The sequence below is a fragment of the Alloiococcus otitis ATCC 51267 genome, from assembly GCF_000315445.1.
Lineage (GTDB): Bacteria > Bacillota > Bacilli > Lactobacillales > Carnobacteriaceae_A > Alloiococcus > Alloiococcus otitis.
On record NZ_JH992958.1, the window covers coordinates 251,851 to 300,833 of the forward strand.

Here is a 48,983-nt window from a genome sequence, read left to right on the forward strand (position 1 = left end):
TAAGTTAGGAATTTGATCAAAGGCTAGCTAACATTTTTTGACCTCGCCGAAGCTAGGCATTTGGCCGGAAAGCTAGCCAAATTGTTTGGTTTGAAAGCTAGATCTTTAAAAAATAACATTTGTCATATTATAATCTTTTTTAAGTTAAAATAAATACAAAATTGTGCTTCAAAGCCTGGTTTTAGGGATGATTTAGCACAGTTTGACCCCAATATTGTGATTTTCATTGCAATTACTCCTAAAAGTGACTATCCTAAACCATAGATTTCATTAACCGAATTCTAGGAGGAAAAGTAATGAAAAGGTTAAAATTTGTTACTCTAGCAGCTGCATCCTTGACTTTGGTCGCCTGTGGTAATGGGGACCAGGAAGCAGACCAAGCTGAGCCTGCTGAAACAGAAGAAGCTGAAACTGGATCAGAAGCAGAAGACACCAGCCAAGATACTGGTGAAGAAGCAGAAGATTCAGCTGAAGTCGATTCTGAAGCAGACCAAGAAGAGGGTGACCAGGACTCAGCTGAGGCCCAAAATGTCACAGTTGGTGTCGTCACCGACCGGGCTGCTGAAATTTGGGGCGATGTGTCCGACCGCTTGGAAGAGAAAGAAAATATCACCATCGAACCCGTTGTCTTGTCTGACTTTAGACAGCCAAACGAAGCGGTTTCCAATGGTGAATTAGATGCCAATGCCTACCAATATATCCCCTTCTTGTATGAATACAATACAGCTGAGGGTGAGAACTTAAGACCGATTGGCTACTTGAGTGTCGAGCCTATTGGTATCTGGGCGGTTGATGGCATTGAAACCGTTGATGATGTGCCAGAAGGAGCCCAAGTTTCCATCTATAACGACCCAACCAACCTGGGCAACTCCTTAACCCACTTGGAAAAAGCTGGCCTCATCACTTTAGATGAAGATGCTGGCCCAACTCCTACCCAGGATGACATTGTTGACAACCCATTGAACCTAGAATTTGTTGAGTTGGAAGCTGGACAAATTCCGCGTTCCTTGGGGGATTCTGAATTAGTGGTTGTCGGAGCTACCATGGCTGCCGAAAGTGGTATGGACCTAGACAACAACTTCTACTTTGAAGATACCTCCAACACTTCCAAATGGTTCAGATTAAACTTTGTTGTTCCTGAAGATAAGGTTGACGATGAAGTCTTGAACAAGGTTTTGGATGAATACCAAAGCCAAGAAACCCTAGATTACGCCAATGAAACAGGCGAAGGTTTCTATGCTGGTTGGGAAAATGATGACAATCCAAACGAGGACTACGAAGAATACGCTGACCAACAATAAACCCTAAATTTAAATGTGTGTGATTTAAAACTCTTCATGACAATCTGTGTGTGATTGATTTTATATTTTTCTTATATGTGTGTGATGAAAACGCAGGTGGCCTACCCTCCACCTGCGTTTTTGTGCTTTATTTAAATTCTTTAAAGTAGGAAGTTGAATCCTGGTCGGCCAAGTCCCGGAGTTGGTCCCGGCCTTCTTGGGGGATGGATTCTCCGATATCCATCAGTTCCATAATGTCTTGGAAGGCCCCTTTTGGAATAGCCAGGTCAGCCAGGTCCTGGGCTTTAACTCCTAAATCAATATCTTGGGCCCGTCCCTCCTGGAGTTTTAGGACAAAGTCCGGTTCGGTGACAAAGGCGGAAGACATGCCCACCAAATCAGCATGTTTTAGGGCTTGTCGGGCCTTGTCTGGGCTGTTAATGCTACCAGTCGCAATAATGGGTAGCCGGCCCTTAAAGTGGTCGTAAACTACTTTATTGACCAACTGGCCCTGGTGGTCTTTAGCCCGGACCTTGTTGAGGTAGATATGTTTGCCCCAGGAAGCGATGGCATAGTAGTGGAGGTCGGCTACTTCCAGTAGGCGGTCCACATATCCATTGAATTCATCGACCGTATAGCCAACTTGAGACCCCCGTGTTTCTTCTGGGGTTCCCCGGAAACCTAGGATAAAGTCCTGGGGTGCCAAGTCATCAATAACCTTTTGGATGGCTTGGCTGACCTCCACCCCGAACCGGGACCGGTTGTCTAGGTTTTGAGGGCCGTATTCATCCGATCTTTGGTTGGAGAAGGGGGAGAAAAATTGTTGGGGCAAAAGACGCTGGGCGTTAGAGATTTCTACCCCGTCAAAGCCAGCTTCAATGGCCCGTCTGGTAGCTTGGGCGTATTGGTCGATGACATGGTTGATTTTGCGCTTGGACATGGGGATGACATCATGTTCGATTGGTGTATGGAGGTGGAGAGAGCTGGGCCCGTAAACGGCCCCGTAGTCTTGGAGGGCGATCTTGGCAAAGCGGCCATTGTGGACCAGTTGCAAAATAGCCTTGGCCCCGTCTTTTTTCATGGCCTGGGCTAGCTGGCTCAAGCCTGGAATAAAGGCATCATCACGGACACTGGGCCCGTATTTGAACAATTGGCCGTAGTCTTCAATATAAGCAGCCGTGGTCACCTGGAGGGGGGCTGACTTGCTCCTTCGGGCGGCATAGGCAGTCTCCTCTTCGGTGACAAAACCTTCCCGGGTGGAAGCATTGGTGGTAATGGGGTTGAGGGTAAAGCGGTTGGCCAACTGGACTCCATTGGCTAAGCGAAAAGGTTCTAACAAGTCTTGGTATTGATCGTTTGAATCCGACATGGTTGATTCCTCCTATTTTTAATCAAGTTCACTATAACACAATTTTTTAACTGACAAGAGAGTTTGGACTGACTAGTCTATAAAAGCAGTGATGCTTTGTAATAAACCAGTAATTTGTTATAATGAGTTCGATTATTAAAGGAAAAGGAGTTAGAGAATGACTAAGCGAAAAAATGAATTGTTTGTAGACAAACAAGGTGACGAATACGTTATTAGTATGACACCTGAGATGCAAGATGACGTTGGGACTGTTGGTTTTGTCGAATTTGTCGACAAGGATGACATCAAAGAAGGCGACACCCTAGCTAACATTGAAGCTTCTAAAACAGTCTTAGACGTTTTAAGTCCACTTGCTGGTAGAATTGTTGCCCGCCATGAAGAAGCCGAAAAAAATCCAGAACTATTGAACTCTTCTAAACAAGAAGAAAGCTGGATTGTCCGCTTGGGTGAGGTTTCGGAAGAAGAATATAACAAACTAGAAGACGCATAAAGTCTTGTCTTGACCTCGTAACCCGGCCTTGGCCGGGTTATTTTACATAAAAGGCCCCCAAACTAGTAGCGGACTCGGATGACCTTGGGGCTTGCCTCGGAAAGAAGATAGCTTAGGAGGACTTGCCATGTATTTAATTGAACCTATACGAGACGGCCAGTGGGTTTATGACTTAGGTACCATCCTCTCCCTCCATGCCTACGTGCGGGATGAAATTTTTTTAGATGATGATATCATCATCCCCTACCTGGTCAACCCTGCAGTCCAAATTGGTCTTAACCAAAATGCTTACGAAGAAGTTAACCTCCCCTACTTAGAAGAACAGGGCCTTGACCTGGTCCGCCGGGAAACGGGCGGGGGGACGGTCTACTTGGATGACCGGAATATGAGTTACTGCTTTTTTATCCGGACCGACAAGCCCAATGATGTTTTTGGGAATTTTAAACTCATCTATGACCCCATTGTCAAGGTCTTGAAAAAGATGGGGGTCCAGGCTTTGGACCAGGAAGGGCGGAACGATTTAACTCTGGATGGTAAGAAGGTGTCTGGGGCGGCCATGACCGTGGTGAATGGCCGGATCTATGCAGGCTATTCCCTCTTGTTAGACCCCGACTATGAAGTGATGGACACCGTTCTCAGACCCAACAGTAAGAAAATCAAGTCCCACGGGGTCAAGTCAGTCCGGTCTCGGATTGGGAGTCTGCGTCAGGCTCTGGCGCCAGAATACCAGGACATCTCGGTTTGGGACTTCTCAGACAAGGTCTTACAGGAACTCTTAGGAATCAGTGACTTAAACCAGGCTAAGCGGTACACCTTAACAGAGGATGACTGGGCTGGGATCGACCAGATTGCCCGGGATCGCTACAATAACTGGGACTGGACTTATGGCCACTTTGGCGACTTTGACTACCAGGTGGATGAACGCTTCGAAGGGGTGGGCACCCTCCATGTTGGCCTGAAAATCAAGGATGCCACCATTGACCATATCCAAATTACCGGAGACTTCTTTAGTGTCAAAAACCGGACAGAGCTAGAAGATCGGCTCCAAGGTGTCCGCTTAGATAGAAAGGCCCTGGAAGAAGCCTTGTCGGATATGGACCTAGCTAGTTATATTAACAAGATGGACCAAGACCAATTTATCAATTTCATTTTGGAAATCCCGACTTCTTAAGATTGTAAAGGCCAGCAAGCAGGAGGTCTCCTCCTGCTTGCTGGCTCTTGTGAAGGAGAAGCCCCTGTATCGCTTGGTATAAGCGGATATTTATTAATTTATTCACAAATAAAGAATATAGAAGTATTTAAATTAAAAAGTCTTTGTAAAGGTGGTAATATAACCACATTTCAAGTTTTGTTCTCACCCGAATTCATCAAAAATTGATGGTCAAATAAGGTATATTGTGATATAATTCATAATGTAAGGGGTAAGCCTTTTCCAAGCTAGAAGTCAGAGTGGGACTTACCCCTTAAGAAAAAAATCGACCATTATACAGGAGGAGAGTGTCTTATGATTAAAAATGTTGTTGTTGCTGGAGGAGGCGTCCTCGGATCACAAATTGCCCTACAAACAGCAGTTAGTGGTTTTAAAGTAACAGTTTATGACATATCTGAAGATAGCTTGCAAGCTTCCAAAGAAAAAATGGAAGGCTTTATCCCTCGTTACCAAGAAGAATCCAAGAAAGACTTTGGCCGCCAAGCATTAGACCAAGCACTAGCGGACATTATCTTTACCACCGACTTGAAAGAAGCGGCCCAGGATGCTGACTTGGTTGTAGAATCAATCCCTGAAAACTTTGACATCAAGCATGAATTCTATGAAGAATTATCTAATCTTGCTCAAGAGGACACCATTTTTGCAACGAATACTTCTTCCTTCCTCCCATCTGATTTAAAAGAGTTTACTGGACGACCAGATCGTTTTGTGGCTCTTCACTTTGCCAACGAAATCTGGAAACGTAACCTAGCCGAAGTCATGCGTACGGATGACACTGACAATGATGTCTATGAAACAATCAAACAATTTGCCCGAGATATCGGCATGGTTCCAATCGAGTTGAACTTCGAAAAAGCTGGTTATATTTTAAACTCTTTGCTCATTCCATTATTGAATGCTGCCAAAGAGCTATTAGGTAAAGGTATTGCTAAGCCGGAAGTTATCGATAAAACTTGGATGAAGGCTGGACGTTTGGCAAGTGGTCCTTTCGGCATCATTGATATGATCGGTTTAGGAACTGAGCTAGAAATTACGAAATCGCAATACGAAGAAAGCCATGAAGAATGGCAAAAAAATTACCTGGATGTAATTGAAGAAAAAGTTCAAAGAGGTGAAACCGGTAAAGATAGCGGTAAAGGATTTTACGAGTATCCAAATCCTGCCTTTGAAGCAGAAAACTTCTTTGACAATCCAGCAGAAATTAAAGACTTAAAACATGACTTTAAAAAAATCATGATTGCTGGTGCTGGTGTTTTAGGTTCTCAAATTGCTTACTTGACTGCTGCAGCTGGTTTTGATGCCATCTTATACGATATTAGTGATGAAGCCCTTGAAAGTGGGAAAGAAAAATTACAGTCAATCGTTCACCAATACTCAGAGGACATGGATGTTCCTGAAGATCAAGCGGTTAAGTACTTGGACCGAATCAGTTTAACTAGTGATATCAAAGAAGCTGCTGACGATGTCGACTTAGTTATTGAAGCTGTATCAGAAAATCCTGAAATCAAACGGTCCTTCTATGGTGACTTGGCAGATGTTCTCCCAGAAAAAGCTTATATCGCTACCAACACCTCTACCCTCTTGCCAAGTGATTTAGAAGATATGACAGACCGACCAGAAAAATTTGCTGCCCTTCACTTTGCTAACCGGATTTGGAAACAAAATACTGGTGAGGTCATGCCAGGATCTAAGACAAGTGATGACTTCTTTGATAAATTACAAGCATTTTCTAGAGATATCCAATTAATGGTCCTACCCCTTCGAAAAGAAAAAGATGGCTATATCCTAAACTCCATCTTAATCCCCCACTTAGTGAGTGCCTTAGACCTCTTAGCTTCAGGGGCTGCTGATGTGGAGACCATTGATAAAACTTGGATGATATTCAAATATGGTGATGAATCAAAAGCTGGTCCATTCTCTCAAATAGACCGAATTGGTTTAGAAACAATGAAAAATATCGTCGAAATCCGAAAAGATAAAGCAGGAAATGAAGAAGAACGCCGATCACTTATCAATATCTTGGACTTACTAGATGAAAAAATTGCTAAGAATGAAACAGGTATGGCTGTTGGCAAAGGTTTCTATGAATATCCAAACCCAGCCTATGAAGCTGACGATTTTCTTGAAGAGTAGAAGGACCTTTTTGGTAGGTGAAAATTAAGGATGCTAAAAAGCACCGGTCAACCGGTGCTTTTTTGTTTATATATTAAGTTTACTGTGTCTTAAACTTGCTTGAGCTGGAGAACTTTTTCCCTGAGGCTTTGGTTAAAGGCTGCTTGGGCTTCGGTCAGTTTTAAGTTTTTATTAATGACCAAGGCTGTGGTAAATTCCGGACCCTCTTTGAGGGGGATGGTCACCAAATCAGGTCGGTCGTGGACCAAGACATCATGGATAAGGCCGACTGACAAGCTGGAAGCAATAAGGGAGTGGACGGATTGGATTTCCTTGGCAAAGGTAACCTGGGAGGTCTGGATGCCAACCTTGTCCATCCAGTTGGAGACGATTTGGTGGTGGACGTATTTTTCGTCCAGGGTGACCAAGGAGTAGTTTCGAATTTGGTTGAGAGTCACTTCCCTATTATTGGCTAAAGGGTGGGACTTGGGAACGCAAATGGAGAGAGGTCTTGTATCGATGGGGTAAATCTCTGCCCAGTCTCCCTCTAGGTCATGGTCTGGTAGGCCGGTGATGGCAGCGGAGACAATCCCGTCTTTCAAGAGCTGGAGCATGTGTTTGGAACTTTCGTCTTCGACCAATTGGATAGACTGGACAAATTCCGCCATATTGGGCATTAAGCGTGGCAAGAAGTAGCCGGCAATGGTCGGTAAAAAGCCAAAGTGGATGACATTTTCCTCATTGCTTTTAATTTCGTGTTTGGCCTGGTCCAAGATAGTTAAAATTTGGTCGGCCCGCTCGTATAAAATTTTACCAGTAGGGGTCAAGGCAAAGCTTTTGGTTGACCGGTCTCTGGTGATCAGCTGGGTTTCAAATTCCTCCTCCAAACGTTTTAAGGCGATAGAAATGGAAGGCTGTGAAACGAAAAAGGCCTCAGCTGTCTTGGTAAAGCTTGAGCAATCTGCTAAGTAGCGGTAGTATACTAAATCTTGAATTTTCATAGCAAGAATCTTCTCCAATATCCATGTGTCTTCTATTAGGGCCAAAGCCTTTGTGCTAAGCCCTTCAATCTCCTTATTACATATTATAATAATAGCATATTTGCCCCTTCAATCTCATTTGATTTGTTTACTTTTGTAAAATTTTTAGAGTTTTTCTGGTGTAAAAAGTTAGTTCAGCCTTATATAAAAAATTTATTTACAGTAAATGATATGAGGCTCCTACTTATTATCCTATTTTTGGCTTTTACTATTTTCTAGAAAAATTCTTTGAATGAAAGTTTATAAGGGAATGTGGAAGAAAATTTCCTATAAAAAACGCCAGAACCATCTTTTGAAATTTGGATGGTTCAAGGCGTTATTATTGTATTAATAGAACTTATTTGGTATAGTCAGCTGCCTGTTTGCCAGCTTGACGGCCAAAGACGATGATGTCAGCTACAGCATTCCCTCCAATACGGTTGGCCCCGTGGACTCCACCAGTTGTTTCTCCAGCGGCGTAGAGGCCAGGTATGACTTGTCCTTCTGTACTAATAACTTGAGCTAGAGTGTTGATTTCAGCGCCACCCATTGTATGGTGAATACCGGGAGCAATCTGGATCGCAAGAAAGGGTCCTTCATTCAGTTGATCATCCATAGCAGTTGTTCGATTGAATTCAGGGTCTTCTCCCTGATCTACGGCTTGGTTCCAATCATCTAAGGTGGTTGAAAGTACTTCAGGATCTATATCAATAGCTTGGGCTAAGTTTTCAATACTATCCCTTTCTACTATTAGATCCATTTCATCATATTGGTCAACTTGACTTGCTCTGTCTCTTAAACCAGCATCTCCAATAATATAAGCATAGCCATCTTCTTCATTGCTGATTGATTCCGAAACATAATCACGAGTTTCCATCTCATCAACAAAACGTTGGCCTTCTTGGTTTACTAAGATAGCCCCACTTCCTCTGACAGATTCACTGATTAAATACCCATCTTCTTGGTGGACAGTTGGGTGGACTTGGATTTGATCCATATCTATTAAATTACCACCAACATCTTCAATCATTTTTAGGCCATCGCCGGTTGCTCCTTCATGATTAGTTGTGACCAAGTCTTCTAGTTCCGGATCATATTCAGCTAGCATTTCAAAGTTAGCCCCAAAACCACCAGTAGCTACGATAACAGCTCCTGCTTCAACTTGAACTTGTTCTGTTTGATTAAGATCCACTTCTAGACCAGTTATTTCTCCATCATCTTCAATCAGGCCATGAACTTGAGAATTCAAAAAGACTGGTATATCTCTTTCGTCAATATTGTGAGAAAGACCTTCAACTAAATACTCTCCTACTGCTGAGCCGTCTGTTGGTCGGTGAGCTCTTGGCTGGCTCATACCGCCAGTATAAGATAAGGTATCTAAGGTAATCCCTAAGGAGTCTAGCCAATCAATAGCATCAGCTGCATTTTCAGTTAAATAGCGAAGTAACTCTTCATCATTTTCTCCATGTCCACCTTCTAAGGATTCTTGGAAAAATAATTCAGGATCATCCTCAATATCCTGGGCTTCTTGAACTGAAGATCCAGCTGCATTCATCCCCCCTGATGACGCTTTGGTATTACCCCCCACTATTGGCATTTTTTCAAAAATAGCAACACTACTACCAGCATCATGGGCTTCAATAGCAGCAGCCATGCCTCCTCCGCCAGCACCAACTACAACAACATCAAAGCTATTTTCTAATTGATCACTGCTTGCACCTTGAATTATTTCATTTTCTTGACTTGCACTAGAGTCACTATCGCTGACTTGGTTTTCACTCGATTGGTCAGTATTTTCAGTCTCTTCGTGCTGATTAGGATTGTCTTGTCCACAAGCTGATAACATAACCACACTAAGCAGTGAAGTAAGGAAAGACTTTTTTGACATTTGGAACACCCCATGTTCATTATTTAACAATAAAAGCATACCATAATGCCAACCCCATATCAATTTTAATTATAAGATTGTTTGACTAATAACAAGTGGTTTTCATAGTGAAAGGAGATTTTTATGATATCCAGATAGAATTATTTGTAAAAACTAACAACTCCTGACACTAGTATGATATAAATTAGATTAATGTATCTATAAAAAAATTGATGTTTATAAGCTCTTAGCCAAATGGTAGGATAAACTTGAATGGATGGAAAGGGTTACACTTTACCAGCAGCTTTCCCAACCCTCCGCCATTAATGATAAACAAAGGAGAGGCTGTTCATGTCTGAGGAATATCAAGCACCAAGACAAGTCAGAGATTTGGAAATTATCAACACTTATGACCTGGAAAAATTTGCCGAAGAGGTCGTATCCAAGGGAGGTTATGGCTACCTGTCAGGTGGGTCAGGAGACGAATTTACCCTAAGACGAAATATCGAAGTATGGAATAAGAAGGGAATCTTGCCTCGTCTTTTAGCTGACGTTGAAAAGCCTGAGACAAACACTTCCATCCTAGGTCAGGACCTCAAAGTTCCCTTTATTATGGCTCCTATTGCCGCCCATGGTCTGGCCCATGAGTCCAAAGAAGCAGGAACCGCTAAGGGGATAGCTGAATTCGGTGGATCGATCATGTCCATTTCTGCTTATTCAGGAGCGAATTTTGACGAAATAGCAGCAGGCTTAAATGGCAATGCCCGATGGTTCCAGATTTACATGTCCAAAGATGATGAATTAAACAAAAATATTATCGATGAAGCTAAGGCTGATGGAGCTTCAGCTATTATCTTAACTGCTGATGCCACTGTGTCGGGTAACAGGGATACAGATGACCGCAACCACTTTGTTTATCCTTTTGGCATGCCCATTGTGTCTCGCTACTTGAAGGGTGGGGCTAAGAATATGTCACTCAACAATATTTACGGCCAGTCTAAGCAAAAGATATCCGTTCGTGACGTGACCTTCCTAGCTGATTACTCCAACTTGCCAGTCTTTGTCAAAGGTGTCCAAGCTCCAGAAGATGCCTTAACCGCTATTGATGCGGGAGCTTCTGGTATTTGGGTGTCCAACCACGGTGGACGGCAATTGGACGGGGCCCCAGGATCTTTTGAGTCCTTGGAAGGGATTGCCAAGGCTGTATCAGGACGGGTTCCTATTGTTTTTGACTCCGGTATCCGGCGGGGTGAGCACATCTTCAAGGCCCTAGCTTCCGGAGCTGATATCGTGGCTTTAGGCCGACCAGTCTTGTACGGTTTAGCCCTGGGAGGCTGGAAAGGGGTCCGGTCTGTTTTCGAATACTTTGAGAGAGACTTGAAACGGGTCATGCAGTTAGCTGGAACCCAGACCATTCAAGATATTAAAGAAAGCCAATTAATTGACCTGGACTAGGATTAGACAAGTTGGACACAAGAAAAAGGCAAGAGAAAGGTATTTCTCTTGCCCTTTTCATATGGTTAGTCAAGTTGTCATCTAATTTTTGACAGTCTTGGACAATTCTTAGACCTGATTTATGGCATTAATCTAGTCGAAAGTTTTCAATTTCATTGCTGTCTCCAATCACGATCAAGATGGTGTTTGGGTTGATGACTTCGTTGGGGTCTACTTGGTAGGTCCGTTTTTGCTTGGCGGAATCCTTCAAACCGATCACATTTAAAGAGAAGTGTTGGCGAATTTTTAAGTCAGACAGGGACCGGCCAACCCACTCCTGGGGCGGTTTAAATTCAATAATAGAGGTCTTATCATCTAAGTCAATAATGTCCATGAGTCGGGGTTTCATAATCTTGCGGGCAACCCGCAAGCCCATTTCGTATTCAGGCCGGATAACCCGGTTGGCACCGAGCTCTTTCATAATCCGCATATAGTCGTGGTTTTTTGATTTGGCAGTGATATTTTCCACACCCAGCTCTTTTAAGTGCATGATGGCCAAGACACTGGCCTCAAGGGATGAGCCAGCTGCTACAACGACCTGGTCACACTGCTCGATGGCCACTTCTTTGAGCAGGTCATATTGGGTAAAGTCACCCACAATTCCCTGGCTGATATAAGGGTCAATCCGGTTGACATTTTCCTCATTGCAGTCAATGGCAATGACATTGTGGTGGTGGCTACCGAGTTCCTTGGCTATAGTGGAACCAAATATGCCTAAACCAAGTACTCCAATTGTTTGGGCCATTCTAATCTCCTATCCTATTAAGACATGTCCTTTAGCGTATTTAACATTTATTTTTTGACGTTTATTAACCTGGAGGGCAGCAAAGAAGGTGATTGGTCCGATCCGGCCAATAATCATCAAGAGCATCAAAATGGTCTGGCTGATCCGGCTGAGGCTAGCGGTTAAATTGGCCGAAACCCCAACGGTAGCCAGAGCAGAAATGACTTCAAATACAATGTACTCAAATTTGACTCCCATGTCAAAGATGCTGATTAAAAAGGAAGAAAGTAAGGTCAAGATGACAAACATGATCCCAATGACCAAGGCTTTTCTAGCAATATTTTTGCTGATGGAGTGGTGGTGGTAGTTAAGGCTATCTTCCTGGAATATTTCATTTTTAATTAGTAAAATAATAAGCATGACACTAGAGGTTTTCACCCCACCAGCTGTTGACCCGGGTGACCCGCCAACAAACATTAAGACGAAGGCGATAATGAAAGAAGGTAGAATCATCTGGGTATAGTCAATGGTGGAAAAGCCGGCTGTTCGCATAGTAGCCGATTGGAAGAAGCCTACTTGGACTTTATCAACCAAGCTGTAGCTTCCAATGGTTTGGGGGTTGGACCATTCTGTCAACAAGAAGGCCAGGGTTCCTGACACCAATAAGAAAATAGTTACAGTCAATACCATCCGAGTGTGGACGGAAACTTCTTTAAAGGGAATCCGATTTTTCCGGAAACGTGATTGGATGGCGGACTTAGCCATGGCCAAAACTTCAAACCAGCCAGAAAAGCCCAAGCCTCCAGCAATAATGAGAAAGGGAACGACGATGTTGATGATGGGATTATGGGCATAGTTAATTAAACTGGTTGCACCCATGTTATCAAAACCAGCATTGTTAAAGGCTGAGATGGAAGTGAAAAGGGAATTGAAAATTCCTTTCAGCCAACCAAACTGTGGGACAAAGACAAAAGACAGGATAAAAGCACCGATGGCTTCTAGGGTACTAGTCATTTTAAGAATCATAATGATAAAGCTAGGAAATTGAGACTGGTCAAAGCGGTTGAGGGATTCAGACAAGAGGACAGTTTGGCTGTGGTTGATCCGGTGGTTAATCCCGATAAAAATGGCTGCCACCAAAGTTAATAGGCCTAAGCCCCCGGTTTTAATCAGGACCATGCAGACAAATTGACCAAAGGTGTTGTAGGTAAGGTAGACCGGTTGGGTATAGAGGCCGGTTACGCATATCATGGATACTGCTGCAAACAAGTGGTCAAAATAGCTGGCTTGGGACTGGTCGGTTTGAGAAATCGGTAGATTTAAAAGTAAAGATCCCACTAGGATGATAAATAAAAAACTTAAGACGATTTTAAATGGGGTAGAAAGACGGTGTTTATGTAAGCTTTTCATCGTAGCATCTCCTTATAGCATAAGGCGATAATACCTTGATTTTTCGGGAATTACAATAGGTTATTTAAAATTACTTTAATATTTGCTATGATTGGGTCTATATGAGTAGTCCAGCCAGGTTACTAGAGATAGGAAGGTTACAGATGAACATTATTGTTGCTGGTGGTGGCAAAGTTGGGGAACTACTTAGTGTTGAGTTGACCAATGAAGGCAATAATATTACCTTGATTGAAAAAAACGAGAAAAAATTAGAGCGTTTAGTTTATAAAAATGATATTACAGGCGTCATCGGAAACTGTGTCGACTATAATACCTTGGTGGAAGCCCAGGTGGAAGATGGGGATATTTTTATCGCCGTGACTTCTGAAGATGAACTCAATATTATCGCTTGTATTATCGCCCAAAAACTGGGGGCCAAGCACACCATTGCCCGGGTCCGTAATCCTGAATACTCGGCCCACATCGATTTTATGGAAAATGACCTCAATATCTCCCTTATGATTAACCCTGAAAAAGAAGCAGCGGAAGACATTATGCGGGTCATCCAATACCCGGAAGCTTTGAGTATCGAAGAATTTGCCAATGGCCGGGTCAACCTATCTGAATTATTGATCAAGGAAAATTCCCCCTTGATTGATGTTAAAATTAGTGATTTCCGCCAGAGATTTGGCAATATTTTGGTGACGGTTGTTTTACGGGATGGCCAAACCTTGATCCCAAGTGGGCAAACTGTCCTCAAAGAGGGGGATGAAATCTACGTTGTCTCAACCAAGGAGAAATTAAATGAATTCTATGCCAAGGTCAACGGTAAGGTGGGCCAGATCAAAACTGCCTTGATTATAGGCGGTGGCCGGATTACCCATTACCTTATCGGTCTACTCTTGGACAAGGGTGTCAAAGTCAAGGTGATCGAGCAAAACACCGGTGCGGCCAAGTCATTGAGCTCCCTGTATCCCAAATGTGTGGTGGTCGAAGGGGATGGGACCGACCAGTCCTTCCTGGAAGAAGAGCGGATTGGGTCCTATGATGCCGTCATTTCCCTGACCGGGGTGGATGAAAGCAATATCTTAACTTCCATGTTTGCCATGACCTTTGACCCTAAAAAGGTTATTACCAAGGTTAGTCGGACGGACCTCTTGCGGATTATGTCCTTGATAGGTTCCATTAGCTTGCAAACCATCGTCACCCCTAAACGTCTCATTGCCTACAAGATTATCCGCTATGTTCGGGCCCTCAAGTACCATTATTCTTCCCACTTTGAGAACTTTTTCCGGGTGGCCAACAACCAGGCAGAAGCCATGCAGTTTGAAGTGGGGTCTGAATCAAAAATCATTAATATTCCCTTGATTGACCTCAAGTTAAAAGATGACCTCTTGATTGCCTTTATTGTCCGTGGTGACGACCTTCTTTTCCCAACTGGGGCTGACCGCATCTTGCCTGGCGACAAGGTGATTGTGGTGACGACCCGCAAAGTTCTGGATGAGATTGACGAGATATTGAAATAAGCGAGGATGGTGTTGGATGAACAGACAGATGATCAAATACCTGGTGGGTCGCCTGCTCTTTTTTAATGGCTTATTCTTGCTCCTCCCCCTAGGAGTCAGCTTCTATTACCGAGAAGACTTGAGATACATACTCAGTTACTTGTCCGTCTCCCTTTTTTCCTTGCTTCTGGGTTATTTAATGTCTCACAATACCCCCAAGCAATTTAACATCTATGCCAAGGAAGGCTTTATCATTGTCAGTTTAACCTGGCTTTTGATGTCCTTGATGGGGTCCTTGCCCTTTATCTTAAGCGGGGACTTTAGCTCCGTTTTTGATGCTATTTTCGAGTCCACTTCTGGCTTTACCACCACAGGGATGACCATTTTAAATGATGTGGAAATTTTGTCTCGGTCCAACCACTTCTGGCGGGCCTTCACCCAGTTTTTAGGGGGAATGGGAATCCTGGTCTTTGCCTTGGCCATCCTGCCTTCAACCGATAGTGAATACATGAATGTTTTAAAGGCAGAGGTGACAGGGCCTCGCTACGGCAAGGTCATGCCCCGGATTACAGAGTCAACCCGCTACTTGTTTTTTATCTACATCAGCTTGGCTATTCTTGTTGCCTTGGCCTTGGGTTTTTTTGGCATGAAACCCTTTGACGCCATTATCCATACTTTTGGGGTGGCGGCCACTGGGGGCTTTAGCATGTACAATAGCAATGTGTCTTTTTATAACAGCATAGCCATTGAAAGTGTCCTAGCAGTGGGGATGCTTCTTTTTGGGATTAACTTCAACCTTTTTTTCCTGGCTATTTCAGGCCACATCAAAAAAGCCTTCCAGTATGATGAACTCAAGTGGTATTTGGGGATTATTGGCTTAGCAGTCCTCTTGGTCAGTGTCAATATTTATTTCGTCTACCAGTCCTTCCCCGAAGCCTTCCACCAAGCTGGTTTTACCGTGGTTTCCATGATTACCTCTACCGGGATTGAGCTGTCACCTGTTGGGGAATGGCCCATTTTCTCTAAGTTTATCCTCCTCCTCTTAATGATTATCGGTGGGATGGCTGGGTCGACTTCAGGTGGTTTCAAGGTTTCCCGGGTCTTGGTTTTAGTCAAAACCATGTTTGCAGAGGTTAAGCAAAATGCCTATCCTAACCGGGTTGTGACCATTCATTTTGAAGACGAACCCCTGGATGAGCGAGTTATCCAGTCTACTAGTCGCTACCTCATCGTCTATATTTCCACCTTTATCCTCCTCTTGCTCTTTATGACCCTGGAGTTTTCTTCCTTGTCAGCTGCCTTTAGTATTGTGACGGCAACCTTAAACAATACTGGCGTCACCCTTGGGACCTTGGGAGAGGTCGAAAGCCTGGCAGCGGTCAGCCCTCTGAGCAAGCTGGTCCTATCCTTTGCTATGATTGCCGGTCGTTTAGAAATTTATCCTCTCTTGATTTTCTTAACACCTTCTACCTGGCGCCACCATATTTAAAAATGGTTAGGTTTGTCGGATTGTCAGTTAAATGATAGCCGAGAACCATGCTTTATTTTTGGAAAGGACAATAAAAACATAAGTTATTCTCGAACTTAAGTTCAGGTTTGAGAATTTTGCTGGTTTTCTCAAACTACAAGTGTTATTTGAGAATTTCGCCGTGATTTTCTCAAACAACATACGTTATATGAGAATCGGAAATTTCCAACTTTAGCAGGCTAAATTTCTACAATCCCTGACAGAAAAATAACTTATACATCCCCAAAGCAAGACGGGGGATAAACTTATAACAAATTAAAGTCAAAAAAGCCCAGGGTCCTTGCTCTCAGGATCCTGGGCTTTTTCTTGGTCTTATTCAGGATTGGCTTGGAAAGAAGGGTCATCTTCTAAGTCTTGGTCATCCAAGGCTTCATCTAATTCACCGCGGGGGACAACCTGGTCTTGGTGAGGCTCTTGGCTGGTGTTTTTGGTGTCGCCTAGGTCAAGGTCTTCCAAGACATTGTCTGGGACTCTATTTAAGTCACCTTGGTCGTCTTGGCGGGTCACCTGGTCTCTTTCTTCAAGTTCTTGCTCAATTTCAGCTATGGTCCGGGCTAATTCTTCTTCTTGCTTGGCAGCCTCTTCTTTTTCTTCCTGGGCTTGGACCTTGGCTTCTTGGTAGGCTTCATCGAAGTCATCTTTTAGGTTGTTGGCATAAACTTTGGCTTCTCCACCCAAGCGTTTGGCTTCTTTTTTAAGGTCTTTCCGCAATTCTTTGCCCGATTTAGGGGCAAATAAGAGGGCTCCGAGTGCGGCCCCAGCTGTTAAGAATATCGTTTTTGATAGGCTAACTTTTGGCATGCAAACCACTCCTTGTTCAGATGATTAAACTTGTAATGCTCTAGCTATAGCGTTCTTTTTGTTTTTTGAAGGTGCCTTTCAAGGCTTTTTGGTAAAGCTTGAGGTAGGCTGGCCCTTCTTCTTTGATCTTGTCAGTCAAGTTTTGACGAGAAGATTGTGAAAAGTCCTGGCTCTGGTCTTTAAGGTAGGCTAGTGAAGCTGATAAGCTTTGGAATTGGTCTTGTAGTTCATCAAGCGATCCTATTTTTTGCTGGGCATCGACTTGGGTGATTGCCACTCGTTCTTGGATTTTTTCGATCCGGTCTTGGATGGCCTGACCTTCTTTCCCATACCGGTCGACGGCATCTTCGATATTTTCAGACAAGGAATCCATTTTATTAAGAGTTGGTTTCACTTTTTTTGAAGCTACGACAGCAGCAATGACTATGGCAACAATAGCAATAATGACAAGAGACAAAGCGATAATGTAGGGAGTAGACATAATAACCTCCTAATCTACCTGCTCAGAAAGAGACAGAATAAAATGAATAAATAGATGAATTAAGAATACCACGAAAGAGCCCTAACGACAAGCATGATCCAAATTATTTGTCCTGAAGGAATAGTTAAAATTCTTTCAAAAATCTGCTTAATGGGAAAAAGAGTGGCTGTTTGGCCTTAGCGAAATCTTTTGAATGGAAAAGCAAAGCTAAAAAAGTTCCTGTCTTGGCGGTCTATTAAAATAAGCAAACCCTAATTTTGGTTTTTGGCTAGTTTTCTCTGCCGGTCTGACAAAAAATCAATTCCCAGTTTTTGGTAAGGGCCATTTTTGGTCGGTCTGTAAAAACAAGATTTCCCTAGTCTTCCCCTAACTTTTGGTTTTGGGCCAAAGCAGAGTTGACCGCATCGATGACGGCGTGGCGGAACTTGTTTTTCTCTAGAGATACCGACCCAGCTATGGTCGACCCGCCTGGGGAAGTGACCTGGTGGCGGAGCTGGGCTGGGTGGTCGTCTAAGCATTTGACCATGAGGCCGGCCCCAAGCAGGGTTTGGCTGGCTAGCAGCTTGCTGTCGCCATAAGTCAAGCCGTTTTGGATGCCGGCATCGATTAAGGCTTCGATAAATTGGTAGGCAAAGGCTGGACCGCATCCTGCGATGGCTGTGGCAGCATTCATGGCTTTTTCGTCCAGGAATTTGACCTCCCCAGACTGGGCCATGAGGTCTTCAAAGAGGGAGATTAGGTCAGGGTTATAGCAGGTATAAGTGGTCATGCCAGCTCCAAGCCTTAAGGGAGTGTTGGGCATCATCCGGATTAGCCGGTCTTGGGGGACAAATTCAGCCAGGCGGTCTAGTTGAATGCCTGCCGCCATGGAAACCCACACTGTTTCATCCTTGACCGGGTTTTTTTCGGTCAAGTTTTTTAAAAGGGGGACTAGTATATTGGGTTTGACCCCAAGGAAGATGAGGTCTCCTGACTGGGCAATGGCCTGGTTGGAGACAACCTCCCCTCCAATGTCTGCTTGGAGGGCTTTTGCCTTGTCCTGGTTATGGTTACTTAAGAGGAAGTCCCCTTCTTGGCTTTTAGCAACAGCCCTAGCCACGGCGGACCCCATCTGACCTAGACCGATAAAACCGATTTTCATCCTAAAACTCCTTTCCTTATTGCCGGATTTGGCCATTGCCTGCAATGACGTATTTGTAGGTAGTCATTTCATTGAGCCCCATGGGACCCCGGGCATGCATCTTTTGGGTGGAAATGCCTAGTTCGCAACCCAAGCCAAATTGACTGCCGTCGGTAAACCGGGTGGAAGCATTCACATAAAGGGCGGCAGAGTCCACCTGTCGGGTAAATGCTGCCTTGGCCTGGTCGTCTTCAGTGATAATGGCTTCACTGTGGCCGGTGGAGTGGGAGTTGATGTGGTCAATGGCCTCTTCTAAAGAGGGAACGACTTTGACCGATAGCTTGTAGTCCAAGTGTTCGGTATGGAAGTCCTCTTCTGTCCCTGGGGTAAATTGTTGGAGGTAGCTAGCTGCTTGGTCATCCGCCAGGAGCTCAACCCGGCCGCCTAGTCTGTCTTCTAGGCGAGGCAAAAAGCTTGGGGCTTGGTCTTGGTGGACTAGTAGGGCTTCGGCTGCATTGCAAACAGAGGGCCGGTCACACTTGGCATTTTCGACGATATTTAAGGCCATGTCTAACTTGGCACTTGCGTCAACGTAGATATGGCAGAGGCCGGTTCCTGTTTCGATCACAGGGACGGTGGCTTGGTCGACCACTGCCTGGATCAAGCCAGCGCCACCCCGGGGGATCAGGAGGTCTACCTGCCCCTTGGCTGTCATTAATTCTATCGATGAGGCCCGGCTGGTATCTTGGACCAGTTCCAGGACTGTGTCAGGAATAGGGCTGGTGGCAAGACCGTGCTTGAGGGCTGTGACAATGGCTTGGGAAGTTTGGAAGGCTTCCTTGCCACTGCGCAAGATAGTGGCATTGCCACTTTTGAGGGCCAGGGCTGCCGCATCGGAAGTTACATTGGGCCGGCTTTCATAGATAATGGCGATCAGACCAAAAGGCTCAGCTAGCTTGTTAATGACTAGACCGTTGGTAGCTTCGTATTGGTCCAGGATTCGGCCAGCCGGGTCAGGCAGGTCAATAAGGTCCAAGATCCCCTGGGCCATGTCCTGAATGCGACTTTCAGTTAAGAGGAGGCGGTCTTGCATGACTTGTCCGATCTTACCTTCTGCCTGGGCCATGTCTTTTTGATTTGCTTGTAAAATGTGGTCTTTTTCGGCCAAAAGTTGGTCCGCCATGGCTTGTAAGGCCTGGTTTTTATCCTGGCTAGAAGCCTGGTTGATAGAAGCTTTATTCTTTAGCAAACTGACTAGTAGTGCTTGAGTTGTAGTCAAAATTGTCGTCCTTTCTAAACTATCTTAGAGGGTAACCCAGTCATTGCGGTGGATCACAATGCCCTTGGGTTTGGAGCTTTGGAGGAGCTTGCGTAAGTCATCGGCCGTCATCCGGGCCCGGCCTCGTCCGATTAAGTGGTGGTCGCTGGCCCGGTAAACTTCAATTACGTCCCCAACCTTGAATTGCCCCTTGACCTCTTTGACCCCAGCGGCCAGGAGACTAGACCCCTCTTCTTTCATGGCCAGACTAGCCCCGTCGTCAATATTAATCGAGGTTTGGGCCTTGGCATAAAAGGTCATCCATTGCTTGCGCTGACTGAGGTTTTCTGCTTTGGCCTTGAACAAGGTCCCTTTGATGTTCTGGTTAAGGGCTTGGATCAGGGCTGTATCGGACTGGGAGGAACAGATAAAAACAGGGACTCCAGCCTTGGTGGCCATTTCAGCCGCTTGGATCTTGGTCGTCATGCCACCCGTTCCATTGGCCGACCCTGCACCTCCAGCCATCTGGTAGAGGTCGGGTGTAATTTGGTTAATGACAGGCAGGTGGCGGGCAGTAGGGTCTTGGCTTGGGTTGCCGGTGTAAAGGCCGTCAACATCGGTCAACAATACCAGTAAGTCGGCCTTGAGTAAGGAGGCTACCTGGGCGGACAGGGAGTCGTTGTCACCTACCTTCAATTCTTCAATGGCAATGGTATCATTTTCGTTAATGATGGGGATAGCCCCGTGGTTGAGCAAGACACGGAGGGCACGGGAGGCATTTTTATAACGTCTGGCATCGGAAAAGTCTTCTTGGGTCAAAAGAACTTGGGCCGAGCAAATGCTGTCCATCATCAGGTTGTGGGTATATTCTTCGATCAAGAGGCCCTGACCCACAGCGGCAGAGGCTTGTTTTTCGGCAATCCGGCTGGGGTAGTGGCTAAGTCCGAGCCGGCTAAAGCCAGCAGCTACCGATCCCGAGCTAACCAAGACCAGTTTGTGGCCTTGCTGGTGGATTTGGGCTAATTGCCGGGTGATCCGGGCCAACTTAATCCGGTCTAAACTGCCATCCTCTTGGGTCAAGGAAGAGGTCCCTACTTTAAAAACAAATAATTTTTTCTCCATAATCCTACCTAACTTTATCTCTTTATTACCTGCATTATAACACACCTCAAGCCTCCTGCCAGATGGAAAATAGCAGGTTTGGCCTTGGACAAGCCAGACTTGGGCAAGCAAGATTTTTATTGACTAGACAAGCCCAGCCCTAATAAAAAGGATCCAGCCAGGCTGGATCCCTTCTTCAGTTTGTATTCAATACCTTTCTGCCCCTACTTAACGTAAGATTTCCACCACATTTTTCTTGGCGGCTGTCCGTGCTGGAAAAACGGAGAAGACCAGTCCAATAACGGTTGAGACGATAACGGAGACCAGGGCAGTTGGCAGGTCGATGATGGCATTGTAGGGGAGGTAGTTGGAGATGATAAAGGCAAGGCCAATACCCAAGAGATAGCCTAGGAGACCACCAACAAGGGTGATGGCAATTCCTTCAAATAGAAATTGCAATTGGATGCTTTTTTTGCTTGCCCCCATCGCCCGGCGGATTCCGATTTCCTTGGTTCGCTCTGAAACGGAAATATACATCATGTTCATGACCCCCACCCCAGCAATAAAGAGGGAGATAGAGGCAATGAAGGTGATGAAAAGGGTGATTAGTTGCAATTGCCGGCCGATTTCTGTCATAAATTCAGACACATCATCGTAGTCATAAGACCCCTTGTCATTTTCGCCTCCCGCTTCTTCCAAGTAGTTCTTGATTTGGCGGTTGGTTTGGGCCATGTTGCTACCTTCTTGGTAGTATACGTTTAGGTTAAAGTCAGGGAAGACTGGTCCATTTAAAAGGGTAAAAGTCTCCTGGGGTAGGTAGACTTGGGGTGGAGTGGATATGGCTTCCTGAAAAGGGCTGTCCATTGCTTCCGGGTCAGTGGGCTCTTGGCTTTCATAAATGCCTACCAAGGTAAAAGCCTGGCCTTCAACCGTGAGGGTTCGGTGGATGAGGGCATCAAAATTCAGTTCGTTTGGGAAAAGTCTGGAGGCTAGGTCGGAATCGATCATGGCATAGCGGAGGTGACGGTCACTGTCTAGCTTGGTCAAAGCCCGGCCTGCTAAAAGGTTAGCTTGGACATTTTCTGAAGGTTTGACATTAACATAATTATCCTCGTACTCCCCCTCCATATCATCTGGTGACCCGACTGAAGATTCGTTTGATTTTACTTCCAGGTAGTGTTCTTCTTCCTCCGTGTTCCCCAAATCGGCATCGAGGACTCCTGGCATGGTCTTGATTGTCTCCAGGTTTTCCTCTGTAAAGGGTTTTAGGGAGAGGTAGTCATCTACGGTCTCTTCGTTGATAAAGTAAAAAGATTGGTTAATCCGGCCCTGGCTATCCTTGGTCAAGGAGTCCACCATTTGCTTGCGGTAGCCGGCCCCCAAAGAGAGGATGGTGATGACGGCAGCAATGCCGATGACGATCCCAAACATGGTCAGGATGGTCCGCCTCTTGTTGAGTTTCATGGTGAGAAAGGCAGTTTTAAGCAGTTCGCTAAGCCTCATCCACTCCACCTCCTTGGTTTTCAATCACTTGCTCTTGCTTGTATAAATTGGCCAGGCGTTCTGCTTCCTGGCGGTCTTTTTCTTCTATCTTCCCGTCAGTAATGACCAGGTGGCGGCTGGCATAGGACTGGAGAGTGGGGTCGTGGGTCACCATGACCACCGTCACGCCTTCTTCCTCATTGATCCGCTTTAAGATGGCCATGATGGAGGCAGAGGTTTTGCTATCTAAGGCCCCGGTCGGCTCATCTGCAATTAAAAATTCCGGTTTCATGACCAGGGCTCGGGCAATGGCTACCCGCTGACGTTGGCCACCTGAAAGTTCAGGGGGGGTAGTTCTTGACCTTGTCAGCTAATCCCATATCCTCTAAGATTGCAGCTACCTTTGCTACTGTGTCCTTGGCCCGCATGCCCTGGTAGAGGAGGGGGAGGGCCACATTGTCTTTGACGGTCATGTTTTCGATCAGGTTAAAACTTTGGAAGACGAAACCTACTTTTTGGTTACGGTAGTTTGAGATGACCCGGTCGCTATAGGACTGGACCAAGTCGCCCATAAAGTAATATTGGCCGTCAAAATCATTGTCTAAAAATCCCAAGACATTGATCAGGGTCGACTTACCAGAACCGGACGGCCCCATGATGGAAATAAATTCCCCCTTGTGGATGGTTAGGTTAATGTTTTTAAGGACCTGGAGCCGGTCTCCGGCCAGGTCGTAAGACTTGTTGAGGTCCTGGATGTTAATAAGGGCCTGTTTGCCACTGGTATCTTTACTTGTCATCGATTCTACCAACCTTCCATCGCTTCACCTACAGCTTCCTCACCGTAGTCTTCCATCCCTTCCAAGTCTCCTTCTTCCATACCGGTATCCAGGCTGACAGACTGGCCGTCTTCTAAACCGTCAGGATAGAGGATGACTTGGGTCCCTGCCTTGAGGTCTGCCTGCTTGGTTACCTGGGCTTGCCCAGCTGGTTCTGACTCCAGTTTCACTTTTTTAACGGTTTGGCTGTTTTCTTGGTAGGCAAAGACATACTGGTCGTCCCCTTCTAGGACAATGGCTTCAGAAGGGATGGCGATACCGGGGACTTGGATGAGCATTTCAACGGAAAAGCCTGGTTGAATGTAGTCATCCGGCTTGACTGTAAAGTTAAAGTTGCTGGCTTGGTCTCCTCCCAGGTCTCCAGCCCACATACCGGAGTCTAGGTTCTCTTCATCAGAACTTTGGCTTCCTTCTTGGCCCGAACCTGGGAAGCGGTCATATTCCACCATCTTGCCTTTTAATTCCTTGTTTTCAGCTGGGACGAAGAGGTCCACAATCCGGTTGTCTCCCAAGGCAAAAAATTCAAATTCATTAACCGAGCCTCGGATGTAAACCTGGTCCCCCACCAAACGGATAAAAGCCTGGCGGTTGTCATCCCGTCCTCTTTGGTCCAGGTAAACCGTCCCGTCTGCCTTGGCTAGGACATTTTGGTAGAGGCTGTTTTGGGCCTGGGCCAGTTTGGCTTCCAGGTCTTGGATTTGGAGGTTGACTTCCTGGATGGCTGCCTTGATGCTGGCGGGGTCGTCAGCAGGGGGGTCTAAGGCTAGGTCAGGCTCTACTCCTTCTTCACCCACTTCTTCCTCCTGGTCTTGACTTGCAAGTAGTGGTTCTTGTATATTGACTTGCTTTTGGTAGTTGGCCCAAGCATTTTGGGCATTGGCCAGGCTAGCTTGGAGGGCTTGTCTCTGGTTGTAGAGCTTGGTTTGCTCTCGTTTGAGTTCGTCGATTTCAACTAAAGATTCCTGGTCTGTCTTTCGGTAGGTAAACAAGCGGTCGCCTTTTTTACTTCTTGGCCATCTGCCACATGGACGGTTTCGATTTCTCCCAGTTCAGGGTCATAAGTATAGCTTTGGTCCACCTGGAGCTGGGCAAATCCCTTAACGGTGATGGGATCTTGTTCATAGAGGGTGGTCGACTGGTATAGGTCTTCTGCTTCTTCTAAGTCTTCTCCTCCTGCAACTTCTGGGCCACTTGAGCTGAAGTAGGTCCAAGCCAAAAGAAAGAGGGCCAGGATAAGACCAATAGCCAGGAGGGTTAGGACGAGTTTTTTGATTCTGCCAGACATATCATCTGCTCCTTTTTTACACGGCAGCCTCTAGGAAGAAATTGTATTCCTTTTCATAAAAGGATCGACCCCACCAGCCACCATGCAGTATTTGATAAATAAAATATAATCTCATTTGACCAGGATGGCAATAGGAAAACGACCTTAAGGTTAAAAATAGGGCTGAAGACCGATTGGCCAGGCTGCAATTGGATCATAGTTGACTAAAATGGCCTGGTTTGCTGCCAAGTGGTTAAAGGGGGGAATGGTTGGCCAAGCAGGCTAGAAATTAAAAAACCTTTTTAAGCCAAGATCATGCCAAAAGAGGATTGTCTGGCTGAATATTACCTGTTATGATTAGGGAATACAATACATATTGAGTGGAGAGCTGATAATGGGCGACAAAAAAGAATTAATACTGAAGGCAGTGACAGATGGTCAAGTGATTCCGGTAACCGAGGTTAAGGATGTCGTATTTTCTGACAAGATGATAGGGGATGGTTACGGCGTCGTCCCTTCAAGCGGGGCCATCTATTCACCTGTGTCTGGTCAGATTAGCCAGTTAGCAGGCAGTCACCACGCCTACTATATTAACCTGGCTGATGACAACAAAATCCTGATTCATGTGGGACCGGATGCCATCTTACTCAATGGCCAGGGTCTGACCAGTCAAGTTAAGCAGGGAGACGAGGTCCAAGCAGGGGACTTGCTCGGGACAATCGACTTGGACTACCTGAAGAGCAAGCGACCGGACCTGGCTATCTCGGTTGTCTTTTTGTTTAACAAGGACTTGGACCTCAACGTTGAGGTCTACCCCCAAGACCAGGCCCAGGCCAAGCAAAGTCAGGCTTGTAAAATAAGTTACCAAGAGCTTGACAACCGCTAAGCTCGAATTGAATCCAGACCCTTGATGAGATATAATATTACTGATTATCAGGATCATAGCTAGTAAAGGAGGATAATAATGAAGAAAATACTAGTGGTTGATGACGAAAAACCTATTTCCGATATTGTCAAGTTTAACCTTGAGAAGGAAGGCTATGAAGTCGTGGTTGCCTTTGACGGCGAAGAGGCCATTGAGGTTGCTAACCAAGAAAACCCTGACTTGATCGTATTGGACTTGATGCTACCCAAAAAGGATGGTTTGGAGGTTACCCGCGAAATCCGCAAAACTCATGACATGCCAATTATCATGGTCACTGCCAAAGACCAAGAAATTGACAAGGTCTTAGGTTTAGAGATGGGAGCCGATGACTATGTAACCAAGCCTTTCTCTAACCGGGAATTAGCCGCCCGTGTCAAAGCTAGTCTAAGACGTCAATCGGTTGTCCAATCGGCTGAGGAGAGTCAAGAAGAGGAAAATTCCGACATTACGGTAGGGGATTTAACCATCCACCCCGATGCCTATATTATTTCCAAAAAGGATGAGACCATCGAATTGACTCACCGGGAATTTGAACTCTTACACTACTTGGCCAAACACCTCGGTCAGGTCATGACCCGGGAAAATTTACTTGAGATTGTTTGGGGTTATGACTACTTTGGTGATGTCAGGACCGTTGATGTGACCGTTAGACGGCTGCGGGAAAAAATTGAAGACAATCCCAGCCATCCTAATTATTTGGTAACCAGAAGAGGAGTAGGCTACTACTTGCGAAATCCTGAAGAGTAAGGGAGTTAAGCGTTTTGGCTAAAAAGGGCAAGCAGAAAAGAATACCTTTTATCAGCTCCATTTCAACAAAAATTATCTTTGTCATTGTCATGATCCTTCTATTTGCCCTGCAATTTATCGGGGCAAATTTTATTACGCAGATTGAACAGAACCTGGTCAGTAACTTCCACCAGGAGCGACGAAACCAGGTTTCCTATATCCAAACAGTGGTCCGCCCCTACCTGGAGCTACTCCATGCCCCTGAACAAGATGAGGATATTGACCCCCAAGCAGAGATCCAAAACCTGATTAATGACTATTCGGGTCCTTTAGTGACCGAGCTGTCCATTATTGACACCGATTCGTCCATCCTGGCCTTGAGTGATGATACCCGGCAGGGGCTGGTCGGCCAGCTGACTGACGATGATGCAGCACGAAATGCGGTTATCCAAGGGCAGAATTCTACCCAGCAGGTCATTGATCCGGCTACAGGCAACCGCCGCTACAAGATTATTGAGCCAGTCTATTCCAGCGAGGATAATGCCACGGTTATCGGGGCGGTCAGCTTGGAAAGTAATATTGAATCAGTCTACGATGAGGTGGATGAGATCACCTTTGCCTTTATCCAGGCCTCCGTCTTAGCCATCATTGTGTCTCTAGTCTTGGCTAATATTATCTCCCGGGCCATCACCAAGCCGATTATTGACATGCAAGAGTTAACCAAGAAAATTGCGGACGGTGACTATTCCGGTCAATTGACTGTCCACGGTAACGACGAGTTGGGTGAGTTGTCCAATTTGATCAACCACCTGTCAGAAGAAGTCGCTACAGCCCAGGAATCCATAGAATCTGAACGTCGAAGATTGGACATGGTTTTGACACATATGACAGATGGAGTTATTGCAACAGACCGGACTGGCCGGGTGACCACTGTCAACCCCATGGGTCTAGAATTTTTAGACCAGGAAGAAGAAGATGTTAAAAACCAAGACATCCGGACCTTGATTGACTTGGACAAGGAGACCCAGCTGGAAGATTTGGTAAACCAGTCCGATGATATTTATATTGACCCCGAACATACCGTGGAAGGCTTGATTCTCCGGGCCACCTTCTCAGCCATCCAGCGTCAGTCAGGTTATGTGGTCGGTTATGTTTGTGTCCTCCACGATGTGACTGAGCAAATGCGGATTGATTCAGAACGGAAGCAATTTGTCTCCAATGTCTCCCATGAGTTAAGAACACCCTTGACCTCCATGCGAAGTTACCTTGAAGCCTTGTCGGATGGAGCTTGGAAGGACAAGGACCTGGCTCCCCGCTTTTTACAAGTCACCACTGACGAAACAGACCGGATGATCCGGATGGTGGAAGACCTCCTCCAATTGTCTCGGATTGATACTGGGCGGAGCCAGTTGAACTTAGAGATTATTGATATCAAAGAACTGTTTGACCATGTTTTAGGCCGGTTTGAAATGCTTTTGAATTCAAATGATTACAGTGGCCAGTCTTATTCGATTGAACGTGACATCATGGACGAAGTGGTCTTTGTCGAAATTGACACCGACCGATTTATCCAGGTCCTAGACAATATTTTAAACAATGCTATCAAGTACTCCCCTGATGGGTCTAAGATTACAGGACGGGCCAGACATAATACTTATACCGACCGGGTGGAATTGTCCATCTCTGACCAAGGGATGGGGATTCCTCAGGCCGACTTAAACAGGGTCTTTTCCCGATTTTACCGGGTAGACAAGGCCCGGTCCCGAGCCATGGGGGGAAGTGGCCTAGGTTTGGCTATTTCTAAAGAGGTTGTCGAACAACACGGTGGTAATATCTGGGTAAGAAGTGAAGAAGGGGTTGGCACCACCTTCTATATTTCTCTTCCGATTGTACCTTTCGAAAGTGAGGATGAACTGGCATGACCTACTCCCGCATCAAATACGTCATACTAGCCTTGTTAATCTTGTTGAGTATCTATTTGAGTTACAAGATTTGGGTCCCTGTCAGTGACCAGGATGATGGCTATCTTTCCCAAGGAGAGAACCCTAGCCCATCCAGCCTAGTTGAACGAGATACCAATGAAGTCTACTCCCCCCACCAATTTATCTACCACCAAGAAGATGAATCTTGGTCCTATGACCCGTCTGTCTTTAACGATAGCTTTAGCAGGACCATTGAAAGCATGAGCTTAGACACATTGGGCGAAGGGGAGGACTTATCCCTAGAAGACTACCAAGACCAGGTAGCTGCCAGTAGACAGGCTTTGGAGTTGGTCTTTTCAGCTCCCCTTCCCTTTGGCTTGTTTGGGACTAGTTTTGACAATATCCCAACCGACTTGGCTGACCAAGAGTTTGACAAGGTCTTAATTGACCTAGATTCTCCCCAGGAGCTTGATTTTTACAATAGCCAGGCCGAGACTCTCTACAAGGTGAACTTGGTGAGTCTAGACCTAAGTGAAGCAGAGGACCTCTTGGCTGATGAGGGCAACCGCCTCTTCAGCGTTTATCCCGAAAAAATTCAAAACAAGTATGCCTACCTCCCAAATACAGAAGTGACATTGCAAAACCACTATCATGTTGTGGAACGCCTGCCGAACAGCCTGTACTCCACCCACTTTTTCCCTGATCCATCCGGTGTTGAGCTCCGGGTGTCTAATAATATTTCCCGTTACATTGACTTGCAGACCGAGTTGCGGATTAACAATGCGAGTGATGTTTTGACCTACTTCCGCCAGTTAAGTGACTTGAATGAAATGTCAACAAGTGAGCGCTTTATTGCTAGTCGTAACGAGCTCAACACCTTGGAAAATTGGCCTAATGAAATCAAGTATGACGGGGTAAACAACCAATTTAAGCAGGTTGTCTACCGCAGATACTACAATGGCTGGCCTGTCTTTAGTGAAGGGGACCTCAATACCCTGACTGAAGTTGGTGTTTTAGAGGAAGGTTTGTCCCAACTCCGCTTACCCCTCCTTATCATTCAAACCCCCTTGTCCATTGATGACGATGAGGAAGTTAGTCTAGCTTCAGGAGAAGAAGTTATTGCGGACTTAAGGAGTGTGGTTGATTTAGACTTGATCCAAGACTTGACCATTGGCTATACCTGGGATGATGACAGGGAAGAAGACCAGGTTGTCAGGCTGACACCTGAATGGTTTGTTAAAAGCCAAGATAAGTGGACAAACATGGATGACTTTATGGACCAAGGAGGCGATGTTTAATGGACTTTAAAAAAATTGAGACCATCTTTATCATCGCCTTTGCCATCTTAAACTTGTATTTATTTAATAGTTACACCAACCGAACCAGCCTCCACTATGCCACTAGTTTTGACGACTCAGTCAATATTGTTGAACGGATGGACCAGTCTGATATTAATCTTCCAAATTTTGAGGAAGTTGAGCATGAGGTCAAGGCTGTCCAAGCTGATGACCACGATTTACTGGAGGAAGAGGCGATTGACCTAGAGGACCAGGCAGGCTCTGTTTCTAGTGATGGGTCTTATTACACTTCCTTCCTGTCCAACCCACTTGAATTAGATGGCAATCCTAATGACGGATTTACAGACAGCGATTATATGGCTATTGAGGAATTTGTCAAATCAGACTATGTATTATTTGGACAGGAGTACAGCTTTGGCGAGTTTGACCCTGAAACGAGTCGCTTTATTTACTACCAAACCGTTAACGGTCTACCGGTTATGGATGGAACTTCGCAAATATCCTTGTTCATTGATTCCAACAACGATATTTTCTCCTACCACCAGCTCTATGCTGGGCCGATGACAGACCAAGGTGAGGAGGAAGAGACCATTACCGACTTGGAAGCTGTTCAAATCCTCTTTCAAAACAATGACATTCCACCAGGTTCGACTGTTGACCTGCCCATCTTGTCTTACCACCGGACCCTCGACTTAGAAGATTTGAGTATTTATACCCCAGTTTGGGTGGTCCGGGTTTCGACTTCTTCCGGTAAGCAAAGCTTCCGGGTTCACGCTTTAAATGGGACTATTATCCAAAACCCAGCTGTCTTTCCCCTTGAAGAGGAAGAAGAGGACCAAGAGTCAGGTGATGATGAGGGCGACCAGGATTTTGAAGAAGCTGACGGTGAGGATGATGGCCCAGACCAAGATCCGACTGAAGACGACGATGAAGGCCAAAATGACCAGGACCAAAATGCAGAAGAACAGATGAATGATTAATCTTGCTAGGGCAAGATAACCCATGAACTCATGCTTTAGACACATGGAGGGCCTAGCTTGCTAAAACCACTTTAACTTTCACTAAGAACGTCAAGGACCAGGCAGTTTTGGCTCGGCTAAGTTCTGCAGGAAGGGCTTCATCCTCCCCTTGCTTAGTTTCACTTATTGTTTGATTATCGAAAAATTCTATTTTAGACTTATAACGATGAAGATAAAGTGTTAGGAGAATTGTCATGGATAAGGAAACAGGAGATGACATGCGGGTAAGCGTATTAGCCAGTGGTTCAACTGGTAATATGACTTACATTGAAACAGACCAGGTAAAATTATTAGTTGATTGTGGTTTTTCGGGCAAAAAAGCCCAGGAACTCTTGGCTAAGATTAACCGTAAACCTGATGATTTGGACGGGATCTTGGTCACCCATGAGCACAATGACCACGTTAAGGGTGTCGGAGTCTTATCCCGCAAGTACGACTTGGATATCTATGCCAATGAAGAGACTTGGCAGGCCATGGCTAAGAAGATTGGCAAGGTTGACCCTGCCCACCAGCACCATTTCTATAAAGACCAAACGAAAATATTTCAAGACTTGGATGTGTCCAGTTTTGGGGTGTCACACGATGCAGCCAACCCCCAATTTTATAGCTTCCAAAAGGCCAACAAGCGTTTTGTTATCCTGACCGATACAGGCTATGTCAGTGACCGGATGCGGGCTTACTTGAAGAATGCGGATGCCTACCTTTTTGAAAGCAACCATGACCTATCCCTCTTGCGGATGGGGCGGTATCCTTGGCCTCTCAAGCAGCGGATTTTAGGCGACAAGGGCCACCTGTCCAATGAAGACAGTGCCTTGGCCCTGTCAGAAATAGTGGGTGACAAGACCCGGAATGTCTTTTTGGGACACTTGAGCTTAGAAAACAACATGAAAAATATTGCCCATGCTACAGCCGAAGAGATCTTAGACCAAAAAGACACAGGTGTGAACTACCAGTATGAACTGCACGATACTGACCCTTATGAACCCAATCCCTTGTTCATTGTCTAGCGGTTACAATTGATTTGAAATTCTTTCATGTCTTTTTCAAACCAATGATTTATAATAAGGGAGAGAAATTCGGTAAAGGAGAATATGAATGAAAAAGACACTTAAATCCTTACTTATCGCTTCTGCCACCACTTTAACCTTGGCAGCTTGCCAAGACCCTGAAAGCGGTCAAGCACCCAACCAGGAAGAAGAAACCACCGAAAACCAGGAAGGCCAAGACCAGGGACAAAACCAAGAAGGCCAGCAAGTGGCTGTCCAGACTGATGTGACCCAAGCTGTTGAAAATGTGGAAAATGCTGTTGTGACCATTATCAACAAACAACGGATACAAAATCCTTTCAGGGAGTTTGGCTTAGAATTGCCGGAAGAAGAGGAGGCAGAAGGTGACCTTGGCGAAGCCGGCACCGGTAGTGGGGCTATTTACCGAATTGATGGCGACCAAGCCTATATTTTCACCAACAACCACGTGGTGGAAGGGTCCGATGCCATTGATGTCCTCTTCTCTAACGGGGAGACAGTCGAAGCTGAAATCGTTGGAGCTGATGAATACACAGACTTGGCTGTGTTGGCTATTGATGCCCAATATGCCGATACCGAAGTAGAATTTGGCGATTCAGAAGGCTTAACCTTAGGCGAACCTGCTGTGGCCATTGGGTCTCCTTTAGGCAGTGACTTTGCCCTGTCCGTTACCTCCGGGGTAGTTTCTGGGGTTAACCGGACAGTTCCTGTCGATATTGACAATGACGGGACCATGGACTGGGAAATGTCTGCTATCCAAACAGATGCAGCCATCAACCCTGGCAACTCAGGTGGTCCTTTGGTTAACGCCAGTGGCCAAGTGATCGGGATCAACTCTATGAAGATTTCCTCCAATGCAGTGGAAGGCATGGGCTTTTCCATCCCAAGTAACGATGCCGTATCCATTATTGAAGAGTTAGAAGCCAATGGTGAAATTGTTAGACCAATCCTAGGTGTCTCCCTCCTAGATATTAACCTCTTGTCTGAAGAGCAAATAGCTGAAATCACCGGTACAGACCAGGAAGTTGAATCCGGTACAGTCATCATGGATGTCTCTCCTGGCACTTCTGCCGACAATGCTGACCTAGAAGTCGGAGATATTGTGGTTGGCTTTAACGGCCAAGAGGTTGAAAATAGCATGCAACTCCGCCAAGCCGTCTATGAAACCCGGGTTGGTGATGAAGTAGAAATTGACATTATCCGTCAAGGGGAGAGTATGACCCTGCCAATTACCATGGAAACCGAAGATATTCTCTCAATGTAAACAAGGAAACATAACTGATTAAATCAATCAGGCTGGGTTGTTTCAAGCCCGGCCTTTTTACTGTGGAAAAAACTGATTTATTTCCAGTAAAATATCTGTTAAGATACTTCTTGTGAACAAATTTATCCACAGTGTTAATAAGCCTTGGCCAAGTTGATAACCATAGGCTAAAAGTATCCACAGGACGATTTTGGATTGTGGATAAAGGGATGGAAAAGTTAAAGTAACCTCCTAGAAAGGTTTTAGGCATAGGTTTTTTAACCTAGTGAAATAAGACTGGATGTGTAAAAAAGCTGTTGATAAGTGTGGATAAAAGAAAGGGATAAAAATAAAGTACACTCTTGTTTGGTTTAAATTATTGTCAATATAAGGTTGATATTTTGTAAAGGGAACATTTTATACACAATTGTGGATAAGTCAGTGGATAAGCGAAGGGAGACATGGATGCAGGTTAAAGTCATTGCTGTGGGTAAGTTAAAGGAAAAGTATTTAAAGAAGGGAATTGAGGAGTATGCTAAGCGCTTAGGAGCCTATACTAAGTTTGAGATTGTGGAGGTAGCAGATGAAGAGGCCCCCGAAAACTTAAGCCAGGCAGAAATGAACCAGGTCAAGGCTCTTGAAGGCGACCGAATTTTACAAAAGCTCTCTAGCCAAGAAGTTGTCTTTGCCCTGGACCTAAACGGCAAGCAAATGACTTCTGAAGACTTTGCCCAGACCTTGGAGGACAAGATGACTTACGGCCAGAGTAAGTTGACCTTTATTATTGGAGGGTCCTTGGGCTTAAGCCAAGAGGTTCTTGACCGGGCCCAGCACCGGCTTTCCTTTGGCCCAATGACCTTCCCCCACCAAGTCATGCGGTTGATTATAGCCGAGCAAGTCTACCGTGCCTTTCGAATTATCCGCAATGAACCCTACCATAAATAAGGAAAAGCGACTTTCCGCCTCTTGGACGGGAAGTCGCTTGTTTATTTAATCGTCGGTATCGTTATTTTCTTTGAGGACCATAATCAAGACGATTAAAATCGGAAGCCATAGAAGAGGATTCATTTTAATCCTCCTTTTTACTGGCTATCGATTTGGTCAATTTTCTGAGCTAATTTGAAGTCATTTGCGGTTAAGCTATTGGTTTGGAAAGTGTGGATGGTTATCTTGACCTTGCCCCAGGTTAAAAAGATATTGGGGTGGTGGTTGATATCCTCTGCTACTTGGCCAACTTTATTGGTGAAGTCGAGGGCTTGTTTGAAGTCATCAAAGGAATAGGACTTGCTAATTTTCTTGCCCTCCACTAATTCCCAATTGTCTAAGTCAGCTAATTTGTCTTGGATTTCTTCTTTGGAAATATCTTTTGGATTATCAGTCATGGGCAAAACCTCCTAGACTCATTATACAAAAGCAAGGCCTGACTGACTAGTCAAGTGCTTAGCAAGGAAGTGACGAGTTAAAGCAAGGTCTTAGCAACTTGTCATATCGTTTTGATGACTCTGAAGCTTAAAGGCCTGGTGAAGTGCCTGGTATATCTATATATGGTCTTGTGTGCTATAATAGGACTGTTATGGTCCTTTAAGGTCTTACAAAGACTGATTGGTCTAAAGAGAGGAGTTTGTAAGATGGACAATAAATTTCCGATGACTAAAAAGGGTCTCAAAAGATCGCAAAAGCGACTAGAGGACTTAAAAAACCAGTCCAGCAAAATGCTTGACCGGATGAAAGATGCGAGGGGGAATGCTGATATCCCCATCAATTCAGACTTCACCTTGGCCAAAGATGAATACAAGTATGTTGAAAAGCAGATCAAGGAAATGGAGAATATGCTAGACAATGTGGTCTTGATTGAAGAAGGAGAGGGTGAAAGTCCGGTGGTAGCCGTGGGTAAGACGGTTACCTTTAGAGAATTACCAGACGGGGACCAAGAGACTTACACCATTGGCGGTAAGGCAGAAGCTGACCCCTTGGCTGGTATTATTTCCTATGAGTCTCCCATGGCAGTGTCCTTGTTAGGCAAGCAGGTCGGTGACCAGGTGGAAGTGGACCTTCCCCAAGAAAAAATCAAGGTGGAAATTGTCGACGTTCACTTGGCTGAGGATTAAAAATGCTAAATTCCTAACCTTGCTTTAGCCCTTGCTAATATCTCGCCACAAAATGAATAACCGTTAGCAGTTGGGCCAGTATTCTTGGCCCAGCCAGCTAGTCCTTGCTTAGAAGAAAACGAGCCTACTGGACTCCAGTAGGCTCGTTTTTAGTTTGGAGGGTATCTTGCTTAATGACCTTGCCCGGTTTGGTAGATTTTGGAAAACTATGGAACTGTCTTTGTGTAAGATTTAAATATAACTTTTGTTCTTAGATCACCTATAGCAATTCTCGTATAACATTTGTTGTTTGAGAAAAATATTGGTGAATTCTCGAATAACAAGAGTTGTTTGAGAAAAACCAGGAATATTCTCGAATAACCAATGTTGTTTGAGAATTCCAGGAAAAAATTCTCAAACTTGACTTCCAGTTTGAGAATAACGTATGTTTCCAAACCTGAAATTTCCCTCACACTGGATTTGCCTTGCCCACAGTCCTTTCTAAAGGGGTTAAAGCTAGCCAATTCTCATTTGGAAGACTTGACACAAGCAATTTGATTGCGCTTACAAAGCTAAAATCCTATAATGAAGCTAAGATTGGAAGAAAGACAAGGAAAGAAAGGGAGTTGTTTGCATGATTGAACACGTTACTATTGCAGGTGGAGGAGTCTTGGGGTCCCAAATTGCCATCCAGACTGCTGTGTCTGGCTTTAAAGTCACCATTTACGATGTGGTCGAAGAGGGCTTAGATGGGGCTAAGAATAAAATTGAACAGTACATCCCCCGCTTTGAAAAAGAATCAAAAAAAGACTATAGTCATGATGAATTAAGACAGGCAGCTGACAGCATTACTTACACCACTGACATCAAGGAGGCTGGGAAAGAAGCTGACTTGGTGATTGAAGCCATTATTGAGAAATTGCCAGTTAAAAAGGACTTTTATCAAGACCTCAACCAGGCTTGCCCAGACCACACCCTCTTTGCTACCAACACTTCAACCCTCCTGCCCTCTGATTTTATGGCAGAAACTGGCCGACCAGACCAATTTTTAGCCATCCACTTTGCCAATGAAATCTGGCACCGGAATATTGCTGAAATAATGCGGACGGAAAAGACATCCGATGAAAGCTTTGACCAGGCAGTCGACTTTGCCAAGGCTATTAACATGGTCCCTATCCCCTTGTTTAAGGAGCAGTCGGGCTATATCTTAAACAGCTTACTGAGACCTTTTTTCAATGCTGGCTACTACCTCCTAGCGACAAGCGATAGTTCAGCCCAGGACATTGACCGGGCTTGGATCCAGGCAACCGGTGCCCATGACGGACCCTTTAGTATTGTTGACCACATTGGGATTGAAACACCGAAGAATATACTCCAAGACCAGGTAGAAGCTGACCCAGACCAGGCTGAAGACTGGCTTAAGGATACGGTTGCCCTATTTGAGTCCATGATTGAAAAAGGTCAAGGGGGTAAATTAGACGGCAAGGGCTTTTATGACTATGATGGGACCCCTGCCTTCCAAGAAGAGGGCTTTACCGACCAGGCCAGTGATATTGGCTTTAAGGATTTTGGTCAGACCTCGCAAGACCCAGACAAGAACCGAGACCAGGCCATCTACACTAGACTTTTGACCAGTGTCTTAGAAGGGGCCTTAAAACTCTATGTTAAGGGAGTTAGTGAAAAAGATACCATAGACCAGGTCTGGCAAATCACCCGGGATTTAGAATGGGGACCTTTCTCTGTGATCCAAGAAATTGGGCCGGACCAGGTCTACCAAGTTTTTAAAGATCGGTACGGCGGTCGACCTTCTGACTTGGAAAACCAGGTTTTAGAAGAACTAAAAAATTAATCACAGCAGTCAAAAGGCTACTCAGTCGGGTAGCCTTTTTTGCTTTGAGGGATTTAACTTGTCCTATCTTTGTGAAAAATGTATAATATTATTGACCGAGGCTTGAGAGACAGCCTGGTAGTGGGTAGTCTGATTTTGTTTCATGAATGCAAACGATTTCATTCTGCCCAGTTATTGGCAAAAATAATAAAAAATAAGATGCAAGGAGATGTTTTATTTTGGTTAAGAATGTAACGATTGCAGGCGGTGGCGTTTTAGGTTCGCAGATTGCCTTCCAGACCGCTGTTTCCGGCTTTAATGTAACCGTTTATGACATTGATGAGAATGCTGCCAAATCAGCCCGCAAAAAAATCGACAACTTCATCCCAAGCTATGTTGCAGATTTGGGCAAAGACGAAGATGAATTGAAGAAAATTGCGGACAATATAACTTACACCACTAACTTGAAAGAAGCAGCCCAGGATGCTGATTTGGTGATTGAAGCCATTGCCGAAAACCTTGACATTAAAAGAGACTTCTATTCTGACTTGAATGAAGCAGCTGGCCCAGACACTATTTTTGCGACCAACAGCTCCTCCCTCCTACCAAGTGACTTTAAAGATGCTACAGGCCGTCCAGACAAGTTCCTAGCCATCCACTTTGCCAATGAAATCTGGAAACGGAATATTGCAGAAGTAATGGGAACAGAAGATACTGACCCAGAAGTTTATCAAACCGTTAAACAATTTGCCCAAGACATTCACATGGTGCCGATCGAATTAAACTTCGAAAAAGCAGGCTATGTCCTCAACTCCCTCCTGATCCCTATCTTAGATGCAGCTAAGGAACTCCTAGGTAAAGGCATTGCAACAGTTGATGTTATCGACAAAACTTGGATGAAGGCTGGGGGCAATGGCTTAGGTCCATTTGGTATCTTAGACATGATAGGCTTACGGACAGACCTAGAAATTTCTAAAACCAAATACCAAAGCAACCAACAAGACTGGTTGAAAGGCTACATCGAGGAAGCTGAAGAAAAAGTTGAAAAAGGTCAAATTGGAAAACAAGATGGCAAAGGCTTCTACGACTACCCTAACCCAGCTTTTGAGTCAGATGATTTCTTTAACAACCCTGAAGACATAAAAGAACTCAAACACGGCTTCAAAAAAGTCTTGGTAGCAGGTGCCGGTGTCCTTGGTTCACAAATTGCCTACTTGACTGCAACAGGTGACTTCCAAGTGGTCTTGTACGATATCGACCAAGATGCTATTGACAGTGGCAAGGAAAGACTGGAAGACATTGCCAAACAATATGCAGGAGACATGGACGTGTCCCAAGACCAAGCAGACAAGTACTTGGACAATATCAGCCTAACCACTGATATCAAAGAGGCGGCAGACGATGTAGACTTGGTCATTGAAGCGGTCTCCGAAAACCCTGACATCAAACGGTCTTTCTACGGTGACTTGACTGAAGTCTTGCCAGATAAAGCTTATATTGCAACCAACACTTCTTCCCTCCTTCCAAGTGACCTAGAAGGAATGACTGACCGCCCAGAAAAATTTGCTTCTCTCCACTTTGCTAACCGAATTTGGAAAAACAACACTGGTGAAGTCATGCCCGGTAGCCAAACCTCTGATGAGTTCTTTGACAAACTCTTGGCTTTTGCCCGGGACATCCACCTATTAGTCCTACCGCTTAAAAAGGAAAAAGATGGCTATATCCTAAACTCCATCTTGATCCCACACCTTATCGCAGCCTTGGACTTGGTTGCTAGCGGTGCAGCTGAAGTTGAAACGATTGATAAAACCTGGATGATCAGCCAGCAAGTCGACCGTGGACCTTTCGCTAAGATTGACCGAATTGGCCTAGAAACGGTTAAAAACATTATCAGCATAAGAAGAGACAAGGCTGGCGACAGTAAAGAAGGTCAAAAACTTCAAAAAATCCTAGACCTCTTAAATGAAAAAATAGATAAAAACGAAGGCGGTATGGGATCTGGCAAAGGATTCTACACCTACCCTGACCCAGCCTTTGAACAAGATGCCTTCTTAAAAGCCTAGATTGGCCTAGCTATAGAGGAAGCTTAAACTGATGAACCTCCACTTATTGGATGATAAGTGGGGGTTTTTATTTGTCGACCTTAAAGGCAATTAGTCCATGTTAGGGGAAAAATAAACTGGGCTGTCTAAACTTGACCACTGTCAATGAGGGGTCAAGTGATCCAATGTAAGATTGAAGTATCAAAAGATACAACAATTTTACTATAGGAGGTCAATCATGCAAAAAGTTAAGACCTGGCTACTGGGCCATAAAAATCAGATTATGGTCGGTCAAGTTATTTTACTTATAGCTAGCATTATCGCCAAATTTGTTTGGCAATCAAGGTCCACTTATTTTTGGACTTTTGCCCTAGCAGGCATCCTGGGGACTTTGCCCATCCTGGTCCAGGCCCTGGAAGCTTTAAAAGTTAAAGTGGTTTCGATTGATGTCTTAGTCTCTATAGCGGCCATCGGGGCTATGGTTATTGAGAATGTGGAAGAAGCGGCTGTGGTGACCTTTCTTTTCCTCTTTGGTTCCTGGTTAGAAGGCAAGACCCTGGCCTATACCCGGTCTTCCATTAAAGACCTAAGTCAGATGGCCCCAGAAACAGCCCTAGTAAAAGCACAAGATGGGTCCTTTCAAGAAAGGGATGTAGACTTGCTAGAAGAGGGGGATGTGGTCTTGGTTAAAACAGGGGCCAAACTGGCAGTTGACGGGACCGTTGTCAAGGGGGAAGGCTACTTGAATGAAGCTGCTATTAGCGGAGAATCAAGTCCTGTCTATAAAAGCCAGGGCGATCAAGCTAGGGCAGGGACTATACTGGAAAATGGCAGTCTTCAAGTCCAAGCTGACAAGGTTGGTGAAGATACGACATTTGGTCGGATTATCAGCCTGGTTGAAGAAGCCCAGGATGCCAAGTCTTCAACTGAACGCTTTATCGATAAATTTGCCAAATATTACACTCCTGGCGTCCTCTTGCTTGGCATTTTGGTGGGACTTTTTAGCCAGGATATAGAACTGGCCATCACCATTTTGGTGCTTGGCTGTCCTGGAGCATTGGTCATCGGGGTCCCGGTGTCGAATGTGGCAGGGATCGGTAATGGAGCTAAACACGGTGTTCTCTTAAAGGGGTCTGAGTCGATTCAAGCATTCGCCGGAGTCGACACCATGGTCTTTGACAAAACAGGAACTTTGACCCTGGGCCAAGCTCAAGTTACCGATGCCCAGTATTTTAGTGAAGACTTTGACCAAGCCCTAAGCTACTTGGCTAGTTTGGAACAGGAATCAGACCACCCTCTAGCCAAAGCCATCCTCGCTTATCTGGGGGACCCCAGCCCAAGCAGCTTGAAAGAAGCTGTCGACATCCAGGCCATCAAGGGGGGCGGGATTACAGGACAAGTAGGAGGACATACAGTGGCTTGTGGCAACCTCTACATGATGGAAAAATTAGCTATCCCAGTTTCAGAATCAGTCCGTCAAACTAGTCAAGCCTTCCAAGCAAAAGGGAACTCCATCGTTCTCACAGCAGTCGACGGGCAAGTGAAAAGTCTGATGGGCATCCGTGACCAAATCCGGCCCGGCCTCCAAGGCCACTTGGCACAATTACGCCAGCATGGGATCGATACCATGGTTCTGGCCTCCGGTGACAACCAAAAAACCGTCGACCAGGTCAGTCAAAGTCTCGGTTTAGACCAAGCCATTGGGGGGATGCTTCCAGAAGATAAGGTGAATTTGGTCAAGGACTTGCAAGAATCAGGACACAAGTTAGCCTTTATTGGGGACGGTATCAACGACAGCCCCTCCCTAGCCCAAGCTGACATCGGCATTGCCATGGGGTCAGGAACGGATACAGCTATGGATACCTCTGACTTGGTTTTGGTCCAATCAGATTTTGACCATTTGACCCATGCCTTGGGACTCAGCCAAGCTACCAGCCGGAATATGAAGCAGAATATCGTGATAGCTATCTCGGTTGTGGTGGTTTTAGTGGCTATGCTCTTGTGGACTCCTTGGATGAGTATGTCTTTGGGGATGCTGGTCCATGAAGGGAGTATCTTGCTTGTTATTTTTAATGCTATCCGCTTGTTAGCTTACAAAAACAAGTAGTTTGAAATGGTTTTGCCTGATTATTTGCCTTCATTTAGGATTAAATGAAAAACTTGACTCCTATCAATTTAAAGTTTGGATTTTAGGCCTAAGATAAAGGTGAAAGGGGGAGGAAGATGGACAAGCTAGTTGCATTTCTCAAAGATAAAAAGAATGAATTAGACACTTATACTAAGGCCATTACCAAGGTACACGGTCAGGCCCACCCTGAAGTCTATCAAGTACGGCAAATTTACTTGGACATGCAAGCTAAGATAGACCAGGGAGAGGCTGAATTAGACCCAGAATTTGAACAATTAGCCCAAGTGACGGGGCATTATGACCTGCCCGAGGATGCTTGCCAAGCTTTTACCAGTGTTTACCAAGATTTGGAACAAGCTGACCAATTGAGACGGAATACTAATAAGTCCAACTTGAAGCAGAATATAGATGAAGTGTAAAACAAAGGAGAGAGTAAACATGCAAATCGCTACTTTAAAACTGGAAGACTTGACCTGCCCTTCTTGTCAGCAAAAGATTGAAGCCGGAGTCAAGGATGTTCAAGGTGTTGACAAGGACAGTGTCAAAGTACTCTTCAATGCTAGCAAGGTCAAGTTAAAACTAGACGAAGAGGAGACTTCCCTTGAAGCTGTCGCAAATAAAATTGAGGCTTTGGGTTACCAAGTTTTAAAATCCAGTGCTAAAGACCAATAAGTTGAACTGCTACCAGACCATCATGGAAGAGGAGGGAGACCATGGCCGACCACCAGCAAACCTGCCTAAATTCAGTGCCAATTTTTAACCACCTGGATGACGCCTCCTTGGCAATTATATCCAAGAAGGTCTACCATAAGACTATTTCCAAGGGCCAATCCTTGTTCCAAGCTGGCGACCGGACTGACGCTCTTTATGTCGTCCACACAGGAGCACTTAAAGTTTACCGCCTCTTGCACAATGGCCGGGAACAGGTGGTTCAGATACTGGGTCCAGGTGATTTTATTGGGGAAAGTCATGTCTTTATGGAAGAGACTGTCCATGACGATTATGCCCAAGCCTTGGTGGATTCTAGGATTTGTACCATCCACAAGGCAGATTTAGACCGAATCATACTTGATCATCCAGAAATTTCCCTCAAAATTATCGAAATTATGTCCAAACGCCTAGACGACTCCTATAAACAAACCAGTCAGGTGGGGACAGAAAAAGTTGGACAAGCCCTCGCCATGTTTCTACTAGACCTGGTCGACAATGATAGTGAAAGCCCGGTGGTCAAACTGCCCATGTCCCGGAAAGACTTGGCCTCCTATTTGGGGACTAGGTCTGAAACCATCAGCCGAAAATTTAAAGAATTAGAAGAGAAAGGGCTTATTACCCAGAAGACCAGGGCCGATATCCAAATCAATAACTTGGACCACTTGCTTTATTACACTAGCTAAGACTATTAATATCAATCAAAACCGCCAGTTCAAGAGAGCTGGCGGTTTTGATGTGGGATAAATTTCTTTGACTATGTGAAGTTTAATATAAATAAAATTAATAACAATCGATTGTGAAATTAAAATAAAATTATTTATTTGTCAGTACTTATAGAGTCAATTTATTTCACTTGATAATAATCAACCGTTTTAATATAATGAATTTAATAACTAATAAGTCAATTTCACAAGTCGAGCTAAGAAAGGAGTCCCAAGATCAATTCGCCAACAAAGCTAGTAATTATTTAAGTCAGAATGATCGAGAGCCAGTTAGTAAGATTAAAGGACTTAAGGAGTGTTTATATTGGTTAAGAATGTTATGGTAGCAGGCGGCGGAGTACTCGGAAGTCAAATTGCATTTCAATCAGCTGTACACGATTTTGATGTGACTCTTTATGATATTGATGAGGAGGCTGCCAAAGCCGCTCGGAAGAAAATTGAAGCTTACATCCCCCGTTATGTTGAAGATTTAGGTTTAGATGAGGACGACCTCCAAAAAGCAGCAGACAGTATCAAAATTACGACTGACTTGAAGGAAGCTGCCCAGGATGCCGACTTGGTCGTCGAAGCAATTGCAGAGAACCTAGACATTAAAAAAGATTTTTACTCGGATTTAAATGAACTAGCAAAAGAAGATACGATTTTTGCTACCAATAGTTCTGCCCTCTTGCCAAGTGACTTCAAGGATGCTACTGGCCGGACTGACAAATTCTTAGCCCTCCACTTTGCCAATGAAATTTGGGACCGTAACATGGCTGAAGTGATGGGGACGAAGGATACTAACTCTGAAGTCTATGAAACAGTCAAGCAATTTGCTAGAGATATTGGTATGGTGCCGACTGAACTGAACTTTGAAAAAGCTGGTTATGTTTTAAACACTCTCTTGATCCCGGTATTAAGATCAGCAAGAGAACTATTTTCGAAAGAAATTGCTAAGTATGAAGACATTGATCGAGTTTGGTTAAGAGGCCACAATTCTTCCTTAGGACCCTTTGGAATGTTAGACATTGTAGGCTTGGCCACACCACTTGAGCAAGCCAAAAGTCTTTACGAAGAAAGTGGCGAAGACTGGCACAAGACTTTTATCGACTTTGCACAAGACAAAATCGATAAAGGTGAGTCCGGTAAGCAGGATGGGAAAGGATTTTATGACTACCCCAATCCGGCTTTTGAACAAGAAGAATTCTTTGAAAACCGGCAGGAAATCCAAGACCTTAAACATGATATTAAAAAGGTACTGGTAGCAGGTGCCGGTGTCCTTGGCTCTCAAATTGCCTACCAAACAGCAACTGGTGGCTTCGATGTTGTCTTATATGATATTTCTGAGGATGCTTTGGAAGCTGGTAAGGAAAAATTAGAAGCTAGTGCAAAAGATTACGCTGAAGACATGGGTGTTTCCCAAGACCAAGCGAATGACTATTTAAATCAAATTAAGCTAACTTCTGATATTGAAGAGGCAGCAGACGATGTAGACTTGGTTATTGAAGCTGTTTCGGAAAATCCTGATGTCAAAGAATCCTTCTACAGTGACCTTTGTCAAGTTATTCCGGATAAAACAGGTATTGCAACCAATACCTCAACCCTCCTACCGTCTGATCTCGAAGGAATGACTGACCGGCCAGAAAAATTTGCAGCTCTTCACTTTGCCAACCAGATCTGGAAACAAAATACTGGCGAGGTCATGCCGGGAACACAAACTTCTGATGAATTTTTCGATCAATTGCAAGCTTTTGCCCGAGATATTCACCTCCTTGTCCTTCCTCTCCGAAAAGAAAAAGCTGGTTATTTGATTAACTCCATGCTGACGCCCCACTTGCTGAGTGCTTTAGACTTGCTAGCATCTGGTGCTGCTGACTTGGAGACCATCGACCGAACTTGGATGATTGGTTATGATGAAGACAGAGGACCTTTTGCTACGATTGACCGGGTGGGTCTACAAACAACTAAGGACATTGCCGAACTTAGATTAGATCAAGCAGAAGACGACCAGGAGAAAGAGTCGCTTGGACGGATCATCGACCTCTTACAAGAAAAAATCGATAAAGGCGAAAGCGGGGCTGCTGATGGCAAAGGCTTCTACACCTATCCTGACCCAGCTTACCAGTCCGAAGACTTTTTAAAAGCCTAAATGAAGGTATCCACTACTCAAACCCCCAGTTTCCTTGAAGCTGGGGGTTTTAATTTGGGCTGAGATAGTGACTTTTCAGATGCCTAGTTTTTAAGTTATCCTAAATTGTGATATTAACCACAATAAAACAATCTGATTATAGCAGGATGCCAGCTTTGTTTACAATTAATTTACATTTCTTTAGTGAAGCGTTTTACTCGTGCTATGTTTTTCATTTGGATACAATGAAATTAAGCGATAACTGAGGCTTTATAGTATTTTTTAGCTAGGGCCCTGGTTAGAGAAACAGGAATTAATCTATGATTTTTCCAGGTACTAGCCCCTATCGAGCAATGTTAAGAAGACAGTTGTTGCCGTCAGCAGATCGAAAATAAGACACTTCAAGGAGGCTTATTTAATGGGACGTTTAGACAATAAAGTAGCCATTATTACTGGTGGAGCTAGTGGTATTGGGGAAGCAACAGTTGAAGAATTCGTCAAAGAAGGGGCTAAAGTTGTAATCGCTGATATTGGCGAACAAGGGAAAGACCTGGCTGACAAGATTAATGAATCAGGTCATGAGGCCCTTTTTGTTAAAACTGACGTGACAGTAGAAGATGATATTATCAACTTGGTCGACCAAACAGTCGACCGCTTTGGTCAATTGGACATTATGTTCGCTAATGCCGGAATTGCGAAAGACGGCGAAGCTGCAGACCTATCCTATGATGACTGGAAAAAAACCATCGATACCAACCTATCTGGTGTCTTCTTGTCAGACAAATATGCCATCAAACAATTCTTAAAACAAGATTCCGGCGGGGTTATTGTTAATACCGGGTCTATCCACAGCTTTGTCTCCCTACCTAACCCAACTGCCTACTCTGCAGCCAAGGGCGGGGTTAAGTTATTAACCCAAAACATTTGTACAGCCTATGCTGACAAGGGTGTTCGGGTTAATGCTGTTTGCCCAGGCTATGTCAGAACTGCCCTTTTGGATGAGGTGGACGAGGAAACCCTTAAAGAATTACAAGCCCTCCACCCACAAGGTCGCTTGGGAACTGCAGAAGAAATTGCCAAAGTCGTTTTATTCTTGGCTAGTGACGATGCAAGCTATGTGAACGGCACAACCTTGCTAGTTGACGGTGGCTATACTGCCCAATAATATTTTTGATAAAGACCAGACAAAAGACTGAAGAGGTGAAGTCTCCTCTTCAGTCTTTTTCTATGTTTGTTTTAGTTACTTGTGCAATTTGATAGGTTTAGATAATACTAAATAGTGTATAAGCTAGAAAAGTATGATTGTGAAAAAAATTCAATCAGCTTCTTCTCTTTTACTTAAACAGTTCAAAAAATATTCATAAATCAAATACTAAAACGACAGGGCGAAGCGGGATTGCTGACAGTTTAATATTGAGATATTTTCACAAGCTTAAAGATTGTTATATCTCCCAGTTATTACTATAATGAAATTAATAAGATAAAAGTTGGGTTCACAAAGCTAGTCAAGATATTTTCACCCCTTCTCTTATCTTGGTGAATGTTTCAGAAATCTTACTCTATCAGAATAGGAAAACGAAAGGGAGATGTTTTTTGATTAAACAGGTAACGATTGCTGGCGGTGGCGTTTTAGGTTCGCAGATTGCCTTCCAAACCGCAGCTTCAGGCTTTAATGTCACCTTGTATGATATTGATGAGGATGCAGCAGAAGCAGCTCGTGGTAAGCTAAAAGACCTTATTCCTCGCTACCAGGAAGACTTGGGTATTGATGAAGCTAAACTGAAAGAAGTGGTCGATGGGATTACCATCACAACCGACTTGGAAGAAGCTGCTTCTGAAGCTGACTTGGTAGTTGAAGCTATTGCGGAAAATATAGATGTCAAAAAAGACTTTTACTCGGACTTGAACAAGGTTGCGAAAGAAGATACCATATTTGCGACCAACAGTTCTGCCCTCTTGCCAAGTGACTTCAAGGATGCCACTGGTCGGACGGATAAGTTCTTGGCTCTCCACTTTGCCAATGAAATCTGGGACCGTCCCATGGCAGAAGTGATGGGGACTGAAGACACTGATTCAGAAGTTTACGAAACAGTTAAACAGTTTGCCCGTGACATTCACATGACCCCGATCGAACTCAACTTTGAAAAAGCTGGATATGTCTTAAATAACTTATTAATCCCCCTTCTTCGCGCAGGAATAGAACTCTATGCCAATGGAATTGCTGAACCAGAAGTGATTGACAAGACTTGGATGAAAGGCCATGACTCTCCAATGGGTCCATTTGCCATGATTGATATTATTGGCTTAGGCACTCCGCTTGAACAAATGAAGGCCATTTATGAAGAAACCAAGGAAGACTGGCGGAAAGACTTTATCGACTTTGCCCAAGACAAAATTGACAAGGGCGAATCTGGTAAGTTTGACGGCAAAGGTTTCTATGAATACCCTAATCCAGCTTTTGAAGCAGACGACTTCTTTGAAAATCCGAAAGAGATTCAAGACCTCAAACACGACTTTAAAAAAGTCATGGTGGCTGGAGCTGGTGTCTTAGGGTCCCAGATTGCTTACCTGACTGCTAGCGGTGGCTTTGACGTTGTTCTTTACGATATTGATGAAGAAGCGATCGAAAATGGTAAGGAAACCCTAGAAGGAATTGCTAAGGAATATGCTGAAGACATGGATGTTTCAAAAGACCAGGCCAATGAATACCTGGACCGGATTAGCTTGTCCTCAGATATTAAAAAGGCGGCTTCCGATGTAGACTTAGTTATTGAAGCAGTGTCTGAAAACCCTGATATCAAAGAATCCTTCTACGGTGACTTGGCTGAGGTCTTACCAGAGGAAGCTTACATTGCAACCAACACTTCCACCCTCCTACCAAGCGATTTGGAAGGGATGACGGACCGACCAGAGAAATTTGCTGCCCTCCACTTTGCCAACCGTATTTGGAAAAATAACAGTGGTGAAGTCATGCCAGGGACCAAGACGTCAGATGAATTCTTTGACAAACTCCAAGCCTTTGCCAGAGATATTGGTCTGTTGGTCCTACCCCTCCACAAGGAAAAAGATGGCTACATTGTCAACTCCATCCTTATTCCTTACTTGACCAATGCCTTAGACCTCTTGGCAACTGGTGCAGCTGACCTTGAGACTATTGACCGGACTTGGATTCTAGGCTACAAACGTGACAAAGGACCTTTCGCTTCTATTGACACGGTCGGTTTAGAAACCATGAAAAATATTATTGACCTTAACAAAGACAAGGCTGAAGAAGCTGGCGATGAAGAAGAGGTCGACAAACTAAGCCAGATCCTAGACCTCTTAAATGACAAAATTGACAAGGGTGAAACAGGTCGAGCAGCTGGTAAAGGCTTCTACACCTACCCTAATCCAGCCTATGAAGCAGATGACTTCTTAGAAGCTTAATAAAGGCTTAAATTTAAAAAGATAAGAAAAAAACCCCCCTGGTCCAAGACAATGGGCCAGGGGGTTTCTGTATGTGCGCCCGGCATGGGTGACAACTTGGTGGTGAAAGTCCACTGCAGGCCTGGCAGTAGGAACTGTTAGCTGAAGGCAAGGGTGTCCATCGTGAGGTGGAATCTGAAGGAAGCTGGAGGCAAACACTCGCACTGACGAACAGAAACTTCATATCAAGGCTGATTTGAGATGGATGAGCTTGCATAACAAAGTAAAGTCCAATACTGCACAAGTCCCTTTCAGTAAATGAAGCAGTGACATGAGTGGAAGGTTGTCACACCTTACTCGGGGAGGTCTCACTAGCGTTTAGTAGTAACAACGAATAGTGAGAAGTCAGCCGAGGTCATAGTAGCTACGTTGTAGCGAAGGACTGAACAATATTCATACAAAGTATAGAACGGAGGTTAAAGTTTACGAATAGGACAGAAAACAATCGAAGAGATTGGCAATCGGTGGAGAGAATAGGTGGAACCGAAAGGGTAAGCCGATGCGTCTAGTAAACTTTAGGTGAAATGACAGAAATGTATCGTAAGTCTCCAAACTTAATGGAGCAAGTTGTTGACAGAAGAAACTTGGAAACAGCAGCCAAAGCCGTTAAACGGAACAAAGGCGCTGCAGGTATTGACGGTATGACCGTTTTTGAGATAGAGGAGCACATTCAAACGTATTATCAACCCTTACGGAAGAAATTACTTGATGGAACGTATAAGCCTCAACCAGTTAAACGAGTAGAAATACCAAAGCCGAATGGAGAAAAACGAAAGTTAGGTATACCTTGTGTGCGGGATAGAGTTGTTCAACAAGCCATACGGCAAGTAATTGAACCGATTATAGACCCGCACTTCTATGACAACAGTCACGGATTCCGACCAGGGAAAAGCACGCACAGTGCTCTCAAACAATGTGCACAGTATTATAAAGAAGGCTATCGAGTTGTAGTTGATTGTGACCTCAAACAATGCTTTGACACGCTCAATCACGACAAACTTATCTATTATCTTGAACAGTACATCCAAAATAAAATGATACTGAAAATTATCCGTAAGTTTTTGAGAGCGGGTGTAATTGATTTGACTAGCGAATTTATCGCAAGTGAAACAGGGGCACCACAAGGTGGTGTTCTATCACCGCTTTTGAGTAATGTGTACTTACATGAACTGGATAAAGAGTTGGTTAACCGTGGTCACCGATTTGTCCGATACGCAGATGACTTTGTCATCTACGTTAAATCAAAACGAGCCGGTGAACGGGTAATGAACAGCATCACACGCTTTATTGAAAAAGACTTAAAGTTAATCGTCAATCAAGACAAAAGCCAGGTTGGGTCTCCTACCCGTTTAAAGTTTTTGAGCTGTCTGATGAAGCAAGTGAATGGGGATTATCGTTTTATCCC

Annotated in this window: 42 protein-coding genes and 1 pseudogene; 26 read left to right on the forward strand and 17 right to left on the reverse strand. The window is 44.6% G+C overall.

The window, feature by feature from the left end; genetic code table 11:
* The first annotated feature begins 296 nt into the window (after positions 1 to 296).
* Complete coding sequence (locus HMPREF9698_RS03705; RefSeq protein WP_003777424.1) at positions 297 to 1,301, forward strand: MetQ/NlpA family ABC transporter substrate-binding protein; 1,005 nt, start codon at positions 297 to 299, stop codon at positions 1,299 to 1,301.
* Between the two features lie 127 nt (positions 1,302 to 1,428).
* On the opposite strand, the gene HMPREF9698_RS03710 is transcribed toward HMPREF9698_RS03705, so the two are convergent.
* A complete protein-coding gene (locus HMPREF9698_RS03710) occupies positions 1,429 to 2,649 on the reverse strand; it encodes an NADH-dependent flavin oxidoreductase (protein ID WP_003777426.1) in 1,221 nt (406 codons plus the stop codon).
* Positions 2,650 to 2,806: 157 nt separating this feature from the next.
* Here HMPREF9698_RS03710 and HMPREF9698_RS03715 point away from each other — a divergent pair, with 157 nt between their 5' ends.
* The 3 genes from HMPREF9698_RS03715 (at position 2,807) to HMPREF9698_RS03725 (ending at position 6,482) form a co-directional block, all read left to right on the forward strand.
* Positions 2,807 to 3,139, forward strand: coding sequence for a glycine cleavage system H family protein (locus HMPREF9698_RS03715; RefSeq protein WP_003777429.1), 333 nt, complete (start codon positions 2,807 to 2,809; stop codon positions 3,137 to 3,139).
* Between the two features lie 127 nt (positions 3,140 to 3,266).
* A complete protein-coding gene (gene lplA / locus HMPREF9698_RS03720; protein WP_003777431.1) occupies positions 3,267 to 4,310 on the forward strand; it encodes a lipoate--protein ligase in 1,044 nt (347 codons plus the stop codon).
* A 333-nt stretch (positions 4,311 to 4,643) separates the two neighbouring features.
* Entirely contained in the window at positions 4,644 to 6,482 is a 1,839-nt protein-coding gene (locus HMPREF9698_RS03725) for a 3-hydroxyacyl-CoA dehydrogenase (protein ID WP_003777432.1), read from the forward strand.
* An 89-nt stretch (positions 6,483 to 6,571) separates the two neighbouring features.
* On the opposite strand, the gene HMPREF9698_RS08425 is transcribed toward HMPREF9698_RS03725, so the two are convergent.
* Together HMPREF9698_RS08425 and HMPREF9698_RS03735 are read right to left on the reverse strand one after the other, a co-directional pair.
* Positions 6,572 to 7,462: a LysR family transcriptional regulator gene (locus HMPREF9698_RS08425; RefSeq protein ID WP_003777434.1), complete on the reverse strand. Its 891-nt coding sequence runs from the start codon at positions 7,460 to 7,462 to the stop codon at positions 6,572 to 6,574.
* 376 nt (positions 7,463 to 7,838) lie between these two features.
* Positions 7,839 to 9,368: a flavocytochrome c gene (locus HMPREF9698_RS03735; protein ID WP_040292450.1), complete on the reverse strand. Its 1,530-nt coding sequence runs from the start codon at positions 9,366 to 9,368 to the stop codon at positions 7,839 to 7,841.
* Between the two features lie 330 nt (positions 9,369 to 9,698).
* Between HMPREF9698_RS03735 and HMPREF9698_RS03740 the strand changes: the two genes are divergently transcribed.
* Complete coding sequence (locus HMPREF9698_RS03740; protein WP_003777438.1) at positions 9,699 to 10,802, forward strand: alpha-hydroxy-acid oxidizing protein; 1,104 nt, start codon at positions 9,699 to 9,701, stop codon at positions 10,800 to 10,802.
* A 127-nt stretch (positions 10,803 to 10,929) separates the two neighbouring features.
* On the opposite strand, the gene HMPREF9698_RS03745 is transcribed toward HMPREF9698_RS03740, so the two are convergent.
* Together HMPREF9698_RS03745 and HMPREF9698_RS03750 are read right to left on the reverse strand one after the other, a co-directional pair.
* Positions 10,930 to 11,586: a potassium channel family protein gene (locus tag HMPREF9698_RS03745; RefSeq protein WP_003777440.1), complete on the reverse strand. Its 657-nt coding sequence runs from the start codon at positions 11,584 to 11,586 to the stop codon at positions 10,930 to 10,932.
* Between the two features lie 9 nt (positions 11,587 to 11,595).
* On the reverse strand, positions 11,596 to 12,975 hold the full coding sequence (locus HMPREF9698_RS03750) for a TrkH family potassium uptake protein (RefSeq protein ID WP_003777442.1): 1,380 nt from the start codon (positions 12,973 to 12,975) through the stop codon (positions 11,596 to 11,598).
* A 143-nt stretch (positions 12,976 to 13,118) separates the two neighbouring features.
* On the opposite strand from HMPREF9698_RS03750, the gene trkA reads away from it, so the two are divergent.
* Together trkA and HMPREF9698_RS03760 are read left to right on the forward strand one after the other, a co-directional pair.
* The gene (gene trkA, locus HMPREF9698_RS03755) at positions 13,119 to 14,480 is read left to right on the forward strand and encodes a Trk system potassium transporter TrkA (protein WP_003777444.1); all 1,362 of its coding nucleotides are present in this window, start codon (positions 13,119 to 13,121) and stop codon (positions 14,478 to 14,480) included.
* Between the two features lie 16 nt (positions 14,481 to 14,496).
* Positions 14,497 to 15,948, forward strand: coding sequence for a TrkH family potassium uptake protein (locus HMPREF9698_RS03760; protein ID WP_003777446.1), 1,452 nt, complete (start codon positions 14,497 to 14,499; stop codon positions 15,946 to 15,948).
* Positions 15,949 to 16,299: 351 nt separating this feature from the next.
* Here the strand turns inward: HMPREF9698_RS03760 and HMPREF9698_RS03765 are convergent, their stop codons facing one another.
* The 11 genes and pseudogenes from HMPREF9698_RS03765 to HMPREF9698_RS03805 all read right to left on the reverse strand — a co-directional run bounded on the left by HMPREF9698_RS03765 (position 16,300) and on the right by HMPREF9698_RS03805 (position 24,351).
* Positions 16,300 to 16,788, reverse strand: coding sequence for a YtxH domain-containing protein (locus tag HMPREF9698_RS03765; RefSeq protein WP_003777447.1), 489 nt, complete (start codon positions 16,786 to 16,788; stop codon positions 16,300 to 16,302).
* A gap of 40 nt (positions 16,789 to 16,828) precedes the next feature.
* On the reverse strand, positions 16,829 to 17,269 hold the full coding sequence (locus tag HMPREF9698_RS03770; protein ID WP_003777450.1) for a hypothetical protein: 441 nt from the start codon (positions 17,267 to 17,269) through the stop codon (positions 16,829 to 16,831).
* A gap of 355 nt (positions 17,270 to 17,624) precedes the next feature.
* Positions 17,625 to 18,410: a pyrroline-5-carboxylate reductase gene (gene proC, locus HMPREF9698_RS03775; RefSeq protein ID WP_003777451.1), complete on the reverse strand. Its 786-nt coding sequence runs from the start codon at positions 18,408 to 18,410 to the stop codon at positions 17,625 to 17,627.
* 16 nt (positions 18,411 to 18,426) lie between these two features.
* Complete coding sequence (locus HMPREF9698_RS03780) at positions 18,427 to 19,668, reverse strand: glutamate-5-semialdehyde dehydrogenase (RefSeq protein WP_003777453.1); 1,242 nt, start codon at positions 19,666 to 19,668, stop codon at positions 18,427 to 18,429.
* Positions 19,669 to 19,692: 24 nt separating this feature from the next.
* Positions 19,693 to 20,769, reverse strand: a complete 1,077-nt coding sequence (gene proB / locus HMPREF9698_RS03785; protein ID WP_040292524.1) for a glutamate 5-kinase — start codon at positions 20,767 to 20,769, stop codon at positions 19,693 to 19,695.
* Between the two features lie 207 nt (positions 20,770 to 20,976).
* The gene (locus tag HMPREF9698_RS03790; protein WP_003777458.1) at positions 20,977 to 22,251 is read right to left on the reverse strand and encodes an ABC transporter permease; all 1,275 of its coding nucleotides are present in this window, start codon (positions 22,249 to 22,251) and stop codon (positions 20,977 to 20,979) included.
* The gene (locus tag HMPREF9698_RS09245; protein ID WP_003777460.1) at positions 22,241 to 22,522 is read right to left on the reverse strand and encodes a hypothetical protein; all 282 of its coding nucleotides are present in this window, start codon (positions 22,520 to 22,522) and stop codon (positions 22,241 to 22,243) included. The genes HMPREF9698_RS03790 and HMPREF9698_RS09245 overlap by 11 nt, the downstream gene beginning before the upstream one ends.
* Positions 22,523 to 22,531: 9 nt before the next feature.
* Positions 22,532 to 22,600: pseudogene (locus HMPREF9698_RS09280) on the reverse strand (hypothetical protein); the annotation flags it as partial.
* The gene (locus HMPREF9698_RS09250) at positions 22,572 to 23,027 is read right to left on the reverse strand and encodes an ABC transporter ATP-binding protein (RefSeq protein WP_003777462.1); all 456 of its coding nucleotides are present in this window, start codon (positions 23,025 to 23,027) and stop codon (positions 22,572 to 22,574) included. The gene HMPREF9698_RS09250 and the pseudogene HMPREF9698_RS09280, both read right to left, overlap by 29 nt.
* Positions 23,028 to 23,032: 5 nt before the next feature.
* Entirely contained in the window at positions 23,033 to 24,055 is a 1,023-nt protein-coding gene (locus HMPREF9698_RS03800) for an efflux RND transporter periplasmic adaptor subunit (protein ID WP_003777464.1), read from the reverse strand.
* Positions 24,019 to 24,351, reverse strand: a complete 333-nt coding sequence (locus tag HMPREF9698_RS03805; RefSeq protein ID WP_003777466.1) for a hypothetical protein — start codon at positions 24,349 to 24,351, stop codon at positions 24,019 to 24,021. The genes HMPREF9698_RS03800 and HMPREF9698_RS03805 overlap by 37 nt, the downstream gene beginning before the upstream one ends.
* 373 nt (positions 24,352 to 24,724) lie before the next feature.
* On the opposite strand from HMPREF9698_RS03805, the gene HMPREF9698_RS03810 reads away from it, so the two are divergent.
* The 8 genes from HMPREF9698_RS03810 (at position 24,725) to rlmH (ending at position 33,433) form a co-directional block, all read left to right on the forward strand.
* Positions 24,725 to 25,216 carry a PTS sugar transporter subunit IIA gene (locus HMPREF9698_RS03810; RefSeq protein WP_003777468.1) on the forward strand — a complete coding sequence of 164 codons (492 nt, stop codon included), beginning with the start codon at positions 24,725 to 24,727 and terminating at the stop codon, positions 25,214 to 25,216.
* A gap of 78 nt (positions 25,217 to 25,294) precedes the next feature.
* Complete coding sequence (gene yycF, locus HMPREF9698_RS03815; protein WP_003777470.1) at positions 25,295 to 26,002, forward strand: response regulator YycF; 708 nt, start codon at positions 25,295 to 25,297, stop codon at positions 26,000 to 26,002.
* Between the two features lie 14 nt (positions 26,003 to 26,016).
* Positions 26,017 to 27,903, forward strand: a complete 1,887-nt coding sequence (gene walK / locus HMPREF9698_RS03820; protein ID WP_003777471.1) for a cell wall metabolism sensor histidine kinase WalK — start codon at positions 26,017 to 26,019, stop codon at positions 27,901 to 27,903.
* Positions 27,900 to 29,201, forward strand: coding sequence for a YycH family regulatory protein (locus tag HMPREF9698_RS08430; RefSeq protein ID WP_003777474.1), 1,302 nt, complete (start codon positions 27,900 to 27,902; stop codon positions 29,199 to 29,201). The genes walK and HMPREF9698_RS08430 overlap by 4 nt, the downstream gene beginning before the upstream one ends.
* Positions 29,201 to 30,181 (forward strand): two-component system regulatory protein YycI, encoded by a 981-nt coding sequence (locus tag HMPREF9698_RS03830; RefSeq protein ID WP_003777475.1) that lies wholly within the window; start codon positions 29,201 to 29,203, stop codon positions 30,179 to 30,181. The genes HMPREF9698_RS08430 and HMPREF9698_RS03830 overlap by 1 nt, the downstream gene beginning before the upstream one ends.
* A 233-nt stretch (positions 30,182 to 30,414) precedes the next feature.
* The gene (locus tag HMPREF9698_RS03835) at positions 30,415 to 31,227 is read left to right on the forward strand and encodes an MBL fold metallo-hydrolase (RefSeq protein WP_003777477.1); all 813 of its coding nucleotides are present in this window, start codon (positions 30,415 to 30,417) and stop codon (positions 31,225 to 31,227) included.
* A gap of 88 nt (positions 31,228 to 31,315) precedes the next feature.
* Complete coding sequence (locus HMPREF9698_RS03840) at positions 31,316 to 32,509, forward strand: S1C family serine protease (RefSeq protein WP_003777479.1); 1,194 nt, start codon at positions 31,316 to 31,318, stop codon at positions 32,507 to 32,509.
* Between the two features lie 444 nt (positions 32,510 to 32,953).
* The gene (rlmH, locus tag HMPREF9698_RS03845; protein WP_003777480.1) at positions 32,954 to 33,433 is read left to right on the forward strand and encodes a 23S rRNA (pseudouridine(1915)-N(3))-methyltransferase RlmH; all 480 of its coding nucleotides are present in this window, start codon (positions 32,954 to 32,956) and stop codon (positions 33,431 to 33,433) included.
* Positions 33,434 to 33,570: 137 nt separating this feature from the next.
* Here rlmH and HMPREF9698_RS03850 read toward each other — a convergent pair whose 3' ends face one another.
* Positions 33,571 to 33,870 (reverse strand): 4a-hydroxytetrahydrobiopterin dehydratase, encoded by a 300-nt coding sequence (locus HMPREF9698_RS03850; RefSeq protein WP_003777482.1) that lies wholly within the window; start codon positions 33,868 to 33,870, stop codon positions 33,571 to 33,573.
* A gap of 246 nt (positions 33,871 to 34,116) precedes the next feature.
* On the opposite strand from HMPREF9698_RS03850, the gene HMPREF9698_RS03855 reads away from it, so the two are divergent.
* From HMPREF9698_RS03855 to ltrA, 11 genes are all read left to right on the forward strand, one after another.
* Positions 34,117 to 34,596 (forward strand): GreA/GreB family elongation factor, encoded by a 480-nt coding sequence (locus HMPREF9698_RS03855; protein WP_003777484.1) that lies wholly within the window; start codon positions 34,117 to 34,119, stop codon positions 34,594 to 34,596.
* A gap of 613 nt (positions 34,597 to 35,209) precedes the next feature.
* The gene (locus HMPREF9698_RS03860; RefSeq protein ID WP_003777486.1) at positions 35,210 to 36,424 is read left to right on the forward strand and encodes a 3-hydroxyacyl-CoA dehydrogenase; all 1,215 of its coding nucleotides are present in this window, start codon (positions 35,210 to 35,212) and stop codon (positions 36,422 to 36,424) included.
* A 218-nt stretch (positions 36,425 to 36,642) separates the two neighbouring features.
* The gene (locus tag HMPREF9698_RS03865; RefSeq protein WP_003777488.1) at positions 36,643 to 38,466 is read left to right on the forward strand and encodes a 3-hydroxyacyl-CoA dehydrogenase; all 1,824 of its coding nucleotides are present in this window, start codon (positions 36,643 to 36,645) and stop codon (positions 38,464 to 38,466) included.
* 217 nt (positions 38,467 to 38,683) lie between these two features.
* Positions 38,684 to 40,552 (forward strand): heavy metal translocating P-type ATPase, encoded by a 1,869-nt coding sequence (locus HMPREF9698_RS03870; RefSeq protein WP_003777490.1) that lies wholly within the window; start codon positions 38,684 to 38,686, stop codon positions 40,550 to 40,552.
* Between the two features lie 116 nt (positions 40,553 to 40,668).
* A complete protein-coding gene (locus tag HMPREF9698_RS03875) occupies positions 40,669 to 40,992 on the forward strand; it encodes a hypothetical protein (RefSeq protein ID WP_003777492.1) in 324 nt (107 codons plus the stop codon).
* A 19-nt stretch (positions 40,993 to 41,011) separates the two neighbouring features.
* The gene (locus HMPREF9698_RS03880) at positions 41,012 to 41,245 is read left to right on the forward strand and encodes a heavy-metal-associated domain-containing protein (protein WP_003777494.1); all 234 of its coding nucleotides are present in this window, start codon (positions 41,012 to 41,014) and stop codon (positions 41,243 to 41,245) included.
* Positions 41,246 to 41,286: 41 nt separating this feature from the next.
* Positions 41,287 to 41,967, forward strand: a complete 681-nt coding sequence (locus HMPREF9698_RS03885) for a Crp/Fnr family transcriptional regulator (RefSeq protein ID WP_003777495.1) — start codon at positions 41,287 to 41,289, stop codon at positions 41,965 to 41,967.
* 334 nt (positions 41,968 to 42,301) lie between these two features.
* Positions 42,302 to 44,134 carry a 3-hydroxyacyl-CoA dehydrogenase gene (locus HMPREF9698_RS03890; RefSeq protein ID WP_245530956.1) on the forward strand — a complete coding sequence of 611 codons (1,833 nt, stop codon included), beginning with the start codon at positions 42,302 to 42,304 and terminating at the stop codon, positions 44,132 to 44,134.
* Positions 44,135 to 44,531: 397 nt separating this feature from the next.
* Positions 44,532 to 45,278 carry an SDR family NAD(P)-dependent oxidoreductase gene (locus HMPREF9698_RS03895; protein ID WP_003777499.1) on the forward strand — a complete coding sequence of 249 codons (747 nt, stop codon included), beginning with the start codon at positions 44,532 to 44,534 and terminating at the stop codon, positions 45,276 to 45,278.
* 428 nt (positions 45,279 to 45,706) lie between these two features.
* Positions 45,707 to 47,539, forward strand: a complete 1,833-nt coding sequence (locus tag HMPREF9698_RS03900; RefSeq protein ID WP_003777501.1) for a 3-hydroxyacyl-CoA dehydrogenase — start codon at positions 45,707 to 45,709, stop codon at positions 47,537 to 47,539.
* Between the two features lie 563 nt (positions 47,540 to 48,102).
* A partial coding sequence (gene ltrA / locus HMPREF9698_RS03905; RefSeq protein ID WP_003777502.1) for a group II intron reverse transcriptase/maturase occupies positions 48,103 to 48,983 on the forward strand: 881 nt, incomplete at its 3' end.

Bases quoted from the DNA above. Each gene is read 5' to 3' on its own strand.
- HMPREF9698_RS03705 (WP_003777424.1), top strand. From the start codon at position 297: ATGAAAAGGTTAAAATTTGTTACTCTAGCAGCTGCATCCTTGACTTTG.
- HMPREF9698_RS03710 (WP_003777426.1), bottom strand. From the start codon at position 2,649: ATGTCGGATTCAAACGATCAATACCAAGACTTGTTAGAACCTTTTCGC.
- HMPREF9698_RS03715 (WP_003777429.1), top strand. From the start codon at position 2,807: ATGACTAAGCGAAAAAATGAATTGTTTGTAGACAAACAAGGTGACGAA.
- lplA (WP_003777431.1), top strand. From the start codon at position 3,267: ATGTATTTAATTGAACCTATACGAGACGGCCAGTGGGTTTATGACTTA.
- HMPREF9698_RS03725 (WP_003777432.1), top strand. From the start codon at position 4,644: ATGATTAAAAATGTTGTTGTTGCTGGAGGAGGCGTCCTCGGATCACAA.
- HMPREF9698_RS08425 (WP_003777434.1), bottom strand. From the start codon at position 7,462: ATGAAAATTCAAGATTTAGTATACTACCGCTACTTAGCAGATTGCTCA.
- HMPREF9698_RS03735 (WP_040292450.1), bottom strand. From the start codon at position 9,368: ATGTCAAAAAAGTCTTTCCTTACTTCACTGCTTAGTGTGGTTATGTTA.
- HMPREF9698_RS03740 (WP_003777438.1), top strand. From the start codon at position 9,699: ATGTCTGAGGAATATCAAGCACCAAGACAAGTCAGAGATTTGGAAATT.
- HMPREF9698_RS03745 (WP_003777440.1), bottom strand. From the start codon at position 11,586: ATGGCCCAAACAATTGGAGTACTTGGTTTAGGCATATTTGGTTCCACT.
- HMPREF9698_RS03750 (WP_003777442.1), bottom strand. From the start codon at position 12,975: ATGAAAAGCTTACATAAACACCGTCTTTCTACCCCATTTAAAATCGTC.
- trkA (WP_003777444.1), top strand. From the start codon at position 13,119: ATGAACATTATTGTTGCTGGTGGTGGCAAAGTTGGGGAACTACTTAGT.
- HMPREF9698_RS03760 (WP_003777446.1), top strand. From the start codon at position 14,497: ATGAACAGACAGATGATCAAATACCTGGTGGGTCGCCTGCTCTTTTTT.
- HMPREF9698_RS03765 (WP_003777447.1), bottom strand. From the start codon at position 16,788: ATGCCAAAAGTTAGCCTATCAAAAACGATATTCTTAACAGCTGGGGCC.
- HMPREF9698_RS03770 (WP_003777450.1), bottom strand. From the start codon at position 17,269: ATGTCTACTCCCTACATTATCGCTTTGTCTCTTGTCATTATTGCTATT.
- proC (WP_003777451.1), bottom strand. From the start codon at position 18,410: ATGAAAATCGGTTTTATCGGTCTAGGTCAGATGGGGTCCGCCGTGGCT.
- proB (WP_040292524.1), bottom strand. From the start codon at position 20,769: ATGGAGAAAAAATTATTTGTTTTTAAAGTAGGGACCTCTTCCTTGACC.
- HMPREF9698_RS03790 (WP_003777458.1), bottom strand. From the start codon at position 22,251: ATGAGGCTTAGCGAACTGCTTAAAACTGCCTTTCTCACCATGAAACTC.
- HMPREF9698_RS09245 (WP_003777460.1), bottom strand. From the start codon at position 22,522: ATGAAACCGGAATTTTTAATTGCAGATGAGCCGACCGGGGCCTTAGAT.
- HMPREF9698_RS09250 (WP_003777462.1), bottom strand. From the start codon at position 23,027: ATGACAAGTAAAGATACCAGTGGCAAACAGGCCCTTATTAACATCCAG.
- HMPREF9698_RS03805 (WP_003777466.1), bottom strand. From the start codon at position 24,351: ATGTCTGGCAGAATCAAAAAACTCGTCCTAACCCTCCTGGCTATTGGT.
- HMPREF9698_RS03810 (WP_003777468.1), top strand. From the start codon at position 24,725: ATGGGCGACAAAAAAGAATTAATACTGAAGGCAGTGACAGATGGTCAA.
- yycF (WP_003777470.1), top strand. From the start codon at position 25,295: ATGAAGAAAATACTAGTGGTTGATGACGAAAAACCTATTTCCGATATT.
- HMPREF9698_RS08430 (WP_003777474.1), top strand. From the start codon at position 27,900: ATGACCTACTCCCGCATCAAATACGTCATACTAGCCTTGTTAATCTTG.
- HMPREF9698_RS03830 (WP_003777475.1), top strand. From the start codon at position 29,201: ATGGACTTTAAAAAAATTGAGACCATCTTTATCATCGCCTTTGCCATC.
- HMPREF9698_RS03835 (WP_003777477.1), top strand. From the start codon at position 30,415: ATGGATAAGGAAACAGGAGATGACATGCGGGTAAGCGTATTAGCCAGT.
- HMPREF9698_RS03840 (WP_003777479.1), top strand. From the start codon at position 31,316: ATGAAAAAGACACTTAAATCCTTACTTATCGCTTCTGCCACCACTTTA.
- rlmH (WP_003777480.1), top strand. From the start codon at position 32,954: ATGCAGGTTAAAGTCATTGCTGTGGGTAAGTTAAAGGAAAAGTATTTA.
- HMPREF9698_RS03850 (WP_003777482.1), bottom strand. From the start codon at position 33,870: ATGACTGATAATCCAAAAGATATTTCCAAAGAAGAAATCCAAGACAAA.
- HMPREF9698_RS03855 (WP_003777484.1), top strand. From the start codon at position 34,117: ATGGACAATAAATTTCCGATGACTAAAAAGGGTCTCAAAAGATCGCAA.
- HMPREF9698_RS03860 (WP_003777486.1), top strand. From the start codon at position 35,210: ATGATTGAACACGTTACTATTGCAGGTGGAGGAGTCTTGGGGTCCCAA.
- HMPREF9698_RS03870 (WP_003777490.1), top strand. From the start codon at position 38,684: ATGCAAAAAGTTAAGACCTGGCTACTGGGCCATAAAAATCAGATTATG.
- HMPREF9698_RS03875 (WP_003777492.1), top strand. From the start codon at position 40,669: ATGGACAAGCTAGTTGCATTTCTCAAAGATAAAAAGAATGAATTAGAC.
- HMPREF9698_RS03880 (WP_003777494.1), top strand. From the start codon at position 41,012: ATGCAAATCGCTACTTTAAAACTGGAAGACTTGACCTGCCCTTCTTGT.
- HMPREF9698_RS03885 (WP_003777495.1), top strand. From the start codon at position 41,287: ATGGCCGACCACCAGCAAACCTGCCTAAATTCAGTGCCAATTTTTAAC.
- HMPREF9698_RS03895 (WP_003777499.1), top strand. From the start codon at position 44,532: ATGGGACGTTTAGACAATAAAGTAGCCATTATTACTGGTGGAGCTAGT.